General features: G+C 66.3%; 56 protein-coding genes and 1 tRNA gene (2 of these 57 running past the window's edge). 33 read left to right on the top strand and 24 right to left on the bottom strand.

Annotation, left to right across the window (positions count from 1 at the left end; genetic code table 11):
• Both AC1Q7F_RS02225 and AC1Q7F_RS02220 read left to right on the top strand, forming a co-directional pair.
• On the top strand, window positions 1-709 hold the end of the coding sequence (locus AC1Q7F_RS02225; RefSeq protein WP_492503353.1) for a peptidoglycan DD-metalloendopeptidase family protein. 710 nt of this gene lie to the left of the window's left edge; only the last 709 of its 1,419 coding nucleotides appear in the window; its start codon lies beyond the left edge, outside the window; it ends in the stop codon at window positions 707-709.
• Window positions 693-1,271 (top strand): bactofilin family protein, encoded by a 579-nt coding sequence (locus tag AC1Q7F_RS02220; RefSeq protein WP_492503351.1) that lies wholly within the window; start codon window positions 693-695, stop codon window positions 1,269-1,271. The genes AC1Q7F_RS02225 and AC1Q7F_RS02220 overlap by 17 nt, the downstream gene beginning before the upstream one ends.
• 29 nt (window positions 1,272-1,300) lie before the next feature.
• On the opposite strand, the gene AC1Q7F_RS02215 is transcribed toward AC1Q7F_RS02220, so the two are convergent.
• The 5 genes from AC1Q7F_RS02215 to znuC all read right to left on the bottom strand — a co-directional run bounded on the left by AC1Q7F_RS02215 (window position 1,301) and on the right by znuC (window position 5,191).
• The gene (locus AC1Q7F_RS02215) at window positions 1,301-1,873 is read right to left on the bottom strand and encodes a periplasmic heavy metal sensor (protein ID WP_492503349.1); all 573 of its coding nucleotides are present in this window, start codon (window positions 1,871-1,873) and stop codon (window positions 1,301-1,303) included.
• Complete coding sequence (locus tag AC1Q7F_RS02210) at window positions 1,870-2,397, bottom strand: hypothetical protein (protein ID WP_492503347.1); 528 nt, start codon at window positions 2,395-2,397, stop codon at window positions 1,870-1,872. The genes AC1Q7F_RS02215 and AC1Q7F_RS02210 overlap by 4 nt, the downstream gene beginning before the upstream one ends.
• On the bottom strand, window positions 2,394-3,089 hold the full coding sequence (locus AC1Q7F_RS02205) for an RNA polymerase sigma factor (protein WP_492503345.1): 696 nt from the start codon (window positions 3,087-3,089) through the stop codon (window positions 2,394-2,396). The genes AC1Q7F_RS02210 and AC1Q7F_RS02205 overlap by 4 nt, the downstream gene beginning before the upstream one ends.
• A 433-nt stretch (window positions 3,090-3,522) precedes the next feature.
• On the bottom strand, window positions 3,523-4,347 hold the full coding sequence (locus AC1Q7F_RS02200) for an iron chelate uptake ABC transporter family permease subunit (RefSeq protein ID WP_492503343.1): 825 nt from the start codon (window positions 4,345-4,347) through the stop codon (window positions 3,523-3,525).
• Window positions 4,301-5,191, bottom strand: a complete 891-nt coding sequence (gene znuC / locus AC1Q7F_RS02195; protein WP_492503341.1) for a zinc ABC transporter ATP-binding protein ZnuC — start codon at window positions 5,189-5,191, stop codon at window positions 4,301-4,303. The genes AC1Q7F_RS02200 and znuC overlap by 47 nt, the downstream gene beginning before the upstream one ends.
• A gap of 98 nt (window positions 5,192-5,289) precedes the next feature.
• Between znuC and AC1Q7F_RS02190 the strand changes: the two genes are divergently transcribed.
• Together AC1Q7F_RS02190 and dapB are read left to right on the top strand one after the other, a co-directional pair.
• Window positions 5,290-6,219, top strand: coding sequence for a zinc ABC transporter substrate-binding protein (locus AC1Q7F_RS02190; protein ID WP_492503339.1), 930 nt, complete (start codon window positions 5,290-5,292; stop codon window positions 6,217-6,219).
• A gap of 57 nt (window positions 6,220-6,276) precedes the next feature.
• Window positions 6,277-7,074 (top strand): 4-hydroxy-tetrahydrodipicolinate reductase, encoded by a 798-nt coding sequence (gene dapB / locus AC1Q7F_RS02185; protein ID WP_492503338.1) that lies wholly within the window; start codon window positions 6,277-6,279, stop codon window positions 7,072-7,074.
• On the opposite strand, the gene AC1Q7F_RS02180 is transcribed toward dapB, so the two are convergent.
• The gene (locus tag AC1Q7F_RS02180) at window positions 7,075-8,673 is read right to left on the bottom strand and encodes a peptide ABC transporter substrate-binding protein (RefSeq protein ID WP_492503336.1); all 1,599 of its coding nucleotides are present in this window, start codon (window positions 8,671-8,673) and stop codon (window positions 7,075-7,077) included.
• 48 nt (window positions 8,674-8,721) lie between these two features.
• A complete protein-coding gene (locus tag AC1Q7F_RS02175; RefSeq protein ID WP_492503334.1) occupies window positions 8,722-10,299 on the bottom strand; it encodes a peptide ABC transporter substrate-binding protein in 1,578 nt (525 codons plus the stop codon).
• A 152-nt stretch (window positions 10,300-10,451) separates the two neighbouring features.
• Here AC1Q7F_RS02175 and AC1Q7F_RS02170 point away from each other — a divergent pair, with 152 nt between their 5' ends.
• The 8 genes from AC1Q7F_RS02170 (at window position 10,452) to AC1Q7F_RS02135 (ending at window position 18,516) form a co-directional block, all read left to right on the top strand.
• Entirely contained in the window at window positions 10,452-11,189 is a 738-nt protein-coding gene (locus AC1Q7F_RS02170; RefSeq protein WP_492503332.1) for a TerC family protein, read from the top strand.
• Between the two features lie 72 nt (window positions 11,190-11,261).
• Complete coding sequence (locus tag AC1Q7F_RS02165) at window positions 11,262-11,612, top strand: winged helix-turn-helix domain-containing protein (RefSeq protein WP_492503330.1); 351 nt, start codon at window positions 11,262-11,264, stop codon at window positions 11,610-11,612.
• A gap of 22 nt (window positions 11,613-11,634) precedes the next feature.
• A complete protein-coding gene (locus AC1Q7F_RS02160; RefSeq protein WP_492503329.1) occupies window positions 11,635-12,015 on the top strand; it encodes a type II toxin-antitoxin system RelE/ParE family toxin in 381 nt (126 codons plus the stop codon).
• Window positions 11,999-12,322 carry a helix-turn-helix domain-containing protein gene (locus tag AC1Q7F_RS02155; RefSeq protein WP_492503327.1) on the top strand — a complete coding sequence of 108 codons (324 nt, stop codon included), beginning with the start codon at window positions 11,999-12,001 and terminating at the stop codon, window positions 12,320-12,322. Before AC1Q7F_RS02160 ends, AC1Q7F_RS02155 begins: the two co-directional genes overlap by 17 nt.
• Before the next feature lie 83 nt (window positions 12,323-12,405).
• The gene (locus tag AC1Q7F_RS02150) at window positions 12,406-13,047 is read left to right on the top strand and encodes a thioredoxin domain-containing protein (RefSeq protein WP_492503325.1); all 642 of its coding nucleotides are present in this window, start codon (window positions 12,406-12,408) and stop codon (window positions 13,045-13,047) included.
• 51 nt (window positions 13,048-13,098) lie between these two features.
• Window positions 13,099-16,623 (top strand): chromosome segregation protein SMC, encoded by a 3,525-nt coding sequence (gene smc, locus AC1Q7F_RS02145; RefSeq protein WP_492503323.1) that lies wholly within the window; start codon window positions 13,099-13,101, stop codon window positions 16,621-16,623.
• Window positions 16,624-16,784: 161 nt separating this feature from the next.
• Entirely contained in the window at window positions 16,785-17,189 is a 405-nt protein-coding gene (locus tag AC1Q7F_RS02140; protein ID WP_492503321.1) for a tellurite resistance TerB family protein, read from the top strand.
• A gap of 22 nt (window positions 17,190-17,211) precedes the next feature.
• Window positions 17,212-18,516 (top strand): MFS transporter, encoded by a 1,305-nt coding sequence (locus AC1Q7F_RS02135; protein WP_492503319.1) that lies wholly within the window; start codon window positions 17,212-17,214, stop codon window positions 18,514-18,516.
• Between the two features lie 7 nt (window positions 18,517-18,523).
• Here AC1Q7F_RS02135 and AC1Q7F_RS02130 read toward each other — a convergent pair whose 3' ends face one another.
• The 3 genes from AC1Q7F_RS02130 to AC1Q7F_RS02120 all read right to left on the bottom strand — a co-directional run bounded on the left by AC1Q7F_RS02130 (window position 18,524) and on the right by AC1Q7F_RS02120 (window position 20,816).
• Window positions 18,524-19,294, bottom strand: coding sequence for a hypothetical protein (locus AC1Q7F_RS02130; RefSeq protein WP_492503317.1), 771 nt, complete (start codon window positions 19,292-19,294; stop codon window positions 18,524-18,526).
• A gap of 62 nt (window positions 19,295-19,356) precedes the next feature.
• Window positions 19,357-19,842, bottom strand: coding sequence for a PAS domain-containing protein (locus AC1Q7F_RS02125; RefSeq protein WP_492503315.1), 486 nt, complete (start codon window positions 19,840-19,842; stop codon window positions 19,357-19,359).
• 71 nt (window positions 19,843-19,913) lie between these two features.
• Entirely contained in the window at window positions 19,914-20,816 is a 903-nt protein-coding gene (locus AC1Q7F_RS02120; protein WP_492503313.1) for a LysR family transcriptional regulator ArgP, read from the bottom strand.
• Between the two features lie 101 nt (window positions 20,817-20,917).
• On the opposite strand from AC1Q7F_RS02120, the gene AC1Q7F_RS02115 reads away from it, so the two are divergent.
• Window positions 20,918-21,517: a LysE/ArgO family amino acid transporter gene (locus tag AC1Q7F_RS02115; RefSeq protein WP_492503311.1), complete on the top strand. Its 600-nt coding sequence runs from the start codon at window positions 20,918-20,920 to the stop codon at window positions 21,515-21,517.
• A 2-nt stretch (window positions 21,518-21,519) separates the two neighbouring features.
• Here the strand turns inward: AC1Q7F_RS02115 and AC1Q7F_RS02110 are convergent, their stop codons facing one another.
• Window positions 21,520-22,428: a hydrogen peroxide-inducible genes activator gene (locus AC1Q7F_RS02110; protein WP_492503309.1), complete on the bottom strand. Its 909-nt coding sequence runs from the start codon at window positions 22,426-22,428 to the stop codon at window positions 21,520-21,522.
• Window positions 22,429-22,735: 307 nt separating this feature from the next.
• On the opposite strand from AC1Q7F_RS02110, the gene katG reads away from it, so the two are divergent.
• Window positions 22,736-24,946 (top strand): catalase/peroxidase HPI, encoded by a 2,211-nt coding sequence (gene katG / locus AC1Q7F_RS02105; RefSeq protein ID WP_492503307.1) that lies wholly within the window; start codon window positions 22,736-22,738, stop codon window positions 24,944-24,946.
• Window positions 24,947-25,013: 67 nt separating this feature from the next.
• On the opposite strand, the gene AC1Q7F_RS02100 is transcribed toward katG, so the two are convergent.
• Both AC1Q7F_RS02100 and AC1Q7F_RS02095 read right to left on the bottom strand, forming a co-directional pair.
• Complete coding sequence (locus AC1Q7F_RS02100) at window positions 25,014-27,257, bottom strand: methyl-accepting chemotaxis protein (protein WP_492503305.1); 2,244 nt, start codon at window positions 27,255-27,257, stop codon at window positions 25,014-25,016.
• Window positions 27,258-27,367: 110 nt separating this feature from the next.
• Complete coding sequence (locus AC1Q7F_RS02095) at window positions 27,368-28,267, bottom strand: HNH endonuclease (protein WP_492503303.1); 900 nt, start codon at window positions 28,265-28,267, stop codon at window positions 27,368-27,370.
• Between the two features lie 263 nt (window positions 28,268-28,530).
• On the opposite strand from AC1Q7F_RS02095, the gene AC1Q7F_RS02090 reads away from it, so the two are divergent.
• The 6 genes from AC1Q7F_RS02090 to AC1Q7F_RS02065 all read left to right on the top strand — a co-directional run bounded on the left by AC1Q7F_RS02090 (window position 28,531) and on the right by AC1Q7F_RS02065 (window position 32,476).
• The gene (locus AC1Q7F_RS02090; RefSeq protein ID WP_298327590.1) at window positions 28,531-28,719 is read left to right on the top strand and encodes a hypothetical protein; all 189 of its coding nucleotides are present in this window, start codon (window positions 28,531-28,533) and stop codon (window positions 28,717-28,719) included.
• Window positions 28,716-29,648, top strand: a complete 933-nt coding sequence (locus AC1Q7F_RS02085; protein WP_492503300.1) for an LvrA C-terminal domain-related protein — start codon at window positions 28,716-28,718, stop codon at window positions 29,646-29,648. The genes AC1Q7F_RS02090 and AC1Q7F_RS02085 overlap by 4 nt, the downstream gene beginning before the upstream one ends.
• Complete coding sequence (locus AC1Q7F_RS02080; RefSeq protein ID WP_492503298.1) at window positions 29,626-30,102, top strand: hypothetical protein; 477 nt, start codon at window positions 29,626-29,628, stop codon at window positions 30,100-30,102. The genes AC1Q7F_RS02085 and AC1Q7F_RS02080 overlap by 23 nt, the downstream gene beginning before the upstream one ends.
• 1 nt (window position 30,103) lies before the next feature.
• Entirely contained in the window at window positions 30,104-30,430 is a 327-nt protein-coding gene (locus AC1Q7F_RS02075) for an HNH endonuclease signature motif containing protein (protein ID WP_492503296.1), read from the top strand.
• Between the two features lie 73 nt (window positions 30,431-30,503).
• Complete coding sequence (locus AC1Q7F_RS02070; RefSeq protein ID WP_492503294.1) at window positions 30,504-30,968, top strand: P27 family phage terminase small subunit; 465 nt, start codon at window positions 30,504-30,506, stop codon at window positions 30,966-30,968.
• Window positions 30,947-32,476, top strand: a complete 1,530-nt coding sequence (locus tag AC1Q7F_RS02065) for a terminase large subunit (protein WP_492503292.1) — start codon at window positions 30,947-30,949, stop codon at window positions 32,474-32,476. The genes AC1Q7F_RS02070 and AC1Q7F_RS02065 overlap by 22 nt, the downstream gene beginning before the upstream one ends.
• 203 nt (window positions 32,477-32,679) lie before the next feature.
• On the opposite strand, the gene AC1Q7F_RS02060 is transcribed toward AC1Q7F_RS02065, so the two are convergent.
• A complete protein-coding gene (locus tag AC1Q7F_RS02060; protein ID WP_492503290.1) occupies window positions 32,680-32,877 on the bottom strand; it encodes a helix-turn-helix domain-containing protein in 198 nt (65 codons plus the stop codon).
• Window positions 32,878-32,993: 116 nt separating this feature from the next.
• On the opposite strand from AC1Q7F_RS02060, the gene AC1Q7F_RS02055 reads away from it, so the two are divergent.
• The 8 genes from AC1Q7F_RS02055 to AC1Q7F_RS02020 all read left to right on the top strand — a co-directional run bounded on the left by AC1Q7F_RS02055 (window position 32,994) and on the right by AC1Q7F_RS02020 (window position 38,802).
• Window positions 32,994-33,212: a hypothetical protein gene (locus AC1Q7F_RS02055; protein WP_492503288.1), complete on the top strand. Its 219-nt coding sequence runs from the start codon at window positions 32,994-32,996 to the stop codon at window positions 33,210-33,212.
• Entirely contained in the window at window positions 33,206-33,658 is a 453-nt protein-coding gene (locus AC1Q7F_RS02050; protein WP_492503286.1) for a hypothetical protein, read from the top strand. The genes AC1Q7F_RS02055 and AC1Q7F_RS02050 overlap by 7 nt, the downstream gene beginning before the upstream one ends.
• A 103-nt stretch (window positions 33,659-33,761) precedes the next feature.
• Entirely contained in the window at window positions 33,762-34,343 is a 582-nt protein-coding gene (locus tag AC1Q7F_RS02045; protein WP_492503284.1) for a MerR family transcriptional regulator, read from the top strand.
• 139 nt (window positions 34,344-34,482) lie between these two features.
• A complete protein-coding gene (locus AC1Q7F_RS02040; protein ID WP_492503282.1) occupies window positions 34,483-35,787 on the top strand; it encodes a phage major capsid protein in 1,305 nt (434 codons plus the stop codon).
• Complete coding sequence (locus AC1Q7F_RS02035; RefSeq protein WP_492503281.1) at window positions 35,787-36,314, top strand: HK97 family phage prohead protease; 528 nt, start codon at window positions 35,787-35,789, stop codon at window positions 36,312-36,314. Before AC1Q7F_RS02040 ends, AC1Q7F_RS02035 begins: the two co-directional genes overlap by 1 nt.
• Window positions 36,311-37,516 (top strand): phage portal protein, encoded by a 1,206-nt coding sequence (locus AC1Q7F_RS02030; RefSeq protein WP_492503279.1) that lies wholly within the window; start codon window positions 36,311-36,313, stop codon window positions 37,514-37,516. The genes AC1Q7F_RS02035 and AC1Q7F_RS02030 overlap by 4 nt, the downstream gene beginning before the upstream one ends.
• 3 nt (window positions 37,517-37,519) lie before the next feature.
• Window positions 37,520-37,762: a helix-turn-helix transcriptional regulator gene (locus AC1Q7F_RS02025; protein ID WP_492503277.1), complete on the top strand. Its 243-nt coding sequence runs from the start codon at window positions 37,520-37,522 to the stop codon at window positions 37,760-37,762.
• A complete protein-coding gene (locus AC1Q7F_RS02020) occupies window positions 37,759-38,802 on the top strand; it encodes a tyrosine-type recombinase/integrase (RefSeq protein WP_492503275.1) in 1,044 nt (347 codons plus the stop codon). Before AC1Q7F_RS02025 ends, AC1Q7F_RS02020 begins: the two co-directional genes overlap by 4 nt.
• Before the next feature lie 66 nt (window positions 38,803-38,868).
• Here the strand turns inward: AC1Q7F_RS02020 and AC1Q7F_RS02015 are convergent.
• The 3 genes from AC1Q7F_RS02015 to AC1Q7F_RS02005 form a co-directional block, all read right to left on the bottom strand.
• Window positions 38,869-38,959, bottom strand: a tRNA-Ser gene (locus tag AC1Q7F_RS02015).
• 55 nt (window positions 38,960-39,014) lie between these two features.
• Complete coding sequence (locus tag AC1Q7F_RS02010) at window positions 39,015-39,611, bottom strand: DUF4269 domain-containing protein (RefSeq protein ID WP_492503273.1); 597 nt, start codon at window positions 39,609-39,611, stop codon at window positions 39,015-39,017.
• Window positions 39,604-40,299 (bottom strand): YggS family pyridoxal phosphate-dependent enzyme, encoded by a 696-nt coding sequence (locus AC1Q7F_RS02005; protein ID WP_492503271.1) that lies wholly within the window; start codon window positions 40,297-40,299, stop codon window positions 39,604-39,606. The genes AC1Q7F_RS02010 and AC1Q7F_RS02005 overlap by 8 nt, the downstream gene beginning before the upstream one ends.
• Before the next feature lie 138 nt (window positions 40,300-40,437).
• Here AC1Q7F_RS02005 and AC1Q7F_RS02000 point away from each other — a divergent pair, with 138 nt between their 5' ends.
• Window positions 40,438-41,457, top strand: a complete 1,020-nt coding sequence (locus AC1Q7F_RS02000) for a porin (RefSeq protein WP_492503269.1) — start codon at window positions 40,438-40,440, stop codon at window positions 41,455-41,457.
• A gap of 13 nt (window positions 41,458-41,470) precedes the next feature.
• Here AC1Q7F_RS02000 and AC1Q7F_RS01995 read toward each other — a convergent pair whose 3' ends face one another.
• Window positions 41,471-41,914: a MarR family winged helix-turn-helix transcriptional regulator gene (locus tag AC1Q7F_RS01995; protein WP_492503267.1), complete on the bottom strand. Its 444-nt coding sequence runs from the start codon at window positions 41,912-41,914 to the stop codon at window positions 41,471-41,473.
• A 197-nt stretch (window positions 41,915-42,111) separates the two neighbouring features.
• Between AC1Q7F_RS01995 and AC1Q7F_RS01990 the strand changes: the two genes are divergently transcribed.
• Window positions 42,112-43,134 (top strand): alpha/beta hydrolase, encoded by a 1,023-nt coding sequence (locus tag AC1Q7F_RS01990; RefSeq protein ID WP_492503265.1) that lies wholly within the window; start codon window positions 42,112-42,114, stop codon window positions 43,132-43,134.
• Window positions 43,135-43,171: 37 nt separating this feature from the next.
• Here the strand turns inward: AC1Q7F_RS01990 and AC1Q7F_RS01985 are convergent, their stop codons facing one another.
• The 3 genes from AC1Q7F_RS01985 to AC1Q7F_RS01975 form a co-directional block, all read right to left on the bottom strand.
• Window positions 43,172-44,647 carry a DNA recombination protein RmuC gene (locus AC1Q7F_RS01985; RefSeq protein WP_492503263.1) on the bottom strand — a complete coding sequence of 492 codons (1,476 nt, stop codon included), beginning with the start codon at window positions 44,645-44,647 and terminating at the stop codon, window positions 43,172-43,174.
• 79 nt (window positions 44,648-44,726) lie between these two features.
• Complete coding sequence (gene trpB / locus AC1Q7F_RS01980; protein WP_492503261.1) at window positions 44,727-45,944, bottom strand: tryptophan synthase subunit beta; 1,218 nt, start codon at window positions 45,942-45,944, stop codon at window positions 44,727-44,729.
• A 117-nt stretch (window positions 45,945-46,061) separates the two neighbouring features.
• A complete protein-coding gene (locus AC1Q7F_RS01975) occupies window positions 46,062-47,198 on the bottom strand; it encodes a succinylglutamate desuccinylase/aspartoacylase family protein (RefSeq protein ID WP_492503259.1) in 1,137 nt (378 codons plus the stop codon).
• A 94-nt stretch (window positions 47,199-47,292) separates the two neighbouring features.
• On the opposite strand from AC1Q7F_RS01975, the gene AC1Q7F_RS01970 reads away from it, so the two are divergent.
• The 3 genes from AC1Q7F_RS01970 to AC1Q7F_RS01960 are packed head-to-tail and all read left to right on the top strand — an operon-like array spanning window position 47,293 to window position 50,459.
• Window positions 47,293-48,501, top strand: coding sequence for a hypothetical protein (locus AC1Q7F_RS01970; protein ID WP_492503257.1), 1,209 nt, complete (start codon window positions 47,293-47,295; stop codon window positions 48,499-48,501).
• A 45-nt stretch (window positions 48,502-48,546) separates the two neighbouring features.
• On the top strand, window positions 48,547-49,482 hold the full coding sequence (locus tag AC1Q7F_RS01965) for a hypothetical protein (protein ID WP_492503255.1): 936 nt from the start codon (window positions 48,547-48,549) through the stop codon (window positions 49,480-49,482).
• Window positions 49,482-50,459 carry a glycosyltransferase family 2 protein gene (locus tag AC1Q7F_RS01960; protein ID WP_492503253.1) on the top strand — a complete coding sequence of 326 codons (978 nt, stop codon included), beginning with the start codon at window positions 49,482-49,484 and terminating at the stop codon, window positions 50,457-50,459. The genes AC1Q7F_RS01965 and AC1Q7F_RS01960 overlap by 1 nt, the downstream gene beginning before the upstream one ends.
• Here AC1Q7F_RS01960 and AC1Q7F_RS01955 read toward each other — a convergent pair.
• The 3 genes from AC1Q7F_RS01955 to AC1Q7F_RS01945 form a co-directional block, all read right to left on the bottom strand.
• Window positions 50,366-50,842 (bottom strand): helix-turn-helix domain-containing protein, encoded by a 477-nt coding sequence (locus tag AC1Q7F_RS01955; RefSeq protein ID WP_492503251.1) that lies wholly within the window; start codon window positions 50,840-50,842, stop codon window positions 50,366-50,368. The two genes, AC1Q7F_RS01960 and AC1Q7F_RS01955, sit on opposite strands and share 94 nt — an antisense overlap.
• A 198-nt stretch (window positions 50,843-51,040) precedes the next feature.
• On the bottom strand, window positions 51,041-51,808 hold the full coding sequence (locus AC1Q7F_RS01950; protein ID WP_492503249.1) for a glycosyltransferase family protein: 768 nt from the start codon (window positions 51,806-51,808) through the stop codon (window positions 51,041-51,043).
• 2 nt (window positions 51,809-51,810) lie between these two features.
• A protein-coding gene (locus tag AC1Q7F_RS01945) for an SLBB domain-containing protein (protein WP_492503247.1) crosses the window boundary here: on the bottom strand, window positions 51,811-54,468 show its 3' portion. The gene runs 294 nt beyond the window's last position; 2,658 of the gene's 2,952 nt are visible here — the last part of the coding sequence; the start codon falls outside the window, past its right edge — the gene reads right to left on this strand; its stop codon occupies window positions 51,811-51,813.

Raw genomic sequence — 54,468 nt, 5'->3', positions numbered from 1 at the left:
GGCCCACAATGAGCAGCGGATGACGGAGATCGCGGCCGGCCAGGTGGCCCTGCTGACCCGCCTCAGCGACCATGCCGACCTGCGCATCGGCGCCATCGAGGGGGAACTGAAGAATACCGGCCTGAACCTGGACAAGGTGCTGCGCGCCCTGGACCAGCCGCAGCGCGGCATGGGCGGCCCGCTGATCGGCCTGTCGGAACTGCCGGCGGGGGGCCTGCCGCCCTCAGCGCAGGCGGCCTTGACCCAGCTCGAGTCGCGGCTGGACCGGCAGGCCCGGCTGCGGTCGCTGTCCAATTACCTGCCCCTGACCCCGCCGGTGGATAATTTCTACGTGTCCAGCGGCTTCGGTGGCCGGCGCGACCCTTTCACAAACCAATGGGCCACCCATCAGGGGCTGGACCTGGTGGCGAAGGAAGGATCACCCGTCACCCTGCCCGCCGCCGGCCGCGTCGTCGCCATCTCCTATGACGAGGGCTATGGCCATATGGTGGAGGTCGATCACGGCCTGGGTATCCGCACCCGTTATGCCCACATGAAGAAAATCGTGGTTAAGGAAGGCGAAATGCTGGACCCTGGCCGGCAGGTTGGCACGCTGGGCGACAGTGGCCGCAGTTCCGGCCCGCACCTGCATTACGAGGTGCTGCTGGAAGGCAAGCCGGTGGACCCGCTGCGTTTCATGGAGAGGGGACGGCATGTTTGCGAAGGTTAAGGAACGTATCGACAGCTCCACCGCCCGCCCCTCCGGTGGCGGTGGCAATGGCGGCGGATCCGACCGTCCCATGCCCTCTATTGTCAGTCGCGACATGCGCGTGACGGGCAATCTGGACACGCCGGGCGAGGTGCATGTTGAAGGCACCGTCAATGGCGACATCACCTGTTCCAAGCTGATCATCGGCGCCACCGGTTCGGTGAACGGGCATATCCTGGCCACGACGGTGCGCGTGCATGGCCGTGTGCAGGGGGAGATCAACGCCGAGGAAGTATTCATCCTCAACGGCTCCACCGTACAGGGCGACGTCGTGCAGCAATTGCTGGAGATCGCGCCCGGCGCAAGCTTCGAAGGCGCCATCCGCCGCCGCACGTCGGCCATGGCCACCGCCATGCTGGCCCCGCCGACGCCGGAGCCCCTGGCCGAGGCGACGGCGGAGGCTGAGCCCTTGCTGCTGGCCACGGAATCCGTCGAGATGGAGACGGAGGAATTGTCGGTCAGCGCCGAACCGCCTCAACCCGCCAATAGCGGGGATGAGATGGCGGAAAAGAAGGCCGGCTGAGGCGCGGCCTTCTTTTCCCTGCCCTATCCTTACCTCCCCGGCGGCGGGGGGGACGCCATCGGGGCGCGGTCGGGGTCCATCGGGATCCCGCCCGGCGGCGGAGGCGGCATCCTGTGCTCCATCATGCGCGGGGCCCGGATATCGGCCAGCCGGCGGCGTCCTTCGGGTGACAATTTGCCCAGCACCTCAACAATGGCGTCCGTCTGGGCCTTTTCCATGCCTACACGTTCCGCGGCGGCACTTTCCAGTTCCGCCCGCAGGGCCGGGGCGTCGAACGGATCGGCGCGCATCAGGTCGCGCAGGCGATCGATGCGATCACGAAATGATCGCGCCTTGTCGGTGAATTTCTCCATATCGGAACCGAAATGATCTTTCAGGATCTTGGCATCGGCTTCCGGCAGATCATCGAGCATGCGGCGCATGGCAAAGAAGGGGGCGCCGGGGCCGAGGGGCCCGCCGGGCCCCTCCGGTCCAGCCATGATCATCTTGTCAGGATGCGGCGGATTCGGCCCCAGCCAGCGCGGAACCATGGTGCCCAACAGGAAAAGGTTCAAGCCGACCGACGCCAGCAGCGCGGTCTGGATCAAGCGGTCGCGGTTCATTGGAACAGGCTTTCCAGGGCGGAAGGGGTCAGAAGGGCGGTAGGCAGGTCATTGGCGGTCGCCACCGCGACCGTGCCCTGCGCACCATTGCCGCCAGCCGCGGTGGAAGCGGCGGGCGTGAAGGCGCCGACCAGGATGCCGGCCGCCGTACAGGCCGCCAAGCCCGCCGCGCGCGGCCAGACCAGGTGCACGGGCCCCAGCAAACCCGCGACACGCCGCGAAAAAGGGATGCCGCGGCGCACCATTCCCGACACCGGCAGATCGGCCAGCGCACCGGCCACCACGCGGGCAATGCGCGCCTCGCTGACAGCCGGTGCGTCCAGCCGGTCCAGCAGCGCATCCAGCGTCGCCGCCCGCTGCTGTTCGGCCCGCGCCTCCACGGACAGGTCCAGCAGGGCCTGGGCCGAGGCGCGCAGATCATCGGGCCAGCGCCGCGGCTGCGCCCCATATTGTTCCAGCAGGGCCTGGAAAGCGGCCATCCCCATGGCCTTCTTCCCGCCTGCGATCGGTTTCGGTTCCCTCATTCTTCATCCTCCCCCACGCCCGTGATCCCCAGGGCGGTCAGCCGGCCGCGCAGCGCACGCCGGGCACGGGCCAGCAGCGACTCCACCGCCGGCACCGAAAGGTCCAACATCCGCCCGGCCTCGGCGGCGCTCATTTCCTCGTAATAGCAAAGGGAGACGGCCACCCTTTGCCGTTCCGGCAGCCCGGCCAGGGCCGCCGCAATGGTTTCCGACATCTGCCGGCGCGCAATCAGCGTGCCAGCAGCCGGCGCCGGATCGGGCATGTCGGGCGCATCTTCCAGCGCCTCGAACCCTTTCCGGCGGCGACGGTCGATGCAGAGATTGACCACGACACGGTGTAGCCAGGTTGGAAAACGGGCGCTGCCGCCCGCCTGCCACTGGTTGGCCTTGGTCCAGACCTTGACCCAGGCCTCCTGCACCACCTCGTCCGCTTCCGCCGCGTTGTTGAGAACGCGTTGGGCTACGGACAGGGCGCGGGCGCTGTGACGGGTGGCCAGAAGCGTGAACGCGCCCCTGTCCCCGTCGGCGATCCGCGCCAGCAGGCTGTCATCATCATCTCTGGAATCCGCAAGAGCCATACCGGTCACGGTCACCTGCGCATCCTCGTATCGATCCCGTCCGGCCGCACCGGACTGCCGGGCGTCACGCCCCGGCAGGTCCAGCGGTGACGGAAGCCGCTTCGTCGCCAGCATGCCCCTTTCACGGGCCGGGACGCAAATCCCTGTCGGCGGCTGGAACGGGCTGTCGCGGGCGGATGAAAAAGTTTTTTAGGCTCCGGCGACAGGATTTATTTGCCTGTGGCGTAAAAGCAATATCGCAGCCGATGCCTCAATCCCACCCGAGCCATCGGCCAGTGCCGCGGAACCCTGGACGCCCCATCCACCGCCGGCCCGCGATGCAGGGAAGTCCGCCCCCGGCCTTCCGGCCCCGCCAGCCCGCCCCTTCAACGGCGGCGCCGGGAGCCGGGGGCGGCATCCCGAACTTGAGTAGTTTAGTTCCTCTCTCCAGAGCAACTGCCCCCGTCGCCCCTGCCTGGGCGGCGGGGGTATTTTTGTTCTCTGTTCCCTCATCTCTGTTCCCTCAGACGCCGGGCGCCGCCATCCGGCGACTGCCGGCCTGGGGATATTACGCCCGCGCCGGCACCGCATGGCTGGCCAGGAATAGGATGGCTGCCGCCGCGACGATGGCAGGGCCCGTGGGTACGTCGGCCTGAAGCGAGGCGGCCAAACCTGCTGCGACCGAGCCCGCGCCGATCAGGGCGGCCAGCAGGGCCATGCTTTCCGGCCCCCGCGCAAACCGGCGGGCGGCGGCGGCGGGGATGATCAGCAGGGCGGTGACCAGCAGGATGCCCACCACCTTCATGGCCAGCGCGATGGTGACGGCGATCAGCAGGGTGAAGCCCAGGCGCACACGGCGCACCGGTACCCCTTCCACCCGGGCCAGATCCTCATCCACGATCAACGCCAGCAGCGGCCGCCAGATCCAGGCCAGCAGCGCCAGCACCAGCGCCCCGCCGCCCCAGATGGCATAGAGATCATCCACACCCACCGCCAATATGTCGCCGAACAGATAGGAGAGCAGGTCCACTCGCACGCTGCCCAGCACCGCCAGCGCGATCATGCCCAGGCTGAGCGTGGAATGGGAGATGATGCCCAGCAGCGTGTCGCTGCCCAGCCGGCGCTGTTCCTGCAAGAAGGTCAGGGCCACGGCGATGGTCAGGCAGACCAGGACGATGCCGGCCTGGCTGCCAATCCCGGCCAGGAAGCCCAGTGCCACGCCCAGCAGGGCCGAATGCGACAGGGTGTCGCCGAAATAGGCCATGCGCCGCCAGACGACGACACAGCCCAGCGGCCCCGTCACCAGCGCCAGCCCGATTCCAGCCGCCAGGCCGCGCAGCAGGAAATCATCCATGGCGATGCCCCCCATGGTCGTGCCCATGCGCGTGGTCATGATGATGGTCGTGGCCGCAATCGTGATGCTGGTGGGTACTATGCGGCGTATGTTCCAGACCCGCCGGCACGACACAGCCATCATCGGCATGGGAATGGTCGTGGCTGTGATGATAGATGGCCAGCGCCTCGGCATGGCGGCCGAACAGGGCCACATATTCAGGATGGCGCGACACATCCTCCGGCTTGCCCTGGCAGCAGACATGCCGGTTCAGGCAGATCACCGTATCGGTGCGGGCCATCACCAGGTGCAGATCGTGGCTGACCAGCAGCACGCCGCAGCCGCGGTGGTTGCGGATGGCCCCGATCAGTTCGAACAGCTCGATCTGCCCATGCACATCCACCGCCTGCACCGGTTCGTCCAGCACCAGCAGGTCGGGCTGGCGCAGCAGGGCGCGGGCCAGCAGCACGCGCTGCATCTCTCCGCCCGACAGGGTCTGCACGGCCCGGTCGATGGCATGGGCCGCCCCCACCTCCGTCAGCACCTCCAGCATCTGCTCGCGCGTCGGACGCGACCAGAGCGACAGGAAGCGGGAAACGGGCATGGGCAGCGTGGCATCCACCGTCAGACGCTGCGGCATGTAGCCGATGGACAGGCCCGGCCGGCGCGCGACACGCCCGGCATCCGGCTGGATCAAGCCCAGGCACAGCTTCACCAGACTGGTCTTGCCCGCCCCGTTGGGTCCGATCAGGGTGACGATCTCCCCTGCCCCCACGCGCAGGGAGACATTGTCCAGCACGGCGCGATCGCCACGCGACAGGCTGAGGCCTTCTGCGCTTAAAAGCGGTTGGGGGGACAAAGGGCGGCTCCTCCGGCAGCATGTGGGCTGGGCTGCCCTGCGCATGTCGCAGGGTTTACGCCATGGCCGCCGCCTTGACAAACGTTACAATATAACAAATCTGCAGGTCAGTCCTTCCGTCCCTTAGCATACCCAGGTCTCCGATGTTCCGTGCGCTGTCCTTGTCCTTGCTGCTGGCCGCCTTCGCGCTGCCGGCCCGCGCCGCCCCGGCGCCTGATGTCGTGGTGTCGGTGAAGCCGTTGCATTCGCTGGTGGCCGGCGTGATGAAGGGGGTTGGCGATCCTTACCTGCTGGTGCGCGGGGCCGCCAATCCGCATGCCTTCGCCCTGCGCCCGTCGGATGCGAAGGCATTGTCCGGCGCCGAACTGGTGGTTTGGGCCGGTCAGCCGGTGGAGACCTTCCTGGAAAAGCCGCTGGCCACGCTGGCCAAGGGGGCACAAGTCCTGACCTTGGTGCGCGAACCATCCGTGCGGCTGCTGCCCGTGCGCACCGGCGGAGCGTGGGAGGCGCATGACCATGACCATGCGCATGAGCATCGGCCCGGCGGCGACCTGGAAACCGACGGCCATGTCTGGCTGGACCCGCTGAACGCCAAGGTCATCACCGACCTGATCGCGTCCCGCCTGTCGACCCTGGACCCCGAACGGGCCGCGACCTACCGCGCCAATGCCGACAGCCAGAAACGGACGCTGGACACGCTGGACGCGGAGATGAAGACCGCCTTGGCCCCCGTGAAGGACAGGCCCTTCATCGTGTTCCACGACGCCTATCATTATCTGGAGGACCGGTACGGGCTGGCCGCCGCCGGCGCCATTACCGTGTCACCGGACCAGCCGCCGGGGGCGGCGCGGCTGTCGGCCCTGCGGGAACGGATCAATCAGGCCGGTGCGGTCTGCGTCTTTGCCGAACCGCAATTCGAACCGGCCCTGGTCCGCACCCTGGCCCAGGGAACGAATGCGCGCACCGGCGTGCTGGACCCGGAAGGGGCCGACATCCCGGACGGGCCGGAGCTTTATGGCAAGCTGATGCGCTTCAACATGCGCTCACTGGTGGATTGCCTTTCCGGGGGCTGATCCCGGACGCCCAGCATGCTATCCGTCCTTGCGGAATGAACGCTTGGAGGCAAGGCGATGCGTATCGGGATCGTGGGCGGTGGTGGCCGCATGGGGCAGATGCTGATCCGTGAGGTGCTGGGCACCAAGGGTGCTGTCCTGTCCGGCGCCACGGAACGGCCCGGTTCGGCCAGCATCGGCCGTGACCTTGGCACCCTGGTCGGTGCCGATCCGCTGGGCATAGCCGTCACCGATGATGCCGCCGCCCTGTTCGCGACGTCGGATGCCGTCATCGACTTCACCGCCCCCGCCGCCACCGTGGCGCATGCGGCCCTGGCCGTTCAGCACGGCACCGCCCTGATCGTCGGCACCACGGGCCTGACCGCCGACGACCATGCCAGGCTGAACGAGGCCGGGGCCAAGGCGCCCTTGGTGGTGTCCGCCAATTTCAGCCTGGGTGTCACCCTGCTGGCCGGCCTGGTGCGCAAGGTTGCAGCCACGCTGGGTCCCGACTGGGACATTGAAATCATGGAGATGCACCACCGCCACAAGGTGGATGCGCCCAGCGGCACCGCCCTGGCCCTGGGACGGGCAGCAGCAGCCGGGCGCGGCGTCGACCTGATGGAAGTCAAGGATGCCGTGCGCGACGGGCATACGGGTGCGCGCAAGGTGGGCGATATCGGCTTTGCCACCCTGCGCGGCGGCGACGTGGTGGGCGACCATACCGTGCTGTTCGCGACCGAGGCCGAGCGCCTGGAACTGACCCACAAGGCCGGCAGCCGCGCCATCTTCGCCCGAGGTGCGGTCCGCGCCGCCCTGTGGGCCGCCGGCAAGGCACCGGGGGTCTACTCGATGGATGACGTGCTGGGGCTGTAACTACTTCGTCACTTCCAGATATTGTGACAGGTTGAAATCCAGCGGGTTGGGGACCCAGCCCTTGACCCGCGGATCGACCAGCCGGCGGCGGGTATTGTGGGTCAGCGGCACGATGCTGTTGGCGGCCAGCGCCAGGGCTTCGGCCTGCTTCATCAGCGCGATGCGCCGGGCCGGGTCGGTGCAGGCATTGGCCTCGTCCAGCAGTTTGTCATAGGCGGGGTTCTTGTATCCCGGCAGGTTCTGCTGCTCCACATCGCTGCGGAACAATTGCAGGAAGGAATTGGCATCCGGGTAGTCGCCGATCCAGGCATAATACATGATGTCCGGATAGCTCTTCTGGTTGCCGATATTGGCCACAACCCGGAATTCCTGATTGTTCAGCCGAGTCTTCACGCCCAGCTTCTGCCGCCACATGGCGGCCACGGCGACCACGACCTTGCGGGCATTGTCGTTGGTGTAATGCAGGATCTCGATCTCCGGCAGTTCCTTGGCCCCCGGCCCATAGCCGGCTTCGGCGAACAGCTTCTTCGCCAACTCGTCGCGCTCCGCCTGCGGCCAGGATGCCCATTCCGGCTTCGGCGGCTCATAACCGCCGACATTGCCCGGCGGCGTAAAGGTGAAGGCCGGCTTCTCGCCCCCGCCCACCACCTTGTCGGCGATGGTCTCCCGGTCCACGGCCAGGACCAGGGCGGCGCGCAGCTTGGCATTCGATTTCCACGGCTCGTTCTTCAGATTGAACGCCATGTAATAGGTGGAATAGGTCTGCCCCGCCATATAGGCCGATCCCAGATTTTCCTTGGCGAAGTTGATCTGCGGGTTGGGCAGCGTGTCGGTGACCAGCAGCTCCCCCGCCCGGAATTTCTTGAACTCCGTATCCTGATTGTCGATCGGGTAGGAGATCACGGTGTCGATCTTCACATTCGCGGCATCATGATAGTACGGATTCTTGACCGTCTTGATGTGCGATTGCGGCAGATAATCCACCAGCTTGTAAGCGCCGTTGGAGACCAGATTGCCGGGACTGGTGAAATTCTCCCCGAACGTGTCGATGTTCGCCTTGTTGACCGGCGCCATGGCCAGATGCTGGAGCGAGGCCAGGAAATAGCCGGTCGGCCGTTCCAACGTGACCCTCAGCGTGCTTGCATCCACCGCCTCCACCCCCAGCTTGTCCGTCGGCATCTTGCCCGCCGTCACCGCCGTGCCATTCACGATGGGCCAGACGAAATAGGCATAGGGCGAGGCATGCTTGGGATCGGCCAGCCGGCGCAAGGAATAGACGAAATCCGCCGCCGTCACCGCCGTGCCGTCCGACCATCTGGCGTCGGCGCGCAGGGTGAATGTGTAGATCTTGCCATCGGCGCTGACGCTGTGGCCCACCGCCACGCCCTTGCGCGCCTGACCCTTGGCGTCCAGGGAATAAAGCCCTTCGAACAGGTCGTAGATGATGCGCGCGGCCGGCTGCAATTCCGACTTGGTGGGGTCCAGCGTGTCGGGCGAGGCGCCGGAACCGCGCGTATAGACCATCTCGGCCTGGGCAGGGAGCGACAAGGGTGCCAGCGCGAAGGCGGCCAGCAGCGGCAAGAGGCGGATATTCTTCATGGGGTGCGAGCGTCCGATCAGGGGAAGGCGGCAACGGTCAAGGGCTTGTCAGCCCTTCACATCCAGGAACCGGGTCGGGTTCTGGTCCAGCGGTGCCTTGACCCAGCCCACGACGCGCGGGCTGACCAGGCGGCGGCGGGTATTGTGATAGACCGGGATCAGGGGGAAATCGGCCAGGTACAGGCTTTCCGCCTGCCCCAGCAGGGCCAGCCGTTCCGCCGGGTCCAGGCTGGCATTGGCCCGGTCCAGCAGCGCGTCGTAAGCCTTGTTCTGATAGGCGGGATAGTTCTGCTGGGCGACGTCGCTGCGCAGCAGCTTCAGGAAATTGATGGGATCGGCGAAATCACCGATCCAGCCATAGAACAGCACGTCCTTATAGGTCTTCTGATTGCCGATGGAGGAGACGACGCGGAATTCCTGGTTGTTGAGGACCGTCTCCACCCCCAGTTTCTGCTTCCACATGGCGGCCACGGCCACCAGGGTGCGCTTGTTGTTCTCGCTCTGGCTCAACAGCACCTCCACGGGCGGCAGTGGCTTGCCGCCCGGGCCATACCCGGCCTCGGCCAGCAGCTTCCTGGCCAGCACGTCGCGTTCCTTCTGCGGCAGTGCCGCCCAGTCCGGCATCGGCGGCTCATACCCCGCCACCCGGCCGGGGGGCGTGAAGGTGTAGGCCGGGCGCAGGTCACCCTGCAGCACCTTCTCCACGATCACCTCGCGATCGATGGCGATAGACAGGGCAGCGCGTAGCTTCGGGTTCGACTTCCACGGCTCATGCGTCAGGTTCAGCGCCATGAAGTAAGTGGAATATGTGGGAGTCGGGGTATAGTCCGCTTGTGCCTCGGTTCGCGCCCATTCCACAGCCGTGATGGGCAGGGTGTAGGTGACGTCCAATTCCCCGGCGCGATAGCGTTTCAGTTCGGTATCGTTGTTCTCCGTCACATAATGCATGACGGTGTCGATCTTCACATTCGCCGCGTCGCGGAAATTGGGGTTCTTCACCAGCTTCAGATGCGTCTGCGGGATCGATTCCACCAGCTTGTAGGCGCCGTTGCCCACCACCTGGCCGGCCGGCACCCCTTCCTTGACCGGCGACATCGACTGGTGCGCCACCTGACCCAGGAAATAGGCAGCGGGTTCCACCAGCCTGACCCGGAAGATCAGGTCGCCCACGGCCTCCACCCCCAGTTCCGCCGGGGGCTTGGTGCCGGCCGTCACCTCCTTGCCATTGACGATGGGCCAGACGTAATAGGCATAGGGGGAGGCCTGTACCGGGCTGGCCAGGCGGCGCCAAGCATAGACGAAATCCTTAGCCGTCACCTTCGACCCGTCCGACCAGCGACCCTCGGGACGCAGGTGGAACGTATAGGTCTTGCCATCCGGGCTAACCTCCCAACTGGCGGCGGCGCCGACGATGGGCTTGCCGTCGGCCCCCGGGGTCAGCAGACCTTCATACAGGTCGTATATGACGATGGATTCGGGATGCAGGTCGGCCTTGCCGGGATCGATGGTGCCGGGCGCCGACCCGATGCCGCGCCGGAACACCGTCTCCGCCCCCACCTCCAGCGGTGCCATCAGCGGCAGCAGGGCCAGGGAGGAGAGGAGCAGCGTGCGGGCCAGACGGCGCATGGGCATGGTTTCCTTGGGTGTCCGATTTGCCGGTCACGCTATGCCCGAAGGCGCCCGCCCGCAAGGGCCGCTAAGGCCTGCTTGCGCGGCGGCAAATGGTCCCAATATGGTGCTATCCTTAACGAACCATTTCCATTGGCAGGTGGAATACAATGTTTGAGTGGCTATCCGACCCGAATGCCTGGGCCAGTCTGGCGACCTTGACGGCGCTGGAGATCGTGCTGGGCATCGACAACATCATCTTCATTTCGATCATGGCCAACCGTTTGCCCGAAGCGCAGCGCGCCAAGGCACGGCAGCTGGGCCTGGCGCTGGCGCTGATCATGCGCCTGGGCCTGCTGGCGTCGATCGCCTGGATCGTGTCGCTGACCGAGCCCTTGTTCAGCGCCTTCGGCCTGGACATCTCGGCCCGCGACCTGATCCTGCTGGGCGGCGGCCTGTTCTTGTTGTGGAAGGGCACGCAGGAGATCCACCACACGATGGAAGGCCAGCACGAGGACGAGGGCAAGCCCCGTGCCGTGGCCACCTTCGGCGGTGTCATCGCCCAGATCCTGGTCCTGGACATCGTCTTCTCGCTGGACAGCGTCATCACGGCCGTGGGCATGGCCAATGACCTGCCGGTGATGATCACGGCCGTCATCATCGCCGTCGCCGTCATGCTGTTCGCGGCGGGCCCGACGTCGAAATTCGTGCAGGACCATCCGACGGTGAAGATGCTGGCGCTCGCCTTCCTGATCCTGGTGGGCGTGGCCCTGATCGCCGACGGGCTGCATTTCCACATCCCCAAGGCCTATCTCTACTTCGCCATCGCCTTCTCGGTGGGGGTGGAGAGCCTGAACCTGCTGGCCGCCAAGAAGCGGCGGGCCAAGGCGGGTGCGGGCGGCCATTGACGCCGGCACCCATTCGCACCCAATTGTTGGGGCGGCCGGCAACGGCCGCCCCTTTTCATGCCGGATGGAACCATGACCCGCCTGACCCTGCGCCTGGACTTCGCCAATGGCAGCCAGATCGGCCCCGGCAAGATTCGGCTGCTGGAAGCCATCGGTCAGACGGGCTCCATTGCCGCGGCGGGCCGGTCCATGGGCATGTCCTATCGCCGGGCCTGGCTGCTGGTCGACCAGATCAACCGCGCCTTCGCCGAACCTGCGGTGACCGGCCAGACCGGTGGCAGCGGCGGCGGCGGCACGGCCCTGACCGGCTGGGGCCGGGAACTGGTGGCGCTGTACCGGCAGGCGGAGGCGGACAGCCTGCGCGCCAATGCCGACGCACTGGCGCGGATGGAGGAGATGCTGGGGGCGGTTTGCCAAGAATAGCACCTGGTGCTACCCTTCTCGTATGATCGATAGCATCCCCACGGTGCGGGTGTTCAAAACCGCCTGGTTCGCCAGGGCGGCCAGGAAGGCACGGATCGACGACAATGAACTGTGCACGGCCATAAGGGCTGTGATGCGGGGACAAGCGGACGACTTGGGCGGCGGCGTCTTCAAGAAGCGGCTGGACCAGAACCGGCAACGCAGCATCATCGTTGCCAAGGGCCGGCGGTATTGGGTCTACGCCTATCTTTTCGCCAAACAGGATCGTGCCAATATCGATGCTGACGAGTTACAGGCCTTCCGGGCACTGGCCGATCTGTACTCCCGGAAGGGCAACGCCGAGATCGACCGTGAAATACAGGCCGGGGAACTGATGGAGATTTGTCATGGCAGTGAAGCGTGAATTCAGGAGTGATGCCTTTGCGGCGATCCACAGCGCCGTGTCCGGCATGGATCGTGCCGGCACCATCGACAAGGCCACCCTTCGGCAATTCGACGAAACCTGCCTTGTGGCACCGGGACTGCTGGCTCCCGACGACATCAAACGAATCAGGCAGGATAACAAGGTCAGCCAGCCCGTCTTTGCCCGCTACCTGAACACCAGCGAGAGTACGGTGGAAAAATGGGAAAGCGGCGCCAAGCGGCCGAGCGGCATGGCGCTGAAACTGCTTTCTCTAGTGCAGAAGCACGGACTGCATATCCTGGCCTGAGAGTGCGACAGGGATCGCCTTGCCGCCGCCATGATCATCCCCCTATAGTCGGGCGGACATTTCCCCTGGTGGAGTTTCTACCCGTGAGCGGTTTCGACTTTTCCCGCCGTCAGATCCTGGCCGCCGGTGCCGTCCTGTCGCTGGTGCCCGCCCTGCCGGCCCTGGGCCAGGCCGCCCCCGTCATCGACGTGAAGGCCGCCACGGCCGACATCGTCTATGGCAGCACAACGGCCAAGGTGACGGTGGTCGAATATGCCTCTCTCGCCTGCTCGCACTGCGCGCATTTCGAGAAAGAGATGCTGCCCACCTTCAAGAAGGAATTCATCGATACCGGCGAGGTGAAGCTGATCTTCCGCGACTATCCGCTGAACGGGCCGGGTCTGCGCGCCCATATGCTGATGCGCTGTGCCGGCGGGGCCAAGACCCAGGCGCTGAAGACCGCGATCTTCGGCAGCCAGGCCACCTGGCTGAACCAGAACTTCCTGGCCAACCTGGCCAATATCGGCAAACTGGCCGGCGTGTCGCAGGCGCAGTTCGATGCCTGCATGGCCACCAAGCCGCTGGAAGATTTCATCATCAAGAGCCAGTACACGGCCCAGCAGGAACATCAGGTCAACTCCACGCCGACCTTCATCGTGAATGGTGAATATGTCATCGCCGGTGCATACCTGGATCAGTTGACCGACGCCGTGATCAAGGCCGGCGCCAAGCGCAAGGCGTCGTAACTCCATGCGGGCGTAAGCTGCTTCCTCCCGTTTTTCGGACCTGATGCGCCCGTGCAGTTCACCAAGCTCCGCCTTTCCGGCTTCAAATCCTTCGTCGATCAGACAGAGCTGCTGATCGAGCCGGGGATGACCGGCGTTGTCGGCCCCAATGGCTGCGGCAAGTCCAACCTGCTGGAGGCATTGCGCTGGGCCATGGGCGAAACCTCCGCCAAGCGCATGCGCGGCGAGGATATGGATGATGTCATCTTCGGCGGCACTGCCACGCGTCCGGCCCGCAATATCTGCGAAGTGACCATGGTGCTGGGCAACAATGCCCGCACCGCCCCCCCGCCCTTCACCGACGCGGATGAACTGGAGATCACCCGCCGGCTGGAGCGCGGGTCGGGGTCGGATTACCGCATCAATGGCAAGCTGGTGCGGGCCCGCGACGTACAGATCCTGTTCGCCGACCATTCGTCGGGCGCCAACAGCCCGTCCATGGTCAGCCAGGGCCGCGTCGGCGCCCTGATCAATGCCAGGCCCGCCGACCGTCGGCAATTGCTGGAGGAGGCGGCGGGCATTTCCGGCCTGCATGCACGGCGGCATGAGGCCGAACTGCGCCTGCGTGCGGCGGAGACCAACCTGACCCGGCTGGAAGATGTGCTGGCCGCCATGGACGGGCAGCTTCAGGGCCTGCGCAAACAGGCCCGCCAGGCCCAGCGCTACCGCCAGGTGCAGGACCATATCCGCCGGGCCGAGGCGCAGCTGTTGCATCAGCGCTGGGCAGAAGCGAACCGGCTGCTGGACCGCGCCCGCGACAGCCACGCCGCCGCCGACGCCGCCGTGCGCGACCGGATGCTGGCGGTGACATCCATCGTCACGGCCCGTGACGCGGCGGCCGACGCCGTGCCGCCCCTGCGCCAGGAGGATGTCGGCGCCGGGGCCGCGCTTCAGCGCCTGATCGTGGCGCGCGAGCAGCTGGACGCGGAGGAGGTGCGGGTCAAGGAGGCGCACGGCGCCACCCAGCGCCGGCTGGCGCAACTGGCCACCGATCTGGCCCGCGAGCGCTCCCTGGCCGCCGATGCCGACAGCGCTGCGGCCCGGCTGGCCGAGGAGCGTGCCGGCCTGCTGGACGCACAGGGCGAGGAGGCGATGGAGCTGGAGGCGGCGGAAGAGGTGCTGCTGACGGCCCGCGATGCGGTGGAGGCGGCAGAGCGCGACCTGTCCCGCGCCCTGGAAAAGGCCGCATCGGAGGACGCCGCCCGCAGCGCCGCATCCGGCCGGCTGCGCGATGCCCAGGCGCGGCTGGCCACGCTGGAGAAGCGGCTGGCGGAACAGTCCGGACAGTTGGCGGCCCTGGAGGCCCGGATCAGCGACGCGACGGTGCTGGAGGCGGCGGCCGAAGCCCTGGCCCTGGCGGAGGAGCGGCTGGAACTGGCCCGTGCGGCGGCAGAAGAAGCGGAGGCCACCAAACAGGCGGCCGACGGAGCCCTGGAACAGGTGCGCACCGACGGCCAGGATGCGCTGGCGGCAGCGCGGGCCGCCCTTTCCAGCGCCGAGGCACGGGGCACCCTGCTGCGGGCCGAGCGCGACGGGCTGCGCGCTTTGTTAAATCTGGAGGAGGAGGACCTGTTCCCGCCGCTGATCGATGCGGTGACGGTCGCCGCCGGCTATGAACAGGCGTTGGCCGCCGCCCTGGGGGACGATCTGACGGCACCGCTGGACGAGGCGGCGGCGCGGCATTGGCGCGGCCTGCCGCCGCTGGCCGCCATCGCCCCGCTGCCGGATGGGGTGACGGCGCTGTCGGCCCATGTGCGGGGGCCGGCGGAGCTGGGGCGCTGCCTGTCGCATATCGGGCTGGTGGCGGATGTGGCAACGGCGCGGCGGCTGGCCCCAAGCCTGTCTGCCGGCCAGATGCTGGTCAGCCGCGATGGCGGGGCCTGGCGATGGGACGGGCTGACCAGCACGCCGGGCGCACCCACGGCCGCCGCCATTCGCCTGACCCAGCGCAACCGGCTGGCCGAGATCGAGGCGGAGCTGGAAGCGGCGGAAACAGCGACGGCCGCAGCGCGACAGGCCCATGCCAATGTGGCGGCCGATGCCGACGCCGCCATCCTGGCCGCCAGGCGGGCGCAGGAGGCGGCGATGGCCGGCGACCGGCAGGCACGCGAATCGGTGCGGCTGGCCTTCACCGGCGTCGATCAGGCGCGCAGCGCCCAATCCCGCCTGACGGGAGAGGCCGCCGCCGCACGGTCAAAGCGTGATGCCATGGCCCAGGCGCTGGACGTGCTGAGCGCCGACAAGGGGGATGCCGCACGGCTGACCGTCGAGGCGCAAAGTGCCCTGGACGCCCTGCCCAACCCGACCCTGGCCCGTATGGGGGTGGCCGATGCCCGCGGGATGCTGGCCGAACAGCGGGGGCACCTGACGGGCGCGCAAGGAACCGTGGACCGGGTACGGCGCGAAGCGGAACAGCGCCGTCGCCGCCTTTCGGCGCTGGAGGCTGAAGAGGCCTCCTGGAAGGCCCGCGTCGCGGGAGCGGCGGCACGCCTGTCGGAACTGACGGAGCGGGCCGAGGAAGGGCGGGCGGAGTTGGAAGCCCTGGCCGAACGGCCCGTGGAAATCGAGGCAGAGCGCGAGGCCCTGCGTGGCCACATCGCCACCGCCGAACGCCGCCGCCGACAGACGGGCGACGCCCTGGCCGAGGCGGAGACGGCCCTGTCCCAGAGCGACCAGGATGTGCGCAAGGCTGAATCAGCCCTGGCCGACGCCCGCGAGGCCCGCGCCCATGCCGAGGCCGCCGTGGCCCAGTCGCTGACCGCGCTGGCGGGCCTGGTGGAACGGGTGCGGGAGAAGCTGGATTGCGAGCCGGGCGAGGTGCTTGCCGTGGCCGACGTCGAGGCGGATGAGGAGATGCCGCCGCCCGCCCAGTTGGAACAGCGGCTGGCGCGGCTGCTGGAGGACCGGGAACGCATCGGCCCCGTCAACCTGCGAGCCGAGACTGAACTGGCGGAACTGGAGGCGCAGACGGCCAGACTGACGGCCGAGTGCTCCGACCTGACCGCTGCCATCGCGCGGCTTCGGCAGGGTATTGGCGCCATCAACCGCGAGGCGCGGGAGAAGCTGCTGGCCAGCTTCGAATTGGTGGACGGGCATTTCCAGCGCCTGTTCACACGCCTGTTCGGCGGCGGCGCGGCGCATCTGAAGCTGACCGAATCGGAAGACCCGCTGGATGCGGGGCTGGAGATCTATGCCAGCCCGCCGGGCAAGAAATTGCAGGTCCTGTCGCTGCTGTCGGGTGGGGAACAGGCGCTGACGGCGCTGTCGCTGCTGTTCGCCGTGTTCTTGTGCAACCCCGCCCCGGTCTGCGTGCTGGACGAGGTGGACGCGCCCCTGGACGAGGCCAATGTCGGCCGCTTCTGCGACATGGTGGAGGAGATGGCGGCCGACGGCGCCACCCGCTTCCTGATCGTCACCCACCACCGGCTGACCATGGCCCGCATGCACCGGCTGTTCGGCGTCACCATGATGGAACGCGGCGTCAGCCAGCTTGTCTCCGTCGATCTGGCACGGGCAGCGGAGATGGTGGACGCCTGAGGCTCTATATGGCCTCCCGATGAATTGAACGCATAGGGAGTTGTCATAACCCGCCCCTCCCACGCCAAGACGTCTCATGGGCTTAATACCGTGCCGTGCTTGACGGCGGCGGTGGCTTTGCACCCTACTGGCGGCAGTTGCCCGTCCGACAGGAGAACAGGATGATCGATCATCACCGCGCCCTGATCTATGCCATGGTGCTGACCTCGGCATCCGACGGCAACATGACCGACGCGGAGCTTCACGCCATCGGCGAGAATATCCGTTTCCTGCCGGTCTTCGCCGATTTCGATGCGCACAAGCTGCCGCAGGTGGCCAGCGAATGTACGGAGTTGCTGGAGGCCAGCGACGGGCTGGACGTGGCCATCGCCATGATCAAGCGGTCCCTGCCCAAGAGCCTGCGTGAGACGGCCTATATGCTGGCCTGTGAGGTGGTGGCCGCCGATCGCACCGCCAGCCAGGAGGAACTGCGCCTGCTGGAACTGCTGCGCCACGGGCTGGACGTGGACCGGCTGACGGCCGCCGCCCTGGAACGCGGTGCGCGTGCCCGCTACACGGTCGCCTGAGATCATGGCGCCAGCCCCCCTGATGCCCCGGGCCGTCGCGGGCTGGTGCCTGTACGACTGGGCCATGTCGGCCTTCAACACCGTCATCGGCACCTTCGTCTTCTCCGTCTATTTCACCAAGGGTGTGGCGGCGGACCCGGACCAGGGGTCGGCCGACTGGGCGTTCATGCTGGGCCTGTCGGGGCTGGCCATCGCGCTGCTGTCGCCGGTTCTGGGCGCCATCGCCGACCGGGGCGGACCGATCAAGCCCTGGCTGGCCATCTGCACCATGGTCGCCGTGGCGGGATCGGCCCTGCTCTGGCTGATCCGGCCCGATCCCGCCTATGCGCTGCCTGCCCTGCTGCTGGTCGGCATCGCCAGTACGGCGTTTGAACTGTCCAACGTCTTCTACAACGCGCTGCTGCCCGTCATCACCCCGCGCAGCCATCTGGGCCGCGTGTCGGGCTGGGGCTGGGGCGTGGGTTATCTGGGCGGGCTGGTCTGTCTGGTCCTGTGCCTGGTTCTGCTGCTGCAGGCCGATCCGCCGCTGTTCGGCCTGATCGGGAAGGATGCGGCGCAGCCGGTGCGCGCCACTTCCGTCCTGGTGGCCGTCTGGTACGCGATCTTCGCGCTGCCCCTGTTCCTGCTGGTACCGGACCGGGCACGCGATGCTGGCGTGACGGCGGCAAGGGCGGTGCGAGAGGGGCTGGCCGGGCTGTGGGGCACGCTGAAAGCCATGCCGCGCCATGCCAACACCCTGCGTTTCCTGATCGCCAGCGCGCTGTGGCGCGACGGGATCAATACCATCACCGCCTTTGGCGGCATCTATGCCGGCATCGTCTTCGGCATGGTGGAGGCACAGTTGATCCTGTTCGCCATCGCCTTGAACGTGGCGGCCGGGCTTGGCGCCATCGGCTTTGCCTGGGCCGATGACAAGCTGGGAGCGAAGCCGACCCTGCTGGTCAGCCTGGTCGGGCTGATCATCACCGGCACCGCGATGGTGCTGGTCGGCACGTCCTGGTGGGACTGGGCGCCGGTGCTGTCGCTGCCGCTGGATTTCACGCCCGACCAGCAATGGCTGCTGCTGCTGGGCATGGGGCTGGGCCTGTTCTTTGGGCCGGCACAGGCCGCGGCGCGGTCGATGATGGCCCGCATCTCCCCGCCCGGACTGGAGACCGAATTCTTCGGCATCTATGCCCTGACCGGGCGGGCCGTGGGCGTGTTGGGGCCGCTGGCCTATGGCACGGCCGTCACGGCACTCGGCACCCAACGGGCGGGCATGGCCACCGTGATCGTGCTGTTCCTGCTGGGCATCGCCCTGCTGTCGACGGTGACGGAGCGGCGGTGAGGCGCGCCTATTTCATCACATAGGGTTTGCCGGCCAGATCGTACATCACCGATCCCTGGGGGACCGCGTTCAGGTTGATGCTGCGCCGGCCGCCCATTGCGGGCTGCCCGTCATAGTGCCAGAGATCGTCGCTGTTCACATAGTAAACGGCGCTGGTGCGGAAGGTGTAGTAACCTTCGCGCGCGATGGAGACGGTCAGGACCATTTCCGTATCGGTTTCCGGCGGCTTGGCATTCAGGGCCTCCAGCCCCACGGCCGCCACCCCGGCGGAGATGCCCCAGGGGAATTTCGGCAGGTCCCCACCCGTGAGACGGGAGGCCAGACCGACACCGGCAGCCAGAATGGTCAGGGGACCGGGGAACGGGTCGGCGGCGATGCGCGGGCCGCTGCTTTTCACCGTCAGCACGTCGATACCCACGGCCACAACGTCGGGCCGCGCATCGACGGAGACCAGATGGCCCTGCTGCACCAGCCTGGTGGTCACGGCGGACAGGAAGGCGTCGGCGAACAGCGTATCGTCCCGGCGCATCATATAGACCTGGACCGGCACCTTCCTGCCCATCTGGAACTCCAGGTGGGCGGAAATTGCCGAGGCGACGTCATCGGCCACCACCTGCCACTGCCCGGCCGATTGCAGCACCGGCTGTGGCTTCATCGGCATGGAAACCGCCAGCGGCCGCGCCGAACAGCCCGCCAGCCCCAGGCAGAGAGCCGTGGTCAGCAGGCACACCGTGGCGTTGCGGATGATCTGGCTTCTGGAGATGGAAGGGCGGTTCATGGCGGGGCGTCCGGTTCGATCTGCGATTTGCCCCTTGCCCAAGCAACCGGCGTGCCAGCTTGTCAGAACGACCGTGCCGTGGTGACGCCAAGCACCCCCAGAAGGCTCCCGTCCGGCCCACCCACCGGCAGGGCCAGCGCCTCCACCTCCAACAGCCGACCGTCGGACATCACCGATTGTTCGGCGGCAAAGCGCATGGGCCGGCCGCTGGCCGCCACGGAGCCGAGGACGCGCATGATGCGGGCGAATACCGGCTGGCGCGCAAACTCGCTGATCCGGCGCCCGGTCGGGTCGATGCCGTAATTTTCCATGGTGGTCCGGCCAAAGAAGCGGCCGATGAAATCAGGGCGTTCCCCCTGCACGATGATTTCCAGGTACCAGAGATCGTCGGACAGGACGGCCTGCGCCGCCGGCAGCAGCCGATCCGCCACGGGCAGTTCCTGTCCCGGCGCGATGGCAGCCACCCAGGCGTCATAGAGAAGCCGCAGATGCGGATGGCGCAACTGGTCGCGCCCCTCCACGGGATCAAGGGTGAATGCATCGCTCATGACCGCCGAACTCCCGCCCCCCGGCCAACCCAGGGTGGCGGGAAAGGGCGGGCAGCGCAAGCCGGTAAGCATCATCCCGTCGCGAAAGGCAGCAAATGCTCCGCCGCTGCCCGCCGCACGGCGCGGGTCAAGTCGGACAGGGTGGCGCTGGCCATGCGGCTGCGCTGCCAGACCAGGGGCACATCCAGCTCCGTCCCCGGCAGCAATGGCACCAGCCGCCCCGTGGCCAGATGCGGCCCCGCCAACAGCACCGGATTCATGCCCCAGCCGATGCCGGCCAATGCCGCATCAATGAAAGCCTGGGAGGAGGGCAGCCAGTGGGTGGGTGGCGACAGGGCGCCCCCCGCCGGGCCCAGCGCCTGGGCCCGCCAGGCCGCCTGCAGACCATCCTTGGCATTGAAGGTCAGGCAGGGCGCTCGGGCCAGCGCTTCAACCGTCACCCCATCGGGGAAATACCGGCGCATGAAACCGGGGCTGGCCGTCGCCACATAACGCAGCACACCCAGCGGATGGAGGTCGCAGCCCGGCACGGTGCCGCCGCCCGCCGTGACGGCGGCCAGCACCTCTCCCTTGCGCAGCCAGTCCGCACTGTGATCCTGGTCGTCCAGCACCAGATCGAACAGGCTGTCGGGCAGGGCCGCCATGGCCGTGATGAACCAGGTTGCCAAACTGTCGGCATTGACCGCAACGCGCAGTGGCACCCGTGCGGCGGCCGGGGCCAGCCCCGGCAATGCCGCCGGCAGCTCGCTTTCCAGCAGTGCCACCTGTTCGGCGTGCTGGCACAGGCGCAGGCCGGCCGGCGTGGCGGTGCAGGGCTGACCGCGCACCACCAGTACCGTACCCATCCGTTCCTCCAGCAGCTTCACGCGCTGGGAAATGGCGGAAGGGGTGAGGTGCAGCTGTCGCGCGGCCCGGTCGAACCCGCCAGTGCGGATCACGGCGGCCAGCGCCTCCAGCAAGGCATAGTCCAGCATGGATGAAATATCGCTTAATCGTGATTAGAAGGATTATCTACGCTAATCCAATGCCCGGTGATACGCCGAAGATGTAACGCCCTCCTGCCGCCGGTATCGCCATGACCGCCCATATCCTGCCAGGCTTTCTCCTGGGACTGAGCCTGATCGTCGCCATCGGCGCACAGAACGCCTTCGTGCTGCGACAGGGCCTGCGGGGGGAGCATGTGTGGGCGGTCAGCCTGACCTGCGCGTGCTCCGACGCGCTGCTGATCCTGGCGGGGGTGGAAGGGCTGGGCAGGATACAGGCAGCGGTGCCGGCCATCGTGCCCCTGATGCGCTACGCCGGGGCGGCGTTCCTGCTGGCCTATGCGGCGCGTGCGGCATGGTCGGCGCTGCGCCCCGGCACGGGCCTGTCACCGGCAGGGGGAGCGGGAAAGGGATTGGCGGCAACGCTGGCCACCTGCCTGGCGCTGACCTGGCTGAACCCGCATGTCTATCTGGACACGGTGCTGCTGATCGGGTCGATCGCCGCCGGACATGGGGAGGATCGGCACGGATTCGCCCTGGGCGCCATCGCCGCCTCTTTCACCTTCTTCCTGGCACTGGGTCACGGAGCGCGGCTTCTGCGCCCGCTGTTCGCCCGGCCCGGCACCTGGCGGGTGCTGGACGGGGTCATTGCCCTGACCATGGCCGGGCTGGGGGTCAAGCTGGTGGTGTGAGGTTACGGCAGGGTTTGGCGCTGTGCCTCCCCGGCCCTTCGCACCAGGTCGGCGATGGACAGAAGCTGCTTCGACAGCGGGCTGGATTTGCGCCAGACCATGCCGATGGTGCGTGACGGTTCCGGTGCCTTGAATCGGGCGATGGAAACAGAGGCCGACCGCGTTTCCACCGGCACGGCCATTTCCGGGATCAGGGTGACGCCGATGCCCGACCCCACCATCTGCACCAGGGTCGATAGGGACGATCCGTCTAGCAGTTCGCGCGGCAAGGCGGAGTGCATGTTGCAGAAGGACAGCGCCTGATCGCGGAAGCAATGCCCCTCCTCCAGCAGCAGCAGGCGCATCTCGCGCAGCGCATCGGGGCCGGGAACAGGTTTGCCTTCCTCCTCCGCCGGGCGGACCAGCACAAAATTCTCCTCGAACAAGGCCACCTCAGTCAGTGACGGTTCCGACACGGGCAGGGCCACCACCGCCGTGTCCAGCCGTCCTTCCAGCAACTCATGCAGCAGGCGGGGCGTCACCGTTTCACGCACATGGATGTCCAGATCGGCATTCTGGCGCGTCAGGTCACCGATGATGCTGGGCAGCAGATAGGGCGCCACCGTCGGGATGACCCCGATGCGCAACCGCCCGGCCAGCCGGTCGCGCGCCGCCCGGCCCAGATCCCCCAACTCATCCACCGAGCGCAGGATGTCGCGCACCCGGGTGGCGAACTCCTCCCCAAATCCGGTCAGCCAGATCTGCCGTGGCCCGCGTTCGAACAGGGGGGCGCCCAGCCCTTCCTCCAGTTCCTTGATCTGCATCGACAGGGCGGGCTGGGATATGGCGCAATCATCCGCCGCCCGTCCGAAATGACCCAGCCGGGCCAGGGCGTCGAAATAGCGAAGCTGCTTCAAGGTCAGGTTTGTCATAAGTTCATCTTATTACGACAATCAGAAAATCCAACTTAATCTTATGGGATAAATTTGGTATTCCTTGTCTGGCGAGGATGAGGAGCACCCCATGTCCCAGCCGCGTCGCATCACCGGAGAGGTTCGCATGCGGGTTCCGGATCTCCGGAACGACAGGGGGTTCCGTGCGCCGGTCCCATTTCGGGGCTCAAGTGGCCGTCCACGGTCTGTCACAAATCCAATGCCTGAAGTCGTCCTGATGGGCGATGGCGCTGCATGGAAGCGGCGTTACGCCCCCAACCCCCACAGCCATGACTGGAGATAATAAATGGACGGGAACAATATGGGGAGTGAAGCCAAATGCCCGGTGCTGCATGGGATCCGTCCCAGCACCACCCATGGCGGCCGCTCCAACCGTGACTGGTGGCCCAACCAGCTGAACCTGCGCATCCTGCATCAGAACACCGCCCTGTCGGACCCGTTCGGCGGCGCCTTCAACTATGCCGAGGCCTTCAAGAAGCTGGATTATGCCGCGCTGAAGGCCGATCTGACGGCGCTGATGACCGACAGCCAGGATTGGTGGCCCGCCGATTACGGCCATTATGGCCCGCTCTTCATCCGCATGGCCTGGCACAGTGCCGGCACCTATCGCACCGCCGACGGGCGTGGCGGCGCCTCGTCCGGCACACAGCGCTTCGCGCCACTGAATTCCTGGCCCGACAATGGCAATCTGGACAAGGCCCGCCGCCTGCTCTGGCCCATCAAGCAGAAATACGGCAAGGCCATCTCCTGGGCCGATTTGATGATCCTGGCCGGCAATGTCGCCCTGGAATCCATGGGTTTCAAGACCTTCGGCTTCGGCGGCGGCCGCGCGGACGTGTGGGAGCCGGAGGAGGATATCTATTGGGGCAAGGAGGATACCTGGCTGGGCGACAAGCGCTATAGCGGCGATCGCGACCTGGAGAATCCGCTGGCCGCCGTGCAGATGGGCCTGATCTATGTGAACCCGGAAGGCCCCAACGGCAACCCGGACCCCGCCGCCTCCGGCCGCGACATCCGCGAGACCTTTGCCCGCATGGCGATGAATGATGAGGAGACGGTGGCCCTGACCGCCGGCGGTCACACGTTCGGCAAGGCGCATGGTGCCGGTGACGTCGCCCATGTCGGGCCGGAGCCGGAAGCGGCACCGCTGGAGGCCATGGGCCTGGGCTGGCTGTCCACCTTCGGCAGCGGCAAGGGTGTCCACACCATCACCAGCGGTATCGAGGGGGCATGGACCCCGACGCCGACCCAATGGGACAATTCCTATTTCGACACGCTGCTGGGCTACGAATGGGAACTGACCAAGAGCCCGGCTGGCGCCCATCAGTGGAAGCCAAAGGACCCGGCGGCGGCCACCACCGTGCCCGACGCCCATGATCCGAGCCTGCGCCACGCGCCGATGATGACGACGGCCGACATGGCCATGCGCGTCGACCCCGCCTACCTGGAAATCTCCAAGCGTTTCCATGCCAACCCGGACCAGTTCGCCGATGCCTTCGCACGGGCCTGGTTCAAGCTGACCCACCGCGACATGGGTCCGAAATCCCGTTATCTGGGACCCGAAGTGCCGTCCGAGGATCTGATCTGGCAAGATCCGGTGCCCGCCGTCGATCATCCCCTGGTCGACGCGACCGATGTGGCGGCGCTGAAGGCCAAGGTTCTGGCATCGGGCCTGTCGATATCCGAACTGGTGGCCACCGCCTGGGCATCGGCCTCCACCTTCCGCGGATCCGACAAGCGCGGCGGGGCCAATGGCGCCCGCGTCCGTCTGGCCCCGCAGAAGGACTGGATCGTCAATCAGCCCGCACAGCTGGCCAAGGTGTTGTCGGTCCTGGAAGGCATCCAGGCGGCCTTCAATACCAGTGCCGGGGGCGGCAAGAAGGTGTCGCTGGCCGACCTGATCGTTCTGGCCGGTTCCGCCGCCGTGGAAAAGGCCGCCAGGGATGCCGGTCATGACGTGACGGTGCCCTTCACGCCAGGCCGCACCGATGCCAGCCAGGAGGACACGGATGTCGAGTCTTTCGAGGTGATGGAGCCGATTGCCGACGGTTTCCGCAACTACCTGAAGGCCGAATACAGCCTGCCGGCGGAGGAACTGCTGGTCGACAAGGCCCAGCTTCTGACCCTGACGGCACCGGAGATGACCGTGCTGGTCGGTGGCTTGCGGGCCCTGAACGCCAATAGCGGCGGATCTCCGCACGGGGTGTTCACCAAGCGGCCGGGCCAGTTGACCAATGACTTCTTCCTTAACCTGCTGGATGCCTCCACCGTCTGGAACCCCACCGACGGCACCCAGGGCGTTTATGAGGGCCGCGACCGTACCAACGGTTCGGTGAAGTGGACTGGCACCCGGGTGGATCTGGTGTTCGGGTCCAACTCCCAACTGCGGGCCCTGGCCGAGGTCTATGGCAGCAGCGATGCGGCGGCCAAGTTCGCCGCGGACTTCGCGGCGGCCTGGACCAAGGTCATGAACCTGGACCGGTTCGATCTGGCTTGACGGCTGAAACGGCAACGGCGGCCCGGAGCGATCCGGGCCGCCGTTGGCTTTTCTGCTCCACGGGGGATTATGCCGCCCGCTCCAGCTCCGCCAGCAGATGCTCCACGGCATCATGGGTCTGGTCATTCAGACGGAATTGCAGGCGCAGGGTCAGGCCCTCCTGCTTGATGACGCGGCCGGGCAGCGACGCGCCAGCCACGCGCAGTTCCACCTCCGTACCCGGCAGCACGTCGGCTCCCGTCAGGGCGCAGCCGCCCAGACCCAGATCAACCAGGGTGACGTCTGCACGCTGCACGGCCCCGCGCGGTCCCTGCGCCACCAGTTCAGCGCGCAGGGTGCAGGGGCGGCGCTCGAACTGCCGACGTTCACCCGCCGTCTGCATGGCCGACAGGAATTCCTCCACATCGGCGCGCAGCCGTTCGGACTGCAAGGACAGGTCGCCGGCGGCGGCCAGCAGCTGGGTGGAGGCAACCTTCGTGAACTCCGCACTCTCGCGCACGGTGCCCAGGCTCTCCGTCACCTCACGGGTACGGTCGGCGGCCTCCGTCACGTTGCGGGCGATCTCATCCGTGGCGGCACCCTGTTCGGTGACGGCGGACGCGATGGCCCCGGAATTGCCATCCACCTCCCCGATGATGCGGGCGATGGTGGAGATGATGGAGACGGCATGGTCGGCCGCCTGCTTGACGGCGTTGACCTTGTCCTGGATCTCATCGGTGGCCTGGGCCGTCTGGCTGGCCAGGTTCTTCACCTCCGACGCCACCACGGCGAAGCCCTTGCCGGCCTCGCCGGCCCGCGCCGCCTCGATTGTGGCGTTCAGGGCCAACAGGTTGGTCTGGGCGGCGATGGAATGGATGAAGTCAACCACGGCACCCACCCCGTCCACGACATGGGCCAGCTCATCCACCACGCCGCGCGCCTTGTCGGCTTCGCTTACGGCATCCTTGGTAGTGACAGCCGTGCGCTCAATCTGCGCCCCGATCTCGGCACTGGAGGCGGCCAGCTCCTCCGTTGCGGCGGCCACGGTCTGTGCGTTCAAGGTGGCACGGTCCGCACTCTGTCCGGCCACGGCCGTGTGGCCACTGGTTTCGTCCGCCTGTTGTGACAGGTTGCGGGCTGTGGCCTCCAACTCCGTCGATGCGCTGGCGAAGGTGCGCAGCTGGCCGCTGACCGCCATCTGGAAATCGCGCACCAGTTCCTCCAACGCGGCCTGTCGGCGGGCGCGGGCCTCCTGCTCGCGCTGCCGCTCCTCCTCCAGCTCGCGGTTGCGCTGGGCGTTTGACTTGAACACGGCCATGGCGCGGGCAAGCGCCCCCACCTCGTCCTTCTGCCCGGCAAAGGCCACCTCCACGCCCAGATCACCATCGGCCAGCCGGCCCATGGACCGGGTCAATGTACCTAGCGGAGAGATGATGTGGCGCAGCACCACCCACAGCACCGTGCCCGCGGCGATCACGAACAGCAGGGCGGTGACCAGCAGGGAGACGATCTGCTCACGGTGGAACTTGCCCACGCGCGCATCCAACAGACGCGACAGGTCGGTCGACCCAGCGGCATAAAGCGCATCGATGCGCGCCAGGGCGGCGCCCGTGGCGGCCGCGTCCAGGGCCTGGGTTTCCGCCTGGTCCAGCAGGAGCTTGAAGGCGGCCTGCAATTCCGCATCCGGCTTGGTCAGGGCCTTGGCCACGCTGGCATCGGCACTGGCGTCGATGGCGGATTTCACGGAGATGCCGGCCCCATCGGCAACAGCCTTCAGCCCGCCAAGCGACACATAGAGATCAACCTTCTCATCGGCATCGACGCTGCCGTCCGCATAGAGCTTGTGGGTCAGGCTGTACATGGCGCTGGCTTGATCCAGCAGGTCCGGCAGCTTGATCAACGTCAGGTCCATGACGTAATAGCTGTCCAGGTCGGGATCCAGGATCAGGTTGGATTTGTCGCCAACCCGGGTGATCAGGGCCCGCAGCGCCGTGCGGCTCTCAGCCGTGGGCTTGGCCGTACCCAGCGCGGCCAGCACGGCCTTCACCTGCGCCGCCGCCTCCATCCCCTCGCCATATTGCGCGTCCAGCGCGCGCACCTGATCGGCCAGTGCCTTGCCGTCGACATTGCCGCCGGCGATCTCCGCCTTGGCCAGCACCATCTGTACGGACGCCAGGCCGCGCAGATAACCGGTGCCTTGTTGTTCCTTAGCAGAGAAATCGATGACCTCTCCCTGCTTGGCGATCAGCGCCCAGAGCAGGAAGGCGACTGGGACGATGAACAGAAGCGAGGCGAGGCCAAGCTTCGGGGCGATACCCAGATCACGCAGCATCGTTCATGCACTCCGGATTGGCGGATTATGACGGTACCCAATAGATATTTAGACCAGTCGGAATATGTGAAATCAATGAAGGACTTCACTACGCACTTGATCCCGATATCTCAAACCTTGAAGCAATTTTCCCGGTGCCATTTCAGAAAGGCAGGGTGTGGCCTATCTCTGGACCTCTCGGGCGGATAGGCCCTGCCCGTCCGGTTGATGAAGTGTCGAATGCTATCCATGTCGTTGACATGTCGGGAGATTTTTACGAGAAGATCATCCTCGAGACTGATCAATCCCCGATCAAACATCCAATGCGCGGTGCCGGAAAGGGCAATGCCGTTATTGATGATGTCCGGGCCGTTACGCTCCACGGGGCGAATATGGGCGGCCTCCACTTCTGCCCTGCCGCCGCCATTGATCAACTTCATGCCGCTGATGGCGCAGCGTTCGCCATAGGCACGCAGCACAATGCGCCGAAACACCCGGTCGCGGACAAGACGGGAGGTCAGCGTTTGAACACGCTCACGCGGTTGTTCGACCATATAAGTGGTTTGGGTTTCAGCGAATCCGGCTGGCAACGTGGCTTCACCTTGCCGGGGAATGATGGCTGCGCTTTCCTCCAGCCCCAATTCCAGGATGCGATTGAAATCTGCAGGTGAAATGGCGCGCACGGCAGACTGTGCCCGCCCCGACAACTTGCCTTCCGGGTTCAACAATCCCCGCTCCACCGGTGCCGCTCCGTCCCTGAAAGGAACAGGATTGACGAATTCCAGATAGGAACCGGGCTCGATGATGGCGAGGAACATATCGGGGGACTTGGGATCCGGTATTACCTGCCGGACCTGGGCGATGGCAAAATAGCCACGTGAGTCTCGAACTTTGGTGGGTTCGAGATAAACAATCCACTCACCGATGCAGGGTTCCACCCGGCTCAGATATTGTCTGGGGAACTGATACTGTTCGGCTGGACTGTCGTCATAGATTGAGTCGGACCGATGAAGGAAGACACCGAAAGCCATTTTGCCCATGCCCGATGATCGAGGTCATCCTATACCCGCATGAAGCATAGTGGCACCGCGCAGGCCGAGAAGCCAAGCCGGGCAAACAAGCACATCGTCCTATTTCAAGGAAAATGGCGGAGGGGATGAGAGTGCAAGGGGCAAGGGCTGTCAAGCCGTTGTCATGGCTAACCGCCAGAAACGCCCCCTTGATTTCATTATCTTTTTCAGCCTGTCGGCTAACGCTTTTCTGACCATCCCCGCCACTCGCAAGGGTGGTGGACATGCGTAGCGCCGTCACCGACCCCACCCCGAACCGCCACCATCTGGCGGGGCAGTTGCTGGACCTGTCCCGCGACGTGCGCCGCATCGGGTGCGGCTTCCGCACTGATCCCGAAACCATCGCCCTGGCAAAGGACAGCATCGCCGCCCGGCTGTGCGCCATTGCCCGGCAGCTGGAGGGCGGGGCATGAAGTGGGTTCGCCTCTACAACGCCACGGCCAACGATCCGAATTGGCGCATGATCGCCGCTGATACTGGCTTGCCCGTGCATGCTGTGCTGGCCGCCTGGACCGCCATGCTGTGCCACGCTTCGGAAGCCACCCCACGCGGCACGCTGGCCGGTTGGATGGACAAGCGGGCCGCCGCCATCCTGGACCTGAAACCGGCGGACCTGACCGCCATTCGGGAAGCGATGCAGGGTGTCATCCTGGACGGTGACAAGCTGCTAAACTGGGATCAGGAACAGTACGAATCGGATAGCAGCACCGACCGCGTTCGCGCGTTTCGGGAACGTCGCAAGGCCGGTTCCCAGACCGTTACAGCGCCGTCACGTGACGCTGATGAAACGTCACGAAACGGTGACGCGCCGTCACGAAACGGCGATGAAACGTTTCCGCCTCTGCGCGCGACAGATAACAGATATCAGAATAAAGAACCCCCCCTTCGGGGGGTAAACGCGCGTGAGCGCGCGAGGGGCGATGATCCCGACTTTGAGGCGTGGTGGGCCATCTGTCCCAAGAAGGCCGCCAAGGCAGCAGCCAGGAAGGCTTTCCAGAAGGCACGGCAGAAAGTGCCGCTCGATACCCTGGTCCAGGGCATGCAGCGCTATGCGTGGGAGCAGAAAAGGCCGGGAGCGCCCCACACCTGTCACCCGGCAACCTGGCTTACCGACGAACGATGGACCGACGAACCTTCCGAGGTGAACTATGACCAACATCGCCACAATCCCCGCCAAGGAAGCCGGCGCGGTGGCGCTGCCGCCCTGCTTGCCGACCTTGAGCAGGAACTTGCGTTGGGCCCTGATGACCGACACGGTCCCGGTGGATACGGGCAATGGGGCCCGCATGGTGGAGGCACCGTGGAAGGCACCTGCCATCGTGTACCCGACGACGCAGCGTGAGGCGAAGCGGCGGGCGGAACTGCTGGACCAAGCGTTGCAGCAGGAAGCGCCCCAGCGCGTCATTCGGGTCTGGTTGACGAAACTGGCCGTCTTGCGGGCAAGCAACAAGCCCTTGGATGACGCCAAGGTGCAGATCCAGGCCATCGCCAGCGTGCTGGATATGCCCCTGTGCCTGTTCACGGATGCGAACTTGGTCGAGGCCGCCGAAACCGTGGAATATGTCTTCGACTTCAAGCACCTGTCCGCCTTCCTGCGGGGCAAGCTGCGGGCGCTGGAGGCGGAGCGCGAACGCTGCCTGATGCTGTCGCGTCCCCAGCAGCGCCCCCAGCCCGTCACCCAGCCGGCGGAGCGCAAGCCCGAGCAAGTGGCCATGGTGTCCGATCTGGTGAAGGCATTCACGGCGGGCAATCGGGCCGAGACCGACCGCCTGTGCGCCGAACTGCGGGGGGCGTGATATGGCGAAGAGCGGGTTCTACAACACGCCCGAGTGGAAGCGGGTTCGCCTGGACAAGCTGCGGTCTGACCCCCTTTGCCAGTACTGCCCACCCGGCAGGGCGCGGCCTGCAACCCAGGTCGACCATGAGCGGGCTGTGGCAGCCGGTGGCGACCCGTTCGCATGGGGCAACCTCCGCAGCAGCTGCCAAGCCTGCCACAGCCGCAAGACGGCAACGATGGATGGCGGGTTCGGCAACAAGCGGCGGACCCGCATGCCGGTGAAGGGGTGCGACGCCGATGGGCGCCCCCTCGACCCCGGCCACTGGTGGAACGGCAAGACCCGATAAATCTCTGGGAACGGAAGGGTAACCCCCGTGTGTTTATCGCAATTTAGAATTTCGAGGGTTACGAGGAAAATCAATGGGTAAGCGCGGACCAAAGCCGAAGCCGACCACCGTCCGGGAGCTGGAAGGCAACCCTGGACGGCTGCCGATCAACCACGATGAACCGGCCTGCATCGGGGTTCCGGTCTGCCCGGACTACCTGTCGGACGACGCGCGGGCGGTTTGGGAAACGATCATGACCAGCGTGCCGCCGGGCATGATTACCGTTGCCGACGCCCCCTTGCTGACCTGCTATTGCGAGGCCGTGGCACAGCACAAGGAAGCCTCGATCCGGTTGCGGCAGGAGAAGGACCTGTTCGGCGGGCGGATGGTGACACCCAGCGGCAAGCCCTCCCCCTATCTGCGGATCATGGAACAGGCCGCGCGCACCATGGCGACGCTGGCGACCCGCCTGGGTCTGTCGCCAGCCGACCGCACGGGCATCAAACTGACCAATCCCCAGACCAAGGCAGGGAGCAAATGGGCCGGGCTGATCGGGTAATCCGGTTCATCGAGAACCTGACCATCACCAGCGGGGAGCATGCCGGCCGGCCGTTCCTGTTGCGTGACTGGCAGAAGGACATCATCCGCGGCATCTATGACCCGGCGGAGCCCGACGGCCGCCGGCGCGTCCGTACCGCATTGCTGACCATGGGGCGCAAGAACGGCAAGACGCAGCTGGCCGCCGGCCTGGCGCTGGCCCATCTGATCGGGCCGGAGCGGGAGCAGCGCGGCCAGATTTACAGCGCCGCCGCCGATCGCGCCCAGGCGGCAATCATCTACAACGAAGCCAAGGCCATGCTGGAGGCGGACCCCGAGCTTCTGGCCCTGGTCAACATCATCGACAGCACCAAGCGCATCGTCCACTACGCCACCGGCAGTTTCTTTCAGGCCCTGTCCAGCGACAGCAAGTCCAAGCACGGTTTCAGCGCGTCGGTGATCATTTACGACGAACTGGCACAGGTCCCGAACCGGGAGCTGTACGACGTTCTGACCACGTCCACCGCCGCCCGGCGGGAGCCGCTGACCCTGGTGATCAGCACCCAATCCAGCAACCCCAACCACATCATGAGCGAGCTGGTATCCTATGGCCGCCAGGTGCGGGATGGGGTGATCGAGGATCCGACCTTTGCCCCCTTCATCTTCGCCGCGCCCATGGATGCCGACCCGTGGGACGAAGAGGGCTGGTATCTCGCCAACCCCGCCCTGGGTGATTTCCGCAGCCTGGAGGAAATGCGCCAATATGCCAGCCGGGCGCGGCGCATGCCGGCGCTGGAGGCTTCGTTTCGGGCGCTGTACCTGAACCAGCCGGTGGACGCGGTGCAACGCTTCATCGCCGGCCCCGATTGGGATGCCTGCAAGGCGGTGGTGGAATGGGAGGCGTTGCGGGGCCGCCGCTGCTGGGGTGGGCTGGACCTGTCCAGCACCCGCGACCTGACCAGCCTGCAGCTGGTTTTCCCCGATGAGGGCGGTGGCATGGATGTTCTATCCCTGTTCTGGCTGCCTGGGGAGGGGCTGGAGGACAGGGAACATGGTGACCGGGTACCCTACCAGCTTTGGCGGGATCAAGGCCATCTGGAGGCCACCGCAGGCCGCGCAATCGATAAGCGGGCAATCGCCTTCCGGCTGGCCGAAATCGCTTCCGCCTTCGACGTGCGCGGCATCGCCTATGACCGGTGGCGGATCGAGGACCTGAAACGCATCCTGGAGGATGAAGGGATCGACCTGCCCCTGGTGGGATGGGGGCAGGGCTTCAAGGATATGGGGCCGGCGGTGGACGCCCTGGAAACCGCCATCCTGTCGGGCGCCCTGCGCCATGGCGGCAACCCGGTCCTGACCTGGAACGTGGCGAACGCCGCTATCCAGCTGGACCCGGCGGGCGCACGCAAGGTCGCCAAGGACAAGGCCACCGCCCGCGTTGACGGGCTGGTGGCCCTGGTTATGGCCGTGGGGCTGTATAGCCGGGAACCGGAACAGGCAGAGCCGGGGATTGAGGTGCTGTTCTTTTAATAATCGTGTATTGAGGCGCTGATAAAATGCAAGGAAGTGACATTTATGATTTCGCCAAATATGGTCTTTCCTGGAAATAAATCCGACGTAACGTCGGCAATCTTTATAAGTGGGTGCTCATATTTTTCAATAGTACCACTGAACTGTGTTTCCCCGCCCTCCTTTATCATGTGTATCCGGTAGGTTTTGCCGACCTCAAACATTTACGCCTCCTTCTTGAGGCGGACGCCAGCGCCGCCACCGTTCTCAGGGATGAACTCAACACCAGCCGTTTCAAGTGCGACCTTGATGGCCGTCAAAGTGCGTGGATGGGGTGTCCGCTTACCCGTCTCAAAGTCAGCCAACGTAGCAATTGCTACCTCAGCCGCTTCCGCGACTTGGTCACGGGTAAGCCGGAGCATTGCGCGTGCGCCAAGACATTGTTCAGCGGAAATAACTGACATTGGCTTTTAACATTGACCACGTTTCAGGTCAGTGATAATAGCTGACATTAGTTTTGAAAGCAATGGAGTTCCAAATGCGCCAAATTCGCGCCACGGCGGAGCTTTGCCCGCCCGCCTTGCTCCTCCTTCTCACCTCGCCCCGCGCCCAGATCGAGGCCGCGATTGAGACCTTGATCGCCCATCTGGACGCCATGGATGGCGACCCGGACAGGGAACCCGACGCCGACGACGAAGAAAGCGACGACAGGGAGCATGACCCCTGCGATTTCGGGGAGGAGGAAGCCACATGCTGACCCGCCGCCACGCCCTTTCCGCCGTCGCCAGCGCCGCCCTGGTTGCCCCCGTCGCTGCCCTGACACCCAAGGACCCCGACGCCGCCCTGGTCGCCCTGTACGAGCGCTACACAGCCATTGACCGGATATTCTGCGGCGCTGACATGCCCGCCGGGATGGACCCGGTGGATTTCGACCGCCTGCAACAGGCGCGGTACACCGAAAGCCGGGCAATCCTGGCAACCCTGTGTGCAACGCCGCCATCCGGCCCCCTGGGTGCCGCCTGCATCGCCTTGGCCCTGATCCGGGACAGCGAGGAAGGGTTCAACCACCCCGACTTTCTGCGCACCTGGGATGGCTATTCCCGCCCGCCGGCTGTGTTCCTGTCCGACCGCGTAACCGGTCCCCTGTGGTCCATCGCCGAATGGGGACTTCGCCAATCGGGCAGGCTCCCGGCCAGCGCGTGATAAGGTGGCGGATATTCCTTGTGGTCAGGTGACAATATTTCTGTTGAGGCGGGCACGATGTTGCCCTACTGTTCCCTGCAAGATAGTCAGGTGACCATATCCGATGGACGTGCAGGTAAAGCAGTTCCGACACGCGGTCATGTTGAAGGTGGCCGAAGTGTCGAACAACACGCTTCAGAACTGGCTGAAGCGTGGCTTGCTGCCCTTTGGCGACATGGGTTCGCGTTATGCCCGCCGCCTCTACTCGGCACAGGACATCGTGGCCGTTCGCACCATGGTGACCTGCATTGACAAGGTACACATGGAAGCGCGTTACGCGGCGGTTGTTGCTCAGAAGGCGGCGGAGCACTCCACGCAGTTCTACGGCGTGCATTCCGGCGCCAAGTTTCTTGATCGAACGCTGTACTGTCAATTCGAAGGCGACGAAATAAGTACTTGGCTCAATGTTGGAACAGCTGGGGTTCTAGACCCTGTAATCGCTATTCCAATTGGACACATTATTATGCAGGTCCTCGGTGATCTTGAGACCGTGCTTTATGGTCCCCACGATATTGGAGCCTATAAAGATACCGACCTGACGCAGGCCGAAATTGAACAGTACCGGCATAAGGATTTGGCCCGACAGAAGTATCTCTTGGACGATGAAGCCACGGAACCGCCACAGGAGGTTTCCGAAGATCACTGATCCAGGCCAGCGGGAATGAGCGTCGGGAGACGCCCTGTCCCATTGATGGAAGTACCGAGCGTCGGGAGACGCCCGAACCCTTGATGGAAGTAACCGAACGTCGCGAGACGCCCACCCTCCCTTAGATGGAGCTTTTTCTATGTCCCTTCGTGAATTGCAGGAAAAGCGCACCCGCACGATTGCTGAGTTGCGCAAGATCACCGAGGCCCCCGCCGGACAGGCGGGTGACCTGTCCGAGGAACAGCGGACCCGGTTCGAGACGCTGAAAACGGAAGTCACGACGCTGGAGGATCGTATCCAGCGTCAGAGCTTCATTGACGACGCCGACCGCCGCGCCGCTGGCCAGCCCCTGACCGGGACCGGTGACGAACAGTTCGACACGGCCCTGCGCAGTTTCAGCCTGGTGCGCGCCATCGCGTCCCAGGTGCCCGGCCTGGACGTGGATTGCGGGCGGGAACGGGAGCTGTCGCAGGAAGTGGCCCGCCGGTCCGGGCAGAAGTTCCAGGGCATGGCCGTGCCCCTGTCGGTGTTCATGGCCCCGGCGGAACAGCGTGTCATGACCAGCACCGCCCCCAGCGGTTCCGTGGGCGGCAACCTGATCGCCACCGACCATATGGGCGGGCAGTTCATCGACATTCTGCGGTCGAAGCTGATCGTTCGCGGCCTGGGTGCCCGTGTCCTGTCCGGCCTGACGGGCAATGTCGATATCCCCAAGATGAAGCAGTCCGCCACGGCGGGTTGGGTGGCGGAGAATAGCGGCCTGTCCACCTCTGACCTGGGGTTCGGCAAGGTCAGCATGACGCCCAAGCATGCCGGTTGCCTGACGGAGTTCAGCCGCAACATGCTGCTGCAATCCACCCCGGATATCGAGGCGCTGGTCCGCGATGACTTCGCCGCCGTGCTGGCCGAGGCGGTGGACCGGGTGGCCATCAAGGGCGGTGGCAGCAACGAACCCACGGGTGTTCTGGCCACGTCCGGTATCGGTTCGGTGACCATGACGGCCCCGACCTGGGCTAAGGTCCTGGAGTTCATCGAAAAGGTGGAGGTGGCGAACGCCGACACCGGTTCCCTGGGCTGGGCCACGAACCCCAAGGTGGTCCGCAAGTGCCGTTCCACCCTGAAGGAAAGCGGCGATGCCGGGGCCGGCTATATCATGACCAGCCGCACCGACCTTGCCGATTACCGGCTGGCCGCGTCCAATCTGGTCCCGTCCAATCTGACGGATGGGGGCGACCCCGCCACCCTGACCCGCAGCGCCCTGATTTTCGGCAACTGGTCCGATCTGTTGCTGGGTTACTGGTCCGCCTTCGATCTGCTGGTCAACCCGTTCGAGACCACGGCCTATGCCAAGGGGAATGTCCAGGTGCGCGGGATGCTGACCATGGATATCGCGGTCCGGCACGCCGAATCCTTCGTCGCCTGCCAGACCGTGGATACCCAGTGATGACGGGCGGGGCCAAGATGGAACGCCGCATCGCCGCCGAACTGCGCGCCGTGGGCCGCCGTCTGGAAGGCTATGCGGCCACGTTTGGCACGGAAGCCCGGATTGGTGATTTCACTGAAATCATCCGTCCGGGTGCCTTCCGTGCCAGTCTGGCCGGCGGTGGCGACATCCTGGCCCTGGTCGATCACGACGCAACCAAGGTGCTGGCCCGCACGCGGTCCGGCACCTTGCGCCTGTCAGAGGATGCGCGCGGGCTGGCGTTCAGCCTGGAGGTGCCCGACACCCAGGCAGGCCGCGACGTGCTGGCCCTGGCCGACCGTGGCGACCTTGGCGGCATGTCCTTCGGGTTCCGTGCCACACCGGACGGCCAGCACTGGACTGGCAAGCGGCGGGAGCTGCGCAGCGTGCAGCTGCTGGAAGTGTCCGTCGTCACCGCCTTCCCCGCCTATGACGGCACCAGCGTCCAGGCCCGCGCCGCTACGCCGCACCTGTCCGCCGCCCTTCTGTTCCTGGAGACGTGCCGATGAACGCCCCGGAAATCACAGAACCCGAAACGCGGAGCTATGACCCGTCATGGTCCGCCCTGTCCGGCATGAACACGGCCACCGGCATCCTGGTCAATCCCCGCACGGCGGAAGGGCTGTCCGTGGTGCTGGCCTGTGTCGGGGCCATCGCCGGCGGCATCGCCAGCCTGCCCGCCTATGTCTACCGCCGGGTGGGCAAGGGACGGGAGATTGACGACGGCCACCCCGTGGCGGACCTGATCCGGCGCGGGCCGAACCCGTGGCAGACATGGCCGGATTTCGTTGAATGGCTGGTCGCGTCCACCCTGTTGCGCGGCAACGGCCTGGCCGAAATGGTCTGGGATCGTTCCGGCCGGCTGGTGGAACTGCGCCCGATCCCCTGGGAATGGGTATCGGTGCAGCTGCTGCCCAGCGGGCGGCTGGCCTATGACGTGACCGAGATCACGTCCATCTATGGCGGACAGGGGCGTATGCGCCGCCTGTTGCAGGGGGAGGTTATCCACCTGAAGGACCGCAGCGACGACGGCTTGCTTGGCCGCAGCCGGTTGCAGCGCGCCGCCGCCACGGTTTCCGCCGGGCTGACAATCCAGGAATTCAGCGACGCCATCTATCGCAATGGCGCCAACCCCAGCGGCTTTCTGACGGCGGAACAGAAGCTGTCACAGGAACAGACCGCGTCGCTTAAAGACCAGATGGATCAGAAGTTCGCCGGGGCCGGACGGGCCGGGAAGATCATGGTTCTGTCGGGTGGCCTGCGCTGGTCACAGATGACCATCTCCCCCGAGGACGCGGAGATGCTGGCAAGCCGGCGCTTCACCACCGAGGAACTGGCGCGCATCTTCAACATCCCGCCGCCCATCGTCGGCATCTGGGATAACAGCACCTTCACCAATTCGGAGACGGCCGGCCGCTGGTTTGCCCAGCACACCCTGAATGGCTGGATCCGTAAGATCGAGACGGAGTTCAACCGTACCGTATTCACCCAGGCCGAACCCCGCGAGCTGTCGCTTGATCTGGCCGGCTTCCTGCGTGGTGACCCGGAAAGCCGGTGGCGTTCCCATGAAATCGCCCTGAAAAACCGCGTCCTGACCCGCAACGAGGTTCGGGAGGAGGAGGGGTATAACCCGCTTCCCGATGGTGACAACCTGGACCCCGCCAGCCCCCCGCCGGCGGACCCTGCCCCCGCCCCGGCGGTGGAGGTCTGACCCATGGTCAAGCATGCCGCCCTTCCCCAGAACCTGCCCCCCATCGGCCTGTGCCGTGAAGCGGCGGCTGAGTTCATCGGCATTTCTTCGAGCAAGCTCGATGCGATGGTGCGGGATGGGCGCATGCCGGGACCGAAGCGCATTGACGGCCGCCGCGTCTGGGATCGCCGCCAGCTGGAGCGCGCCTTCGCGGCGCTGCCCGGTGATGAAGACAGCGACGCCAACCCCTGGGATGAATCCGCATGACCACCGTTCGGCTGAAATTCATCCATCGCTATACGGACTGTCGCGGCAAGGAACGCATCTATTTCCGCCGTGGGGCGGAGAAGCGCGTCATCCTGCCCGGTCCCGTGGGTTCCCCGGCCTTCCTGAAAGCGTACAACGCGGCGCTGGCCGGTGAAGGGGAAAAGCAGCCATCCGTGAAGGCCCCGCCACCGGGCAGCCTTTCCGCCCTCTGTGAAGCCTACTACCGCAGCGCCGATTTCACCCGGTTGAGCGAATCGACCAAGTCGACCTATAGCGGGATCATCGAGAATTTCCGCGCCAAGCACGGGCATAAGCCGGTTGCCAAGCTGGAGGCCCGCCATGTGCGCGGCTTCATGGATGACAAGAGCGACACGCCAGCCGCCGCCAACAACCTGTTGCGCATGCTGCGCCTGTTGATGCGGCACGCCCTGGAACGCGACTGGATCAGGACTGACCCTACCCAGGCGGTACGCCCGGTGCGGCGCAAGACGGACGGCTTTGCCACCTGGTCAGAGGATGATATCGCCCGCTATGAGGCGTTCCACGCGGTGGGTACGCGGGAGCGGCTGGCATTCGCCCTGTTGCTCTACACGGGTGCCCGCCGGTCGGACGTGGTCAAGCTGGGTTGGCAGCATGTGCAGGGTGACCGGCTGGTGTTCCGCCAGCAGAAGACGGGCGGGCGAGTATCCATCCCTATCCACAAGGAACTATCGGCCATCCTGACCACCGTGCCGCGCGACAGGCTGGCGTTCCTGTCCACCCGCTACGGGAAGCCGTTCACGGCGGAGAGCTTCGGGAACTGGTTTCGCGGCACCTGCAAGGATGCCGGCCTGTCGGATGATTTGAGCGCCCATGGTCTGCGTAAGGCCATTGCCCGCCGCTTGGCGGAAGCCGGATGCACCCCGCATGAAATCGCGTCGGTGACCGGTCATTCGACCCTGAAAGACGTGGAGCGCTACACCAAGGAAGCGAACCGGGATCAGTTGGCAGAGGTCGCAATCGCGTCCATCGGGGCCAAAGCAGGAACACCCAATGGCTAACCGGTCAAAGCGGTTAGTCACAAACCGGGGAAAAGATATGATGCATCAATGCCCACTTGGGCAAGATGGCGGAGGGGATGAGATTCGAACTCACGATACGCTTTTGACGTATACCCGCTTTCCAGGCGAGCGCCTTCAACCACTCGGCCACCCCTCCGCACTGGATGGGCGCGGAACATAATGACGTCATCCCGATCCCGCAAGCTTTTTAATCACCCCTGTTTCGGCATGGCGGACCGGCGTTGCGACAGCAGGCCGGACAGGGCCGCATCGCTCCAATCGGCCAGCCCCAGCAGTGCCGCATAGGGGTCGTCCGCCAGTCCCAGCAGCCGGGCGAAGGCCGGTTCGGTTTTCACGCCCATGGCCTTCAGCGCCCGAACCGGTTCCCGCAAGCCCGGATCCAGGGCCAGCAGCCTGGCCTCCACCAGCATGTGGCGCCAACCCCTCTGCCGGTCCACCGGCAGGGATTGGACGAAAACCTCAACCGGCACACCATCCAGCGCGAAACCCGCCACCAGGGCCGGCCCGTCCGCCACAGGGATCAGGTGGCGCGTATAGCCGTCTTGCGCGCCGAAGGCCTGGTCCAGCAGCGGGCCCAGCCCGGCCGGGTCATCGGCCTGGACCAGGATGTCCAGGTCGGAGCCCGGGACGGCGATGTCAATGGGGAAGGTGCCGGCCAGGCCCGCATCATGGCCGGCCAGCCGGTCGAACGGGCGGTGACGGGAGAGGACGGCATGCGCGCGACGCTGGTCGGCACTGCCTGCCGCCAGGAAGGACCAATCCCGGAAATCGGGCAGGAGATCAGTCATGGGCGGCGGGCCTGATTCGCTCCCCGAAGATGGCGGTGCCGACGCGCACGCAGGTGGCGCCCAAACGCACTGCCAGCTCATAATCACCGCTCATGCCCATCGACACCTGCGCCAGCCCGTTGCGGGCCGCCAGGTCGGACAGCAGCGCGAAGAAGGGGGCCGGCTCGGTATCGGCGGGGGGGATGCACATCAGCCCCTCGATGGTCAGTCCGTGCACATCGCGGCATTCGGCCAGGAAGGCGGGCAAGTCGGCGGGCGCGATGCCGGCCTTCTGCGGCTCCGCACCGACATTCACCTCCACATACAGGCGCGGCAAGCGGCCGCGCTTGGCCCCCTCCTCGGCCAGGGCGGCGGCCAGCTTCGGCCGGTCCAGGGTCTGGATCACGTCGAACAGGGCCACGGCCTCCTTCACCTTGTTGGTCTGCAAGGGGCCGATCAGGTGCAGTTCCAGGTCGGGATAGCGTTCACGGGCGGCGGGAAACTTGGCCTTGGCCTCCTGCACCCGGTTCTCTGCGAACAGGCGGTGGCCGGCAGCCAGGGCGGCCTCCAGTTTCTCCACGGGCTGCACTTTGGAGACGGCGATCAGGCGGGCGGCACCGGCGGGACGGCCGGCGTCGGCGGCAGCCTTGTCGATACGGGCCTTGATCTCCGCCAGGTTGGCGGCCACATCGTTGGCATGGTCGGTCATGGTTGGGGCCCCCGGGAGAAACGAAAACCTATGGGGCGGTGGCCATCGGCCTTGTTTTCGCCCCATCGGCCACGTAAAGCCGTTCCTGTCGGTCCCGTCAATCCCGCGGTCCATGGCCGCCCTGTCCGGATGGTGATCTTGCCCCGTCTCCGCCGCTCCCTGTCCGCCGCCGCCCTGATGCCGCTCCTCGCCCTTCTTCCGGCCGATGCGGCCACGACCGAGGTCAGCTGGCGCGGCGTGGGCCAGGGGGCCGTCGTGCGATCGGGCGCCGGGCATGACCTGTTCGGCGCCTATGCCGTGACGGGGGAGGGAACGCTGACGACGGATAGCGGGCTGGGCCTGTCGCTGACGGCGACGCTGGGTTCCGGCGATTACCAGAAAAGCCTGGACCGGCCGGGCCGCAACGACCAGCTGACCGCCAACGAGCTGTTCCTGACCGTCAATTCCGCCTGGGGACGGCTGCGCGTGGGTGACGAGGACGGGGCCGCCAAGCGGGCCGTCGATATGCTGCCGCTGCTGGCCGGCGGGCAGATGGACGGCTTGTGGACAGGTATCACGCCCACCGCCCCGCCCATCGATCATCTGGGCCGCGACAGTGACGACGCCACCAAGCTGCTGTATGAGACGCCGCGCATCATGGGCGTGCGGCTGGGTGTATCCTACGCGCCGGAGCGCGACAGTCTGGTGGAGAATGTCGCGCGGGAAACACCGGGCCGGCTGGACCGCGACCTGTGGGAGGTCGGCGTCAACTACCAAGGCGATTGGGACGCCATCTCCTATGAACTGGCGGCCGGCTATGTCACCGCGCAATCCCGCAACCCGCTGCTGGGCGACACGGACAGTCTGAAACTGGCCGGCCTGCTGCTCTATGGCGGCTTCGCCGGTGGACTGGTCTATGTCGATGATGGCGATAGCGGCCGGTTGAAGGGCGACGACGCCACCAGCACCACCCTGATGGCCTCCTACGAGAACGGGCCCTATGGGGCCGCCCTGTGGTGGCAGGGCGCGGACCTGGATGTCAGCCGCGATTACGACGCCTATGGCGCCGGTCTGTCCTGGCGCGTGGCAGACGAAACCAGCCTCAGCCTGGACGGTGTGCGCTATGAGGGCGGACGTCGCGGCTGGGTGGGCAGCCTGGGCGTGGAGGCCCGGTTTTAAAGCGTAACAGGCGTTACTCCACAAACTTGTTCAGGTTCGTGCGCAGCGACTGGATATTGTCCCGCAGGGCCATAATGTCCGCCCCGTTCATCCCGACTGCCTGGGACAGGTGATCGAAGAAATCCGCGGTCTGCGCCTTCAGCGCGCGACCGGCGTCGGTCAGGCGGATCAGCACCTGGCGTTCATCGGCCGGGTTGCGTTCCCGCTTCACCTGGCCCGCCACTTCCAACCGCTTCAGCAGCGGGGTCAAGGTGCTGCTCTCCAGAAATAGCTGTTCGCCGATCTGGCCCACGCTCTGCCCGTCCTTCTCCCACAGCAGCACCATGACCAGGTACTGCGGATAGGTCAGACCGATGCGGTCCAGCAGTGGCTTATACACGCGGGTGAACGCGTGGCTGGCCGAATAGAGCGAGAAGCAGATGAAATCGCCCAGCTTCAGGGCGGGAGCGTCGGACATGGTTGCACCTGTGCAGGCTTTAAGCAGTGAGGACCCTTCATATTGCATCGCGTACGATATGATCGCAGGCGCTTTTGCTGCATGGCCGCTATTCATTTAATTATATAGTGTACGATTAAATCGTACGATATCAATCAGCCCATCGAATGACGGGCACCGAACCGGCGCCCCCTTAACCGGACAGACAGGAGATCATCATGAACAGCTTGCGCAATACCGTCGCCGCTCTTGCCCTTTCCGTTGCCGCCCTGGCCGGCCCGGCCCATGCCGACGCTCCCCTGCTGGAAGCCGGGACCCAGGCCTTTGTCGATGCCGTCGCCGCATCGGGTGGCAAGCCGATCTACACCTTGTCCTACGCCGATGCCCGCGCCGTGCTGGCCGGTGCGCAGAGCCCGCTGCTGAAATCGGCGCCGACCAGCGTGCAGGACACGACCTTCCCCGTCGGCCCGACCGGCAAAGTGCCGGTGCGGATCGTGAAGCCGGAAGGGGCCAAGGGCCCGCTGCCCGTGATCATGTATTTTCATGGTGGCGGCTGGGTGATGGGCGACCGCAACACCCATGACCATCTGATCCGCGAACTGTCTGCCGCCTCGGGTGCGGCCGTGGTGTTCGTTGATTACGACCGCGTGCCGGAAATCGTCTATCCGGCCCAGAATGAACAGGGATATGCCGCCCTGCAGTATGTGGCCAAGAATGGCGCGCAGTACGGCCTGGATGGCAGCCGCATCGCGGTGGCCGGTGACAGCGCCGGCGGCAACATGGCCGCCGCCATCACCTTGATGAGCAAGGCCCGGCAGGGAGCATCCATCCGCCATCAGCTGCTGTTCTATCCCGTCACCGATGACGTGTCGGCCAACAGCTCCTACCAGGCATTCGGCAACGGCCCGTGGCTGACGGAAAAGGCCATGCATTACTTCCTGGACGCCACCTTCCCCGCCGACAAGCGCGGCGAGGTGACGGCCTTCCCCTTGAAGGCCAGCCTGGAACAGCTGAAGGGCTTGCCCACGGCCACCATCATCGTGGCGGAGAATGATCTGCTGCGGGACGAGGGCGAGGCCTATGCCAGGAAGCTGACCCAGGCGGGTGTGAGCGTCACGTCCACGCGGTATAATGGCACCATCCATGATTTCGTGATGCTGAACGGCCTGGCCGAGACGCCCGCCGCGAAGGCTGCGGTCGCCCAGGGTGCGGCGGCGCTGAAGGCGGCGTTTGCCAAGTAACCGGCAAGGGGGGGAGGGTCACCCCTCCCCCTTCCCCTCACCCCTCCACTTCCGGCAGGGGCAGTCTGGGCACCTGGTCCAGTTGCACCAGTTCCGGCAGGTCGCCGCCGGAGGTGGCTTTCAATTCCTTGAAGCGCCGCGCCGTCACCATGACGCGGGTTTCCAAGGATGCGATGGCGGCATTGTAGCTGTTCACGGCCCCGCCCAGCCCCTTGCCCACCTTGACCATATGGTCGGCCATGGTGGACAGCCGCTCATGCAGTTCCCGGCCCAGCTGGCTGATGGCCTGCGCGTTGCGAGCCAGCGCCTCCTGCCGCCAGCCATAGGAAACGGCGCGCAACAGGGCGATCAGGGTGGTGGGCGTGGCGGGGATCACCGACTGGTCGATCCCGGCCTCGATCAAGGCCGGGTCCTGCTCCAGCGCGGCGGAGAAGAAATTCTCCCCCGGCAGGAACAGGACCACGAATTCCGGGGCCGGATCGAACTGCGCCCAGTACCGCTTCTCACCCAGAGCCTTCATATGGTCGCGGATATGGCGGGCATGGCGGGCCAGCTGTGCCGTCCGCACCTCGCCATCCGGCGCGTGGGCGGCATCCAGATAGGCTTCCAGCGGGGCCTTGGCATCGACCACGATGCTCTTGCCGCCCGGCAGCCGCACGATCAGGTCGGGGCGCAGGCGGTTGCCGTCGGTGCCGTTGACACTGGTCTGCTCATGGAAATCGCAATGGTCCAGCATACCGGCCATTTCCACTACGCGCTTCAGCTGGATCTCCCCCCAGCGGCCACGCGTGGACGGGCTGCGCAGCGCCTTGACCAGGTTGCCCGTCTCCGCTCGCAGCTGTGTCTGGCTGTCCATGAGGTGGGCCACCTGGGTCTTCAACTCGACATAGGCGCCGACGCGGGCTTGTTCGATGCCCTGGACGGCTTCCCCGAACTTGGCCAGATGTTCGCGGATGGGGGTGACCAGGGCGTCGATGGCGGCCCCACGCTTTTCCAGGTCACCCTTCGCCGTCTCCCCGAATCTCTCGAACTGTGCCTGGGCCAGGGTCAGGAAATCGCGGTTGTTGGCGGAGAGCGCGTCGGCCGACAGCGCCTTGAACGCATCGGCCAGCCGCACCTGCGCTTGATCCAGCAGGGCCAGCTTGTCGGCATGGGCGCGCTGTTCATGGTCCAGCGCCGTGCGGGCCTCCGTCAGGGCGGTCTGCAATTCCGCCTGCTCCTCACGCGCCACGGACAGCGCCTCCTCCAGCCGGGGAACGCGGGCGGCCTCATTCTCCGCCGCGGCGCGCCGGGTCGATTCGACCTGCAACTGTCGGCGCAGATCGGCCAGCAGCCCGTCGCGCTGCGCCAGTTCCCCCCGCAATTCCCCGATATGGTGCCGGTCCCGCTCCCGGTCGGCCAGCAGAGCGCCCCGTTCGGCGCGCAAGGTCGCTGTCCCCTGGCGCAGCCAGAGAAAGGCGATCACGGCCCCCACCAAGGCGCCGGCCATAAGCGAAATCAGGTCAAGCGGCACGAAACGCGGCCTCCGTCACAGGTCAGGGACGGAGCATAGCGCACGCGCAAAACAGGAACAAGTCAAGAACAAAGACCCCTTACAGGGCCACGCCCAGTTCCTTGCCCACCGTGAAAATATCCTTGTCGCCGCGGCCACAGAGATTCATGACCAGCAGCGTGTCCTTGGACAGGGTCGGCGCGATGCGTGTGACGGCGGCCAGGGCGTGGCTGGGTTCCAGGGCCGGCAGGATGCCCTCCGTCCGGGCCAGCAACTGGAACGCGTCCAGCGCCTCGCGGTCGGTGGCGCTGACATAATCCACGCGCCCCACCTCATGCAGCCAGGAATGTTCCGGGCCGATGCCGGGATAATCCAGACCGGCGGAGATGGAATGGCCTTCCAGGATCTGGCCGTCATCATCCTGAAGCAGATAGGTGCGATTGCCGTGCAGGACGCCAGGGCGGCCGCCCTTCAGGCTGGCGGCATGGCCGTTGGGCACGTCCAGACCATGGCCGCCGGCTTCCACCGCCACCATGCGCACCGTGGGTTCGTCCAGGAAATCATGGAACAGGCCGATGGCATTGGACCCGCCGCCGATACAGGCGACCAGCATGTCGGGCAGACGGCCTTCGGCCTCCAGCATCTGTTCGCGGGTTTCACGCCCGATGATCGACTGGAAATCACGGACCATGGCCGGGTACGGGTGCGGGCCGGCGGCGGTGCCGATGATGTAGAATGTGTCTTCGACATTCGTCACCCAATCGCGCAGCGCGTCATTCATCGCGTCCTTCAGGGTGCCGGCCCCGCTAGTCACGGCGCGCACTTCAGCACCCAGCAGCTTCATGCGGAACACGTTGGGCGCCTGGCGCGCAATGTCGGTGGCGCCCATATAGACCACACAGGGCAGGCCCATCAGGGCGCAGACCGTGGCCGTGGCCACGCCATGCTGGCCGGCACCGGTTTCCGCGATGATGCGCTTCTTGCCCATGCGCTTGGCCAACAGTATCTGGCCCATGCAATTGTTGATCTTGTGTGCGCCGGTATGGTTCAGCTCGTCGCGCTTGAAATAGATCTTGGCCCCACCCAATTCCTCCGTCAGGCGCTTGGCGAAGTAGAGCGGGCTGGGACGGCCCACATAATGCTTCAGTTGATGCGCCAGTTCGGCGTGGAATTCCGGGTCGGCCTTGGCCGCCTCATAGGCCTTTTCCACCTCCAGGATCAGCGGCATCAGCGTTTCGGCGACGAAACGTCCCCCGAAAATGCCGAAATGGCCATGTTCGTCGGGACCGTTACGATAGCTGTTCAGGGGCTTGTTCATGACGCTGCCTGGATGACGAAAGGTGTCGGGGGAAACTAGACCGCCCCGCCGGGTTTTCCAAGCCCGTGTGGCCGCGCGCCACGTCATGGCGCAGGCGCGATTTCGCGGGCAATAAAGTTACGCGGTCAGAAGGGGGCCACTGGTCACCAGCACCGCGCGCCCCGCCACGCAGAGCAGGATATCGCCCGGCCCCGCATAGCGATTCTGGGTGCGTGACCAGACGATGCCATCCGCCGCGGCGTGACAGGCATGGCGCTGCCCCGTGAACGGGTCCAGCACGGTGGCCACATGCTGGCCCACCGTCACCCTATCGCCCAGCCCCACATGATAGAGCGCCACCCCGCCCACCGGCGCGCGCACCCGATCGACCCCGGCCAGGGGCGTGGCCAGAGCGGACGCGTCGGGCACCGCCGGCGTGGGCGTATCAATGATTCCACGCCAGGCCAGGTGGTCGATCAGGGCCCCGGCGTCGGTGGCGGCCAGATCGTCATCCACGTCCCCCTCCCCGCGCAGTTCCACGGTGACCGCGGAACAGCCGACGGGAACCGGCGTATCCGGCCCGCCATGGCGGGCGCGCAACGTGTCCCACGGCGTGGAACAGACCTCGTCGAACGGCTCCCCGCCCGAGATATCGGCCAGGAAGACGGCCTTGGCCGCCAGCCTTGACGCCAGATCGGCCACGCCCAGGGGCCAGCAGGCGGGCGTGGTGTAGAGATGCATCACCGCCTCGCTGTCGCAATGCAGGTCCAGCACGATATCGGCATCGACAGCATGGGACAGCAGCAGCTTGCGCAGCGCATCGGCCTCGGTGCGGGGCCGCAGGGCGCGGGCTGCTTCGGCCAGCGCCGCCTGCAGGAAGCGGCCATTGGCGGCCGCATCGGGTCCCAGGTCACCGGGACGAAGCCGGCCCGACACGGCATCGGCGAGGTTGGCGAAGGCGCGGTTGAAATTCACCCCGGTGGCCAGATCGAACCGCCCGACATGCCCACCCAGCAGCACCTGGTCCAGACCGATGGGATTGGCCATGGGGACCAGCACCACCTCCCCCTTGATCCGCCCCTGCGCATCCAGTGCGGCCAGCCGATCCAGCAGGTGGCGGGCCACGACCAGCCCCGGCAACTCGCCCGCATGCAATCCCGCCTGGATATAGGCCTTGGGGCCGGCGCCTTGGGCGCCGAAACGGTGGATGGTCAGCCGGCGGCTGGTACCGGGGCGGCCATGGGGCAGGGTGATGGTGTCGGTCTGGTGCGTCATGGCGGGAATTCTTGGCGCCGCCGGCCACCCCTTGTCCAGCGCCAATCACGTGGCAGAATGGTCTTGATTGCGCAACCGGGGGCAGGATCGCGACATGCGAGTGGAATGGCGCGCGGAATGGCGGTTATGGGCCTTCGCCCTGTCCATCCTGGCCTATGGTGCGGCGTCGGCTCCGGCACCCCCGGGCATAAGGCCGCAGGAACTGCTGGTCTTCGCCGGTATTGCGGTGATGGCCGGCGTGATCGGCCCCTGGCGGTTTCTGTCCGGGCTGGATGTGACCCGGGCCCCTGCCCCGCTGGCGGCGGGATCGGCGATCCTGGTCCTGCTGCTGTGGCAGGGGCTGGTGCGTGGCTTGTGGAACGGTTGGGGCCTGACCGACATGATGCGCGACATCGTGCCCATGCTGTTCCTATCCCTGCCGCTGCTGCTGGCCCCCGCATTGGGGCGCCTGCCGGAGGCGAAGGCCGACCTGCTGGCCGACGCGGCGGCAATGGCCGGGGTGCTGTTCACCCTGCGCTGGTGGCTGGAGGCAGGGCTGGCTTTGTCTGCTGTGGGGACGGCGCCGCTGGGCGAGGGGCGCCATTACCTGCTGAACAGTGCGCTGGTGCCCTTCGCCGCCGTCTGGCTGGGTCTGCGCGCCACGCGTTGGCTGCTGTCGTCCCCGACAAGGATGCAGATGCTGTTGGCTTTGACGGCAGCGGGGGGCAGTCTTTGCTGCCTGCTGGCGCTGGCGGCCACGCTGCATCGGGCGGGCCTGATTCTGTCGCTGCTGGCGCTGGGCATTGGCTTAGGGCGATGGCTGTGGCGGCGACCGGCCCTGTTCATCACCGGCTTCCTGTTGGCGTCCACCCTGCTGGTGGCGGTGGGCGCGCGGGTGGCGGGGGTGGCCGAACTGCTGGCCGACAAGACGGAAAGCGTGGGTCTGAACAACCGGGTGGGCGAGTTGCTGGCCGTGCTGGAACAGGTGGGGCGCAACCCCTGGGCCTTTCTGTTCGGCGATGGCTGGGGGGCACTGGTGGCCAATCCGGCCGTGGGCTGGTGGCGCGTATCCTATACCCATAGTGCGGCCAGCTATTTCCTGTTGAAGCTGGGGGCCCTGGGGCTGGCGCTGATGCTGGGGCTGACGGGATTGCTGGCAGGGACCATGGCGCGCGCGGCCCGCGCCATGCCCATGCTACTGCTGGCGGTGATGCCATCGCTGCTGCTGGGGGGCTTCCTTCATACAAGCTTCAAGTATCTGTGCTTCTCGCTTCTCCTATCGCTGGTGACAGGAAGGGCTCATTCCCGTCTTTACGGGAGATAGACTCCGAGTCATTCTCTTTTCCGGTGAATATTAGTGAAGGCGACCATGCCCGATAGTTTCGCCCCCAGGCTGGAGATGCCCGTCGGCGGGATGGGCGAGTTGTTGCGCGCGCTGGCCATGCAATGGCGCCAGCTGGCCTTGTGCGGGCTGGCGGGGCTGGCCTTGACGCTGCTGGCTTTGCATCTGGTCACCCCCCGCTATACGGTCAGCATGGTGGTGGGGCCGCCGGGGCGCAGCGGGCCGGCGGCGATGGGCCCCCGTGCCCCCGCCCTGTCGCCCGCCGCCGGGCGCGGCATCGCCGAACAGGGATCGGCGGAGGAACTGGTCTCTGACTTCGCCCGCTATCTGGCCCTTCTGACCTCCGTGCCGGTGGCGGCCCGGCTGACCGCCGATGCCGCGGTGATGCGCGGTCTGTTCGAGGATGCCTGGGACGAGCAGGCGGGACGCTGGCGCCCCCCCGTCGGGCCAGGTGCGGTGCTGCGCCGCGGTCTGCGATGGCTGGCCGGTTACGAGTCCTGGGCGGCCCCCGATGCGGTGGACCTGTCGCGCCTGCTGAAGAAGGATCTGGCGGTGGAGGCCGTGAATGAGGGGCCGCTGCGCCGGCTGGTCTATCGCCATGAGAAGCGGGACTTCGCCCTGTTGCTGCTGACCCGCCTGCATGCCGCGACGGAAACGCACCTGCGGGAGGAGGCGGAGCGCCGGTTGAAGGCAGAAATGGCCCATGTCAACAGCCGCCTGTCCGGTGTGTCCAACCTGGACCGGTCGCGCCAGTTGACCGGCATGGTGGCGGAGCAGGAGGAGACGCTGATGATGCTGGAGGTCGGGCTTCCCTATGCCGCCGATCTGCTGGAAGCACCCGCCGCCCCGGCGCTGGCGGACTGGCCCAACCCCGTGCCGCTGATCCCGGCCGGCACCCTGGCCGGGCTGGGCCTGGGCCTGTTCGTGCTGGCTGCCCGCCATGGCTATCGTCGGGGGCTGTGATGGAACCCGCCATTCCCATCTCTATCATCATCATGACCCGGAACGAGGCGGCGAACATCGCCGAGTGTCTGGCGCCACTGGCCCGCTTCGCCCAGGTGCTGGTCGTGGACAGCCATAGCGAGGATGGCACCCCGGCTATCGCCGCGACCAAGGGAGCGGAGGTGTTGCCGTTCCGCTGGAACGGGCGGTATCCCAAGAAGAAACAGTGGAGCCTCTCCCATCCCGACATTCGCCAGGATTGGGTCCTATTCGTCGATGCCGATGAGAGAATTACTCCCGACCTGGTTGCAGAACTGGCATTGCTGATGCGGACAGGCCCACGAGAGGCGGCCTTCTTCATTGATAGCCGGCCGCGATGGCTGGGCCGGGTGCTGCGCCATGGCACGCCCTATCGCAAGATCGCCCTGGTGAACCGTCGCCACGCCCGGTTTCCCGTCTGTCCCGATCTGCATGTGGCGCGCATGTGGGAGGTGGAGGGCCATTACCAGCCCATCATCGATGGTGCGGTGGGCCGGCTTTCCTCGCCCATGATCCATGCCGATGCCAAACCGCCGGCCGACTGGTTCGACCGGCACAACCGCTATTCGGATTGGGAGGCGGCACTCGCCCATGGCGGCGGGGCGGCGGCCCTGCTGGCGGGGGAGCGGGGGGGGCGACGGCTGGCGAAAAGGCTGCTGGCGGCGCTCCCGGGCCGGCCCTGGCTAGCCTTCCTGCACGCCTATCTGTGGCACCTGGGCTTCCTGGATGGCAAGGCCGGGCTGCACCACGCCCTGTCACGGGCCTTTTACTACTGGTCCATCGACCTTAAACGCGACTGGCTGGCCATCACGGGGACGGCCAGCCAGTCGGACATATCCGGCACACGGGTATCGGAGGCAGCCGATCAGCCGGCCCTGGTATTGTCATCGGGATCACCGGCCAGCGTCTTCACCAGTTCGAACGTGCGGCGACGCACCGATTCCTCCGGAATCCGGTAATAGGCACGCACCAGTTCCAGCGTTTCACGCCGGGCCATGCTCTCGAATTCCTGGGTTTCGCTGGGCTGGTCATCGGGGACCAACGTCGATTCCGGCGCCGGCAGGTCGTCGAAGAAAAAGGTCACCGGCACGCCCAGTACCTGCGACAGATTGAACAGGCGGCTGGCGCTGATGCGGTTCGCGCCGCGCTCATATTTCTGTAGCTGCTGGAAGGTGATACCCACCGCTTCGCCCAGGGTTTCCTGGCTCAGGCCCAGCAGGGTACGGCGAAGGCGCAGTCGCTGACCAACATGAATATCGATCGGGTTGGGCCCCTCTCCCCGCTTGGACAGGGAATAAGCCTGGGCAAGCCCGGCCTTGGACGGGTTTCTCTTCTCAAGCATGGCGAAAACTCCTTCGCACCGGATGTTGCCAGTACATATAGAGCTACAGTTGCGCCTATCCAACACGGTTGGTTGTAGAGGGTTGTGACCTCTTCTTTGGCAACTGGTTAATCCACGTATTCGTTGTGGAAACGCTTAACCATTGATTTTACTATGTAAATGCAATGTTAACGAACTGGATGCCGTTAACGGTCACCTTTAATCGTTCCGGAATCTCCAGAAGGCATACCCAATTGGAGCAATGTGTCGCACAGAGGATGCGACAATTTGTAGCAGAAGTACCACCATTGTCAGGGGCACCGGCATCGCCGTGAACCGGCGCCGGATGTCGAATTGCTCACGCCGTCCCAACGCCGCCTGCCGGCGCGACAGGCCACCGCCGGCGAAGCACGCCACAAGCTGCCGCACCTGCACAATGCGGCTCGCACGCCGCAGAACGGCCAGGGTGAAGGCGTAGTCGCCGGCGATGCGATAGCCCGTGTCCAGCCGCAACCCGATAAGCAGGGCCCGTCGATAGAAGATGGCACAATGATGCGCCGGCATTCCATAGAAGGCCCAGCGCCAGTGTCGTGCCGGCTTGCGCCGCATCCTCCCGTCACCCGGATCCTCCAGGCTGTCGCCATAGAGTAGGTCCGGCTGATCGGCCAGCAGCGGCGCGATCCTGCCCAGGACATCACAGCCGGCCAGACAATCGCCCGCGTTCAGGAACAGGACATGCCTCCCCCGCGCGATGGCGAGCGCCCGGTCCATACCGGCAAACGGCCCGCCATCGGGCCGGCTGTCCAACCAGTCCGGCGCCAAGCCCGGCCCCGCCAGCGCGGCCAAAGTGGCGGGGCCGGAACCGCCATCGGCCACCAGCCATTCGAAATCCCGCCAGGCTTGGGCGCCCAGGCTGTCGCGGGTGGCGCCCAAGCCTTCAGGATCATCGCGAACAACGGTGATGATGGACAAAGCCGGGCTGCCCACGCCTAATCCTCTATTGCCGCGATGGCGGCGGCGCTGAAGGCGATCTGGCTGAGGATGGTGGTGATACTCTGGGTCAGGGGCAGCCATTCGAACGGTTCCGCGTCGCGCGGCACCACAATCATGGCGCCGGGTACCAGCGACGCCACGTCATGCACCAGCCAGCCGCTTTCCAGCGGCTGGGCGGCGCCGTTGGGCTGGATCACGAAGATGCGGCCATCATCGGCGAAGCGGGTCAGGCCACCCGCTTCGCGCAAATAATCATCGGGCACCTTGTCGGGGTCGAACAACAGTGAGGCCGGGGACAGAACCTCCCCCGACACGGTAACGGTCAGGGGGCGCTTGGGCACATGGATGCGGTCGCCGGGCTGTAAGGGGATGTCCAGTTCCGGCCTCTCGCCCAGCAGGGCGGGGTTGGCCTCCACCGTGATGCGGCCCAATGCCGTGGCACCGCGCAGGTCGGCGGCCAGCTGGCGCACCAGTTCGACGCGCGCCGGGTCGGGCGGGTTCTTGCCGCCCAGCATCTGGGCCAGTTGCCGGTCCAGTTCGCGCGCATTGCGGCGCAGCCCCTCCTCCTCGGCCAATCTGGCGCTCTCGCGGGTGAAGATGGCGCCGGCGGGATAGGCCTCCTCCGTCAGACCGCCGGCGCGGACCAGCAGCATGGACAGCGTCTCCCCCGGCGCCAGATCATAGGTACCGGGCTCCGCCACCTCACCGGCCAGCAGCACGCCGCGCCGCTCCTGCGGACGCTGGCGCAGGCCGACACGCAGGGCAGCGCCGGGCGGGATCGGCTCCACCGCCGCCACGCCGCCGGTAAGGGTACGCGGGGCCACGCCCCGCGCGTCGCCATCGCCCTCCCCCCGCGGTCCCAACGGCGGCGGCAATAGCTCAAGGCGTTGCGGGTCAGCTTCCGGCTTCAGCCCCCCCGCCGCACGCAGCAGCAGCGGCAGGGGGATCGGGCCCGCCACCGGGTATTCCCCCGGCCATACCACCCCGCCGCGCAGGGCCACGACCCGTTCCGAGAGCAGCGCCCTGGTACCGGGGTCCAGCGGATCGGGCGGCGGCGGGCCGGCGGCCGGATGGTCGGCGGGCGGCGACGGGGGCATCACCTCGTCGCGCAGGAACAGGGTGACGCGGTCGCCATCGCGCAGGCGCAGGTCGAACCGTCCCTCCGCCACCTCCGCCGGGGCGAACAGGCTGGGCCGCCGCCCGGAGCCGGCGGCATCCGCCCTTTCCAACAGGGCGGCAAGGCCATAGGCATCCGGCAGGGGCGCCCCGCCCCCGGACAGGAGCGAGCGCAGGCTCAGGCCGTCGGCATCGATGGTGCGCAGACCGGGCTGGCGCACGGGACCAGACAGCAGCACGCCATCGCCTTCGGCATCCGCCACCTGTCCTGGTGCCGCCAGCACCTTACCCGCATAAGAACCACCGGCCAGTGGGGCCAGTGACGCCAGCGGCATGGGGCCAGCCAGCGGATAGGGACCGGGACGCAGCACGCCGCGCCGCAGAAAGGCCGACTGGCGCAGCAGGAAGGGCAGCAGGTCTCCGTCCTTCTGGAAGAGGGCGGGACAGGGCGTGGGCGGCCCCTCCACCCCCATGGCAGCGCGCGCCATCGGACCGGCAGCCAAGGCCCCGTCCGGATCGGCCGACAGGGCGGCAATCATTGATGCCAGGCCGGCGCATTCCTCCAACGCCAGCGGGTCCGCCGGCTGTCCGGACAGGAGCGCCAGCACCGAACGGCCACGCAGAAAGGCAACATCGCCTGCCGACAGCACGATCAGGTGATCGCCGTCGCGCGCCAATTCCCCCTCCCGCCCGGCCAGCAGGGCAGACAGGTCCAGCGCCCGCATCTGTGGCGCCCCGCCGGCCGGCGTGCGGCGCAGCAGCAGCGACAGCGGATGATAGACATCGACTGGCAGCATGGACCGGTCCACCAGGTCGGCCAGGCGCATGCCGTCGGCCATCGGCCGTTCTCCCGGCTCCGCCACCGCGCCGGACAGGGTGATGCTGCCGGCCCGCGCCCCGCCTTCGGGCGCGTGCAGCAGCAGGTCGCCATCGCGCAAGGGAATGGGGTCCTTGGCGCTGACCGGTTGCGGCCGTTCCACCCCCTCCGGCGACAGGCGCAACAGGGTGGACCGGTCGCGCCCCGGCCGCAGCGCGCCGCCGGCCAGGGTCAGCAGGTCGGCCGTATCGTCGGGACCGGTGCCGGCCGAGGGGCCGGGTGGCAATTCATAGATGCCGGGCCGCTTCACCGACCCTGCCACGGCTACGGTGGGGCCCAAGGGCGGCACGATCAGGCGGGCACCATCGGCCAGCAAATCCGTCGCGGCCCCCTGGCCGCTGGTCAGCAGGTCATAGAGATCGACGGTGACGGGATCGGCACCCGGCAGCACCAGCCGGATGGCCCGCAGGCTGCCGTCCGGCAGCACGCCGCCGGCCTGGGAAAGCGCATCCAGCGGCGTGGCGAAGGCCGGCAGCGACAGCCGCCCCGGCCGCGCCACCTGTCCCAGCACCAGCACGCCGATGCGCCGCATGGACAGCAGCGACAGGAAGGCCTGGGTCTGGACATGGGTGGCGGCCACCGCCGCCTCCAGTTCCGTCCGCACATCCCCCAGGGTCCGGCCGGCCGCCGCAATGGGGCGGAGGTCATCGATCAGCAGCAA

This window comes from Niveispirillum sp. GW835-FHT14G11 (assembly GCF_058793615.1).
Note: the sequence above shows the minus strand (reverse complement) of the source record. Positions and strands in the feature narration are given on the sequence as shown.

What these genes read in the sequence shown, in the direction of transcription:
- AC1Q7F_RS02210 (WP_492503347.1), bottom strand. Translation starts at nt 2,397, where the DNA reads ATGAGGGAACCGAAACCGATCGCAGGCGGGAAGAAGGCCATGGGGATG.
- AC1Q7F_RS02170 (WP_492503332.1), top strand. Translation starts at nt 10,452, where the DNA reads ATGTTTGAGTGGCTATCCGACCCGAATGCCTGGGCCAGTCTGGCGACC.
- AC1Q7F_RS02165 (WP_492503330.1), top strand. Translation starts at nt 11,262, where the DNA reads ATGACCCGCCTGACCCTGCGCCTGGACTTCGCCAATGGCAGCCAGATC.
- AC1Q7F_RS01990 (WP_492503265.1), top strand. Translation starts at nt 42,112, where the DNA reads ATGAACAGCTTGCGCAATACCGTCGCCGCTCTTGCCCTTTCCGTTGCC.
- AC1Q7F_RS02200 (WP_492503343.1), bottom strand. Translation starts at nt 4,347, where the DNA reads ATGACCACGCGCATGGGCACGACCATGGGGGGCATCGCCATGGATGAT.
- AC1Q7F_RS02085 (WP_492503300.1), top strand. Translation starts at nt 28,716, where the DNA reads ATGAAGTGGGTTCGCCTCTACAACGCCACGGCCAACGATCCGAATTGG.
- AC1Q7F_RS01975 (WP_492503259.1), bottom strand. Translation starts at nt 47,198, where the DNA reads ATGACGCACCAGACCGACACCATCACCCTGCCCCATGGCCGCCCCGGT.
- AC1Q7F_RS02205 (WP_492503345.1), bottom strand. Translation starts at nt 3,089, where the DNA reads ATGCTGGCGACGAAGCGGCTTCCGTCACCGCTGGACCTGCCGGGGCGT.
- AC1Q7F_RS02135 (WP_492503319.1), top strand. Translation starts at nt 17,212, where the DNA reads ATGCCCCGGGCCGTCGCGGGCTGGTGCCTGTACGACTGGGCCATGTCG.
- AC1Q7F_RS02020 (WP_492503275.1), top strand. Translation starts at nt 37,759, where the DNA reads ATGACCACCGTTCGGCTGAAATTCATCCATCGCTATACGGACTGTCGC.
- AC1Q7F_RS02050 (WP_492503286.1), top strand. Translation starts at nt 33,206, where the DNA reads ATGCTGACCCGCCGCCACGCCCTTTCCGCCGTCGCCAGCGCCGCCCTG.
- AC1Q7F_RS02110 (WP_492503309.1), bottom strand. Translation starts at nt 22,428, where the DNA reads ATGACAAACCTGACCTTGAAGCAGCTTCGCTATTTCGACGCCCTGGCC.
- AC1Q7F_RS01995 (WP_492503267.1), bottom strand. Translation starts at nt 41,914, where the DNA reads ATGTCCGACGCTCCCGCCCTGAAGCTGGGCGATTTCATCTGCTTCTCG.
- AC1Q7F_RS02040 (WP_492503282.1), top strand. Translation starts at nt 34,483, where the DNA reads ATGTCCCTTCGTGAATTGCAGGAAAAGCGCACCCGCACGATTGCTGAG.
- AC1Q7F_RS02095 (WP_492503303.1), bottom strand. Translation starts at nt 28,267, where the DNA reads ATGGCTTTCGGTGTCTTCCTTCATCGGTCCGACTCAATCTATGACGAC.
- AC1Q7F_RS02220 (WP_492503351.1), top strand. Translation starts at nt 693, where the DNA reads ATGTTTGCGAAGGTTAAGGAACGTATCGACAGCTCCACCGCCCGCCCC.
- AC1Q7F_RS02070 (WP_492503294.1), top strand. Translation starts at nt 30,504, where the DNA reads ATGGGTAAGCGCGGACCAAAGCCGAAGCCGACCACCGTCCGGGAGCTG.
- dapB (WP_492503338.1), top strand. Translation starts at nt 6,277, where the DNA reads ATGCGTATCGGGATCGTGGGCGGTGGTGGCCGCATGGGGCAGATGCTG.
- AC1Q7F_RS01970 (WP_492503257.1), top strand. Translation starts at nt 47,293, where the DNA reads ATGCGAGTGGAATGGCGCGCGGAATGGCGGTTATGGGCCTTCGCCCTG.
- AC1Q7F_RS02060 (WP_492503290.1), bottom strand. Translation starts at nt 32,877, where the DNA reads ATGCTCCGGCTTACCCGTGACCAAGTCGCGGAAGCGGCTGAGGTAGCA.
- AC1Q7F_RS02010 (WP_492503273.1), bottom strand. Translation starts at nt 39,611, where the DNA reads ATGACTGATCTCCTGCCCGATTTCCGGGATTGGTCCTTCCTGGCGGCA.
- AC1Q7F_RS02190 (WP_492503339.1), top strand. Translation starts at nt 5,290, where the DNA reads ATGTTCCGTGCGCTGTCCTTGTCCTTGCTGCTGGCCGCCTTCGCGCTG.
- AC1Q7F_RS02125 (WP_492503315.1), bottom strand. Translation starts at nt 19,842, where the DNA reads ATGAGCGATGCATTCACCCTTGATCCCGTGGAGGGGCGCGACCAGTTG.
- znuC (WP_492503341.1), bottom strand. Translation starts at nt 5,191, where the DNA reads ATGCGCAGGGCAGCCCAGCCCACATGCTGCCGGAGGAGCCGCCCTTTG.
- AC1Q7F_RS01965 (WP_492503255.1), top strand. Translation starts at nt 48,547, where the DNA reads ATGCCCGATAGTTTCGCCCCCAGGCTGGAGATGCCCGTCGGCGGGATG.
- AC1Q7F_RS02155 (WP_492503327.1), top strand. Translation starts at nt 11,999, where the DNA reads ATGGCAGTGAAGCGTGAATTCAGGAGTGATGCCTTTGCGGCGATCCAC.
- AC1Q7F_RS02100 (WP_492503305.1), bottom strand. Translation starts at nt 27,257, where the DNA reads ATGCTGCGTGATCTGGGTATCGCCCCGAAGCTTGGCCTCGCCTCGCTT.
- AC1Q7F_RS02115 (WP_492503311.1), top strand. Translation starts at nt 20,918, where the DNA reads ATGACCGCCCATATCCTGCCAGGCTTTCTCCTGGGACTGAGCCTGATC.
- AC1Q7F_RS02160 (WP_492503329.1), top strand. Translation starts at nt 11,635, where the DNA reads ATGATCGATAGCATCCCCACGGTGCGGGTGTTCAAAACCGCCTGGTTC.
- AC1Q7F_RS02120 (WP_492503313.1), bottom strand. Translation starts at nt 20,816, where the DNA reads ATGCTGGACTATGCCTTGCTGGAGGCGCTGGCCGCCGTGATCCGCACT.
- AC1Q7F_RS01960 (WP_492503253.1), top strand. Translation starts at nt 49,482, where the DNA reads ATGGAACCCGCCATTCCCATCTCTATCATCATCATGACCCGGAACGAG.
- AC1Q7F_RS02180 (WP_492503336.1), bottom strand. Translation starts at nt 8,673, where the DNA reads ATGAAGAATATCCGCCTCTTGCCGCTGCTGGCCGCCTTCGCGCTGGCA.
- AC1Q7F_RS01955 (WP_492503251.1), bottom strand. Translation starts at nt 50,842, where the DNA reads ATGCTTGAGAAGAGAAACCCGTCCAAGGCCGGGCTTGCCCAGGCTTAT.
- AC1Q7F_RS02055 (WP_492503288.1), top strand. Translation starts at nt 32,994, where the DNA reads ATGCGCCAAATTCGCGCCACGGCGGAGCTTTGCCCGCCCGCCTTGCTC.
- AC1Q7F_RS02075 (WP_492503296.1), top strand. Translation starts at nt 30,104, where the DNA reads ATGGCGAAGAGCGGGTTCTACAACACGCCCGAGTGGAAGCGGGTTCGC.
- AC1Q7F_RS02140 (WP_492503321.1), top strand. Translation starts at nt 16,785, where the DNA reads ATGATCGATCATCACCGCGCCCTGATCTATGCCATGGTGCTGACCTCG.
- AC1Q7F_RS02045 (WP_492503284.1), top strand. Translation starts at nt 33,762, where the DNA reads ATGGACGTGCAGGTAAAGCAGTTCCGACACGCGGTCATGTTGAAGGTG.
- katG (WP_492503307.1), top strand. Translation starts at nt 22,736, where the DNA reads ATGGACGGGAACAATATGGGGAGTGAAGCCAAATGCCCGGTGCTGCAT.
- AC1Q7F_RS02030 (WP_492503279.1), top strand. Translation starts at nt 36,311, where the DNA reads ATGAACGCCCCGGAAATCACAGAACCCGAAACGCGGAGCTATGACCCG.
- AC1Q7F_RS02025 (WP_492503277.1), top strand. Translation starts at nt 37,520, where the DNA reads ATGGTCAAGCATGCCGCCCTTCCCCAGAACCTGCCCCCCATCGGCCTG.
- trpB (WP_492503261.1), bottom strand. Translation starts at nt 45,944, where the DNA reads ATGAACAAGCCCCTGAACAGCTATCGTAACGGTCCCGACGAACATGGC.
- AC1Q7F_RS02005 (WP_492503271.1), bottom strand. Translation starts at nt 40,299, where the DNA reads ATGACCGACCATGCCAACGATGTGGCCGCCAACCTGGCGGAGATCAAG.
- AC1Q7F_RS02130 (WP_492503317.1), bottom strand. Translation starts at nt 19,294, where the DNA reads ATGAACCGCCCTTCCATCTCCAGAAGCCAGATCATCCGCAACGCCACG.
- AC1Q7F_RS02175 (WP_492503334.1), bottom strand. Translation starts at nt 10,299, where the DNA reads ATGCGCCGTCTGGCCCGCACGCTGCTCCTCTCCTCCCTGGCCCTGCTG.
- AC1Q7F_RS02065 (WP_492503292.1), top strand. Translation starts at nt 30,947, where the DNA reads ATGGGCCGGGCTGATCGGGTAATCCGGTTCATCGAGAACCTGACCATC.
- AC1Q7F_RS02035 (WP_492503281.1), top strand. Translation starts at nt 35,787, where the DNA reads ATGACGGGCGGGGCCAAGATGGAACGCCGCATCGCCGCCGAACTGCGC.
- AC1Q7F_RS02215 (WP_492503349.1), bottom strand. Translation starts at nt 1,873, where the DNA reads ATGAACCGCGACCGCTTGATCCAGACCGCGCTGCTGGCGTCGGTCGGC.
- AC1Q7F_RS02090 (WP_298327590.1), top strand. Translation starts at nt 28,531, where the DNA reads ATGCGTAGCGCCGTCACCGACCCCACCCCGAACCGCCACCATCTGGCG.